The sequence below is a fragment of the Polaromonas sp. P4_F6 genome (assembly GCF_056401275.1).
Map to the genome: position 1 here is coordinate 670,129 of NZ_JBFUJQ010000002.1, position 52,946 is coordinate 723,074.

Here is a 52,946-nt window from a genome sequence, read left to right on the forward strand (position 1 = left end):
GCCATCATCGCCGAGGCCAGCCTGTCCTTCCTGGGCCTGGGCCAGCAGCCGCCGGCCCCCAGCTGGGGCAGCATGCTTAACACCGCCAAGAATTACGTGGACAATGCACCGTGGATGGCGATCTGGCCCGGCCTTTCCATCTTTTTGCTGGTGTTGTCCTTCAACCTGCTGGGCGACGGACTGCGCGACGCGCTGGATCCCAAGCACAAATAATTCGCGCCGCAAGGCGCCCACTTCCTCATTGACCATGCCGACTTTCGACGCCCTCCACTACCCTTACGCCTCCCGCCGCAACGTGGTCTATGCCAGCAAGGGCATGGTTGCCACCTCGCAGCCGCTGGCCGCGCAGGCGGGCCTGCAGGTGCTGCAGGCCGGCGGCAACGCGATTGACGCGGCGATTGCCACGGCCGCAGCGCTCACCGTGGTGGAACCGAATGCCAACGGCATAGGCGGCGATACCTTCGCGCTGGTCTGGCACGGCGGCAAGCTGCACGGCCTCAACGCCAGCGGCCCGGCGCCGCGCGCCATCACCCTGGACAAACTCACCAGCCAGGGATTGACCGAAGTGCCCAAGTACGGCCCGCTGCCCGTGACGGTGCCGGGCACACCCGCCGCCTGGGCGGCATTGGCGCAACGCTTCGGCAAATTGCCGCTCAAGACCTCGATGGCACGCGCCGTGGAACTGGCACGCGAAGGCTTTCCGGTTTCGCCCACCGTGGCCTCCGCCTGGCAGCAGGCCACGGCGCTGTTCCGTGAAAAATTCAAGGAAGCGTATTTCAAATCCTGGTTCGACACCTTCGCGCCCGAACGCGCACCGCGGCCCGGCGAGCTCTGGCGCTCCGCCGCGCATGCCGATACCCTGCAGTCGATTGCCGACACGGCCGCCGAAAGTTTTTACCGCGGCCCGCTGGCTGAACGCATCGCGGCCTTTGTGCAGTCGGCCGATGGCTACCTGGCCAAGGAAGACCTGGCCGCCTTCCAGGTCGACTGGTGCGACCCGATCAGCGTCAACTACCGCGGCTACGAGGTCTGGGAAATCCCGCCCAATGGCCACGGCCTGGTGGCCTTGATGGCACTCAACATCCTCAAGGGCTTTGACTTCAGCGAACGCGACAGCCTGCGCACCCACCACCTGCAGATCGAGGCCATGAAGCTGGCTTTTGCCGACGGCCTGGCGCACATCGCCGACCCGGCGCACATGCGTGTCTCGGTGGCCGACCTGCTGTCGGACGGCTACGCGGCCGAACGCCGCGCGCTGATAGGTGAGCGCGCCCTGCAGCCCATGCCGGGCGAACCCTCACGCGGCGGCACGGTCTACCTGAGCACGGCCGACGGCGAAGGCAATATGGTCTCGCTGATCCAGAGCAACTACATGGGTTTCGGCTCGGGCATGGTGGTGCCGGGCACCGGCATCGCACTGCACAACCGCGGCAACAATTTTTCGCTGGACGCCAAACACCCCAACTGCCTGGCGCCGGGCAAGCGGCCCTACCACACCATCATCCCCGGATTTTTGACCAGGGACGGCAAGGCGGTCGGCCCCTTCGGCGTGATGGGCGGCTTCATGCAGCCGCAAGGCCATGTGCAGATGGTGATGAACACCGTGGACTTTGGCCTGAACCCGCAGGCCTCGCTGGACGCGCCGCGCTGGGAGTGGGAAAGCGGCAAGCGCGTGAGCATTGAACGATCGACGCCCGAACACCTTTTCCACGGCCTCGCGGGCCTGGGCCATCAGGTGGTGTGGTCCGGCAACCGCATGGGCTTCGGCCGCGGGCAGATCATCTGGCGCAATGCCGACGGCGTGCTGTGCGGCGGCACTGAACCGCGGGCAGACGGCGCCATCGCGGCCTGGTAAAGCCCCCGGCGCTCACGGGAGCGTCATACCGGCCGTGCCGGCCAGGTAGCGCTCCAGCACCGCCAGCTCGGCCGCCGTGGGCGCCCCCTTGCCCGCGATGACGGCGTACAGGTTGCCCCGAAAGCCCTCACGCGGGTAATAACTGATGTAGCCACAGCCCATCAGCATCTGGGTGAAGGCGCTGGGCGCGAAGGTCGCGGCGGCGCTGCCGATTTCAGCGGAATTGAGGCGCAGCTTTTGCGCACCGGCCACCGAGGCCAGGGCCAGCACCGCCGGCGTGTTGACTGCCAGCCTGGTTGGGGCCAGCAACTGCACCGTCTGGCCTTTTGAGTCAATCCACCTGGCGCGCGGCTGGCCATTGAGAAAACCCAGCTCCGAGGTCTGCGGGTCTTCCGTCTTGGAGGCCTGGAACACCACGCCGGTGTTGGTAGCCGCCGGAACGCTGAGGGCCGCGATGGCGAAATGCGCATCCTCGAGGTTGTAGGGCACGCGGTTGCGCGGGTTGGGTTGCACGCCCGCCACGCGGCCGGATTTTTTACACCAGAAGCCGAAGGATTCGGGCACGCTGTGGTCGGAGTTCTTTTTGCCGTTGGTCACGCGCATCACCGGCACCGACATGGGCCCGGCGGCGGCGCCGTCCTTGTTCATCCAGTTGATCATTTCCATGGCATTGCCCGGGCTGGATCCATAGCCCGAATCCGACACGGCGCGCACCGGCTGGCCGGCCGCGGCCGGCGCGCCCAGCAGGTAATCGGTGTAGCCGTCGGCCAGCTCCCATTTGCAGGCGCCGTATTTGGCGACGATGGCCAGCGCGGCATCGGCCAGGCTGGTCGCGGCATAGGCCACCGGGTCGGTGAGCGAGAACACCTTGCGCGGCGGCGGTACCTGGCCTGAAAGCTGCCCGTCGCTGGTGTAGCTCAGCGTGGCGACCTGGTTGGCCGCCGGTGTATAGGTGAAGCTGTCCTGCCCGTTGGCGCCGGCCGGAATCGTCAGGCGCGTTTTGCTCAGCGTGCCGCCCTTGTTGGAGGCCACCGTGAGTACCACCGGCTGGGCCAGGTTGCCGCGCGCATAGACGGTGATGGTGAGCGGCGTGCCCGCCGGCGCATAACCCGGCCCGTCGTCGTACAGCGTCGCCTGCACAATGCCCGAAGCGGCCTTGAGCACGCCCGAGACCGACGGCTCCAACGTCTTGTTCTGGTGCCAGCCGGGCACGTGGTTGATGGCGTAGTTGCGGATGGGCCAGTGGTTGCCGCCCATCCAGGTGTAGACCTCGCAGCCCGACTGCGCGGCATAGACCGCCGCCTGCGCGAACATGGCTTCCCAGCGCGGGTCGTCTATGGGCATGCCGACCTCGGTGAGCGCCAGCTTCACGCCCTTGGCCTTGGCCCAGTCCACCGCGATCTTGAGGCGGTCCGCGCCGGTGGACACCTGGATGGCGCCCGTGCCGAAACCGGCACTGTAGTTCTTGGCGACCTCGGTGTCGTAGTCAAAAAAAGCGCCGTTGCTGAAGGCATCCAGGTACATATGGACTTCATAGACCAGGTTGGCACCCGGCAGCGGAAAGCCCGGGTTTTTGGTGCCTATGTACATGGCCGAGTCGTACAGGTTGCCGGCCACGTAAATGGGATTGACGGTGTCGACCGCGCGTATGGCCTGGATGGCGGCCTGCGCGAAGGTGGGCCATATCGTGAGGTCTTCGCCGCCCTTCACCGCTTCCTCGTTCGACGCGATGATCCCGCCGGGCTTGGGCATGTCGTGCGGCTCGTTCATGAGGCCGTAGCCGCCAAAGCCCGGGTGGTCCTTCCACTTGGTCGCCGCGCGCGTCCAGAAATCGGTGAAGTTCGCGATCTTGAGCGTGGCGCCCGGTGCCAGCGCAAATATCCGCGACTGGATTTGCACCGCGTCGGTCGTGTAGGGCCTCAAGGGAGCGGGCGGCACGGTCAGGCCTATCACCGAGCCATCGGGCTGGAAGCGGAAATCCTGGTAGCGGCCGTAGTTGTGGTTGTCGATGATGCAGCGCGTGCCTGCGGCGGCATGGGCATCGAGCACGCCGGTGATGAAGGCCTCATACCCCGCATGGAAGGCACCCGGGTTGCCTATGGCCGCTTTCGCGGCCGCATTGGCCACCGTGTCGTGCAGCATGGGCTGCAGCAGCTCCCACTGGATGGGCAGGCGGTTCTTGATAAAACCGCAGTTGGCCAGGTAGGCCACGTCGGCCTTGCGCGGCACGGTGAAATGGTAGTTGGGCGCCGAACTGGTGTTGGCCCGCAGGCCGGGCTTGGCCCACTCCATGCCCGAGAGGTTGGTGCCCATGGCGGGCATGCCGGCCGCGGCGCGTGCGACGGCGGCCTGCGCCTGGCGGCTCACGGCGAGGGGCCCCAGGGCCGCAAGGGCGCCTGCGGCCAGGGCGGCCTGGGAAAATTCGCGTCTTTGCATGAAAACCCTTTCCTGAAGCGTTCAGGTTAAGGCCCAATTCAGCGCTTCATTACAGTTTGACGCAGCACCTAGGGGCTGCTTACATTTCAGGTCCGTTCGGCCCTGTCAGGCCTGACAGGGCACCCGCTTGGGCCACATCCAGGCCACCCGCCAGCGCGACTGCCCGAGGTCGGCGACAATAGCGCCAGGTATTTTTTTGCAGCCACGGCAGCGGCCCTGGCCGCTTTCACAAAACCGCTTTCGTGCAAGGGCCAAGCCCCCGGTTTTTTTCGCGCACGGGCGGCCTGATCCACTTCCTTTCATGACCAAAAGTTTCTACCGGGCAGCCCTGGTGCTGGGTTTGCTGTCCGCCATCGGCCCCTTCGCCATCGACATGTATTTGCCCGCCCTGCCCTCCATCGGGCAGACCCTGGGCGCGTCCATGGGCGCGGTGCAGGCCAGCCTGATGGCTTTTTTCATCTCGCTGGGCATAGGCCAGATTGTTTACGGCCCGGTGTCCGACATGGTGGGCCGCAAGGCGCCGCTGTACTTCGGCCTGCTGCTGTTTGCCGCGGGCAGCATAGGCTGCGCGCTGGCGCCGGACATCCGCACGCTGGTGGCGCTGCGTTTCATCCAGGGCCTGGGCGCCTGCGCCGGCATGGTGGTGCCGCGCGCCGTGGTGCGCGACCTGCACACCGGCCACGACGCGGCGCGGCTGATGTCGCTGCTGATGCTGGTCTTCAGCGTCTCGCCCATCCTGGCGCCGTTGGCCGGCAGCCTGCTGATCGAAGCCTTCGGCTGGCGCAGTGTGTTCTGGGCCGTCACCGTGGCCGCCGCCGCCGGCCTGCTGCTGGTGGGCTTCACCCTGCCCGAGACACGCCCGCCCGAGCAGCGCGTGGACAGCAGCTTCGGCAGCGCGATCAAGGCCTACGGCGTGTTGCTGCGGGACCGCCATTTCATGGGCCTGGTGTTCATAGGCGCTTTCGGCATCTCGAGCTTCTTCGCCTACCTGGCCAACTCATCCTTTGTGCTGATAGACCACTACGGCCTCACGCCGCGCCAGTACAGCATCGCCTTCGCGGTCAACGCGGCCTCCTTCATCGGTGTCTCGCAGTTCACCGGCAAGCTCGCGGCGCGCTTCGGCCTGGTGCCCATCGTGAAGGTGGCGGTCACCGGCTATGCGGCCGTGATGGCGCTGCTGCTGGTCGTCAACCTGGCCGGCATTGAACGGCTGGATGTGATGATCGCCCTGCTGCTGGTGGGTTACGGCTTCCTGGGCCTGGTGGTACCAACCACCGCCGTGCTTGCGCTCGAAGAACATGGCGCGATTGCCGGCACGGCCTCGGCCCTGATGGGCACCCTGCAGTTCGTCACCGGCGCGCTGGTGATGGCGCTGGTCGGCGTGTTTGCCGACGGCACGGCCCTGCCCATGGTGGCCGGTATCGCGGGCTGTGCGCTGCTGGCCTATGCGATGGCGCGTGGCACGCTGGGCGGTGTGCGCAGCGTGCCCGCCGCGGCGCGCTAAGACTCAGGCCTGCTGCATGCGCAGGCGCCGCGCCGCCTCTTCGGCCCGCGCGTCGTCGATCTCACCCATCACCGCGCCCAGGTTAACCGGGCCGGTCTTGTGCGCGAAGCGGCCGGTCAACGCCGTCTCGGGCTGCAACACGCCGCGCTGGTACAGGTCCCAAATCTCGCTGCCGTAATCCGTCTGCAGCAACTCGGGCGCAAAGCGGCCGAAAAACCCGCGCAGGTTGGCCACGTCGCGCAGCAGCATGCGGCCCGCGTGGTTGTTGCCGGCCGCGTCCACCGCCTGCGGCAGGTCGATGATGACCGGGCCGGGCTGGCCGTTCGTCACGCCCAGCAGGATGTTGAATTCCGATAAGTCGCCGTGCACGACACCGGCGCACAGCATGCGCACCACTTCCGTGAGCAGGGTGGCGTGGTGCAGGCGCGCGTCTTCGGGCGTGAACTCCACGTCGTTCAAACGCGGGGCGGCATCGCCGTGCTCGTCGGTCACCAGCTCCATCAGCAGCACGCCGTCGCAAAAATTGTGGGGTTTGGGCACACGCACGCCGGCCGCGGCCAGCCGGTACAGCGCATCGACCTCGGCGCTTTGCCAGGCCGCCTCGGTCGCCTGCCGGCCGAAGCGCGTTCCTTTGGCCATGGCGCGCGCCTGGCGCGTGTTCTTGACCTTGCGGTTTTCGGTGTAATCCACCGCCTGGCGGAAACTGCGCTCGGTGGCATCCTTGTAGACCTTGGCGCAGCGCGTGTCGTCGCCGCAGCGCACCACATAGACCATGGCCTCCTTACCGCTCATGAGCTGCCGCACAACGCTGTCGATCAGGCCTTCTTCGAGCAGGGACTGCAATCTCCGGGGTGTTTTCATGGAAGCCATTTTGCGCCCGCAGGGCACAAGGCCTTTTCAGCGTGCGGGATGTGTGCAAAGCCTGGTTGCAAACGGTGCGGGGTTTGCGAACCCGCCCTCAAACCGTTTCAACCATGCGCATGTGCGCGACAGGCTGTTCAAACGCACCAACCCGCAACGCGCCGGCCAGCCAGGCCTCGACCAGCACCGGGTCATTGACCGTCTTGATCGCCTGGTAAGCGGCCTCGGCTTGCGGGAAACGCCGCCGCAAAAAATTCAGCCACTGCTTGAGCCGGCCCGCCCGCGCGCGCGGTTCAATCCGTGAGCAGACGATGCGCCAGAAATCGGCGACCAGCGGCAGCAAATCGGCCCAGTCCACGGCGGCCTGCATCCCCCGCCGGTCCGCCTTGATCGCCATACCCAGGCCGGGGTCGCGCACCGCGCCGCGTCCAATCATCAAGGTATCGCAGCCCGAGAGTTCGCGGCAGCGCCGAGCGTCCTCCACCGTCCAGATCTCGCCGTTGGCCACGACCGGAATCTTCACCGCGGCGCGTATGTCGGCAATACGTTCCCAGTAGGCCGGCGGCCTGTAGGCCTGGGCTTTGGTGCGGCCGTGCACCACCAGCTCGCCCGCGCCGCCCGCTTCGATCGCGAGCGCGCATTCGACGGCGCGCGTGTCGTCTTCATAGCCCAGGCGCATCTTGGCGGACACCGGCATGTGGGCCGGCACCGCGCGGCGCACCGCAGCGACCACCGCAGTCAGGGTTTCGGGTTCCCTGAGCAGCGAGGCCCCGCCGCCATGGCGGTTGACGACGGCCGCCGGGCAGCCGAAATTGAGGTCTATGCCGTCCGGCCCCAGGCCCGCGAGCCGCGCGGCATTCTCGGCCATGCAGCCCGGGTCCGAGCCCAGCAGCTGCGCGCGCACAGGCACGCCGGCCAGGGTGCGGCCGCCGTGATGCAGTTCGGGCACGATGCGGTAGAACACGCGCTCGGGCAGCAACTGGTCGGTGATGCGGATGAATTCGGAGACGCAACGGTCTATGCCGCCCACCCGCGTGAGGATGTCGCGCAGCACAAAGTCCAGCAGACCCTCCATGGGAGCCAGCAGGACGGTGGCGTGCGCTTCAGCCTTCATCGCGCCTCAGTGCGGTTTGGCGCCCAATCGCCACAGCGAGGTCACTTCGGCCGCGCGCGCCGCATGCAGCGCATCGCCCGCGTCCGAGGCCTTGGGGTGCTGCGGCTGGGCGTCAAGGTGGCCTATGACTTTAAGGCCCGCGGCGTCTATCGCCTCCAGCAGCCAGGCGCGCGTGCGCAGGCCCAGGTGCTCGGCCAGGTCCGACAGAATCAGCCAGCCCTCACCCTGGGGTTCCAGGTGCGCGGCAAGGCCCTTGAGGAAACCCAGCAGCATGCGGCTGTCTTCGTCATACACCGCATGCTCGACCGGCGAGCCGGGGCGCGCGGGCAGCCAGGGCGGGTTGCAGACGATGATGTGGGCACGGCCTTCGGGAAACAGGTCGGCCTCGCGCACCTCGACCTGCGGAAAGCCCAGGCGCTTGAGGTTGTCGCGCGCGCAAGCCAGCGCGCGCGGATCCAGGTCGGTGGCGACCACGCGCTGCACGCCGCTACGCAAAGCCAGCACGGCGGCCAACACGCCGGTGCCCGTGCCGATGTCAAAACCCAGCAGGTCGGCCGTGCCTTCGGGCACGGGTGCCTGGGCCACCAGGTCTATGTATTCGCCGCGCACCGGCGAGAACACGCCGTAATGCGGATGGATGCGGTTGTGCGGCCCATCTTCGCCGAGCGCGGGAATCGGCACGCCCTTGCGCCGCCATTCATGCGCGCTGATAAAGCCCATCAGTTCACGCAGCGATGCCACGGAAGAATCCGCACCCTCCCTGGCGGGACCCCAGGCCTCGGCGCAAGCTTTTTTCGCATCGGGCGCGCGGCGCAAAGGAATGCCGTAGTCGGCGTCAAACGGAACCAGCACCATGCCCAGCACGCGGGCACGCTGCGCCTGGGCCTGGCGATGCAGGTGAAAAGCCTGCGGGAATACCGGCGCCGGCACTTCGGCCGGGGCGCTGGCTTCCGCGGCCTCCCCGGCCTTTTGGGCTTTGACGCGCTTGTCGCGCTTGGGCTTGGCCGGTTTGTCGACACGGCGTGCCAGCGCCTGCACCAGCATGCGGGCATTCTGGAAATCGCCGCGCCACAGCAACCCCGTGCCCTCGCAGGCCAGGCGGTAGGCCGCGTCGGCGCTCATGCTGTCGTCGGCCAGCACCACACGCTTGGGCGGCGCCGCGCCGCGCTCGGAGCGCCAGCGCGCGGAACAAGCCTCGCCGCTCTCCGTCCAGTGGATCAGGACGGGTTCGGACGGTGAGACAGAAACGGGAGTTGAAACAGGCATCAGGGGCAAACACAGCAAAGGGAGCCAAGTGTTTTAACAGATGCGGCCACCTGTTTGGCCGGAATGGCCTTAAAACCGCCCGCCAATGCTGAAAATCGCCGCTTTTCGGGTCGAACTCCCGTAAAAGTTCAGGTCGCGCCAGCTGTCGTGCATGCCGCCTCCCAACCGGCATACGGCATCTATTTTCAAAAATCCAGCGTCAATGTTCCACACACGGACATTCAAGGCCAACGCCCGACGCGAAAGCTCCTATGGTGCGGCTTCTGGAGAGGACAGGCCGCTGTCAGGCCTGTCAAAAAACACCATGCCATTTAAAATCAAGCCCATCAACCAGGAGGCTTTTGACGCGGTCTATACACCGGAACTCACGCAGCAGCTGATGGGTTTTGTCCACCCCACCCGGGACTGGTTTGACCTGAGCCGCCGCAGCTGGGCCGTGGACCCGGGCCGCGACGCGTATTTTCTGGAGGTCAGCCTCATCAACGGCAAGGACTGGTCCTTCAGCTATCTGCTGATTCAGGGCAAGGAGTTCGCCCTGGTCCAGTCGGAAGGCCACTGCCGCTATTCCTTTGTGAAGCTCTCCCCGGGCTTTGCCTGGCGGCCTGAGGAAGCCGAAAGCCTGGTGGCGCAAGCACTGCGCGTGGGCGGGGTCTTCCTTGATGGCTGCTACAACCTGCCGCCCGGCTTCGGCATGAACCTGCCCAATATCAACGCCGTACCCCACGCGGAATTCATACCGCGCAAAACACACAAGGTAAGTTGAGCCCGCGGCCGGCCCGGCATCCCGCCTTTACAAGCGGGGGCCGGGGTCCGGCTTTGCCGGCCCAAGGCGCCCGTCCCCTGCAAGGAGAGAGGAGGCTACACGAAGTGAGCCTCAACAGGGGTGTTCAGGTACTTGTTCAAGTCAGGTGTTCCAGCCGCCCCCCAGTGCGCGTATCAAACCCACCGTCGCCAGATACTGCGCAGTCTTGACCTGCAGTGCCTGGCGGCGGTTGCGCAGTTCGCTGCGCTGGGCGTCCAGCAGCTCCAGTTGGCTGACAAAGCCGTTGCGGTAGCGCGAATCCGACAGCACCGTGGCGCGCGTGGCCGAGGCCACCGAGCGCGACTGGGCTTCCGACTGCTCGGCCAGCAGGCGCAGGGCCGAGAGCTGGTCTTCCACGTCCTTGAAGGCGACGAGGATTTGCTCGCGGTAGTTGGCCAGGGCGATGTCGAGCTCGGCATTCGCGTTCTGCACGCCGGCCTGGCGGCGGCCGCCGTCAAAAATCGGCAGCGACAGCAGCGCGCCCACACCCCAGGCCTGGCTGGAGACCTTGAACAAGTCCTTGATCTCCGGCGCGGCATAGCCGCCGTTGGCCGTCAGCGAGAAGGTCGGGAACCAGGCGGCCTTGGCCACACCCACGCGGGCCTGCGCGGCCTGCATGCTGTTTTGCGCGGCGGACACGTCGGGGCGGCGCTCCAGCACCGTGCTGGGCACGCCGGCCGGGATCACGGGCAGCACCGTAGCCCACTCGGTGGGCGCGACGGCAAAGCTGGATGCCACCTCGCCGACCAGCACGGCCAGCGCATGTTCAATCTCGGCGCGGCGGCGGTCCAAGGCCAGCGCTTCGGATTCGGTGGCCGCGACCTCGGTGCGCACGCGGGCCACATCGAGCTCGGCCACGTCGCCTTCCTTGAAGCGGACTTCCGTCAGGCGCAGCGTGTTGCGGTAGGCCTGCAGCGTGTCGCGCACCAGGGTGCGTTCGGTGTCCAGCGCGCGCAAATTCAGGTAGGCCTGGGCCACGTCGGCCTGCACCAGCAGCTGGGTGCTGCGCAGCAGGGCTTCGCGCGACTGGGCGTCCAGCGAGGCGGCGTCCGAGTTCAGCGAGAGCTTGCCGATCAGGTCGACCTCATAGGAAAAATTGGCGGCGGCCGTGACCGTGGTCTGCGCGACGCGATTCGTGGTGATATTGCTCTGGCGCACCGCGCCGCCGCTCAAGCCCACTTGCGGCAGGCGGTCGGCATCGGTGTTGCGCAAGATCGCGCGCGCCTGGGCCAGGCGGCCCGCGGCCACCTTGACGCTGTTGTTGTTCTGGCCGGCCTGCTCGACCAGCCGGTCCAGCACCGGGTCGGCAAACACCTTCCACCAGGCGCCTTGTGATTGCGGGGCCGTTGCCGTGGCAACAGCCGCCGCAACGGCGTTTTCCTTGTAAGCCGCGGGCGCGGCGGGAATGCTGGCCGGGTCTACCGAGGCGCTGGTGGCGCAGCCCGCCAGCACCAGGGCGGCCAGCAGGGGCAGCAGCGCGCTGCGCAGTTTTGTGGATGTGTGGTTCATGATGAACTCCTTATTGCTTGTGTCTTGTTATTCGTGAAGCTTGACGGGCGCGGCCGGCTGGGCATGCGCGCCTGCGCCGCCGCTGCCCGCGAAGGCCTCGAGGTGCGGCACCTCGCCGTGCAGCTTGAGCGGACGGTTGCCCGTGAGGCGGCGCAAGGTCACGTAGAACACCGGCGTGAGGAAGAGGCCGAAGGCCGTCACGCCAATCATTCCGGAGAACACCGCGACACCCATGGCATGGCGCATTTCGGCGCCGGCGCCGGTCGACAGCACCAGGGGCAGCACGCCCATGATGAAGGCCAGCGAGGTCATCAGGATGGGGCGCAGGCGCAGGCGGCTGGCTTCAATCGCGGCCTGCAGCGGCGTGCGCCCGGCAAACTCCAGCTCGCGCGCGAATTCCACGATCAGGATGGCGTTCTTCGCCGACAGCCCCACCAGCACGATCAAGCCGATCTGCGTGAAGATGTTGTTGTCGCCGCCGGTCAGCTTCACGCCCAGCATGGCGGCCAGCAGGCCCATGGGAACGATCAGCACGATGGCGATCGGCAGGGTCAGGCTTTCGTACTGCGCGGCCAGCACCAGGAAGACCAGCAGCAGCGCCAGCGGGAACACCCACATGGCCGAGTTGCCGGCAATGATTTCCTGGTAGGTCAGGTCGGTCCACTCGTAGCTGATGCCGGGCGGCAAGGTTTCGGCCGCGATGCGGGCAACCGCGTCCTGCGCCTGGCCTGAGGAGTAACCGGGCGCGGCACCGCCGTTGATGTCGGCCGACAGGAAGCCGTTGTAGCGCATGGCGCGTTCCGGGCCGAAGCTGGGCGTGACCTTCATCAGCGCCGACAGCGGCACCATCTCGCCGGTGGCCGAGCGCACCTTGAGCAGGCCTATGTCCTCGGCGCGGGCGCGGTAAGGCGCGTCGGCCTGGACCCGCACGGAATAGGTGCGGCCGAACTTGTTGAAGTCGTTGGCGTACAGGCTGCCCAGGTAGATCTGCATGGTGTCGAACACGTCGGTCACCGGAACGCCGAGCTGGCGCGCCTTGGTGCGGTCTATGTCGGCGTAGAGCTGGGGCACGTTGACCTGGAAGCTCGAGAACAGGCCGGCCAGCTCAGGCGTCTGGTAGGCCTTGGCCATGAAGTCCTTGGTGGCCTTGTCCAGCGCGGCATAACCGAGCGAGCCGCGGTCTTCCAGCTGCAGCTTGAAGCCGCCGGTGGTGCCCAGGCCCTGTACGGGCGGCGGCGGGAACATCGCGATAAAGGCCTCCTGGATGCCGCTGAACTTGCCGTTGAGCTGGCCGGCGATGGCGCCCGCGCTCAGGTCCGCGCTCTTGCGCTGGTCAAAGGGCTTCAAGGACAGAAACACGATGCCCGAGTTGGAGCTGTTGGTGAAGCCATTGATCGACAGGCCCGGGAAGGCAATCGCGTGTTCCACGCCGGGTTGCTTCATGGCGATGTCGCTGATGCGGCGTATCACGTCTTCGGTACGGTCCAGCGTGGCACCGTCGGGCAGCTGCGCGAAGCCGATCAGGTACTGCTTGTCCTGGCCGGGTACAAAGCCGCTGGGCACGGCCTTGAACAGGCCCGTGGTGGCCAGCACCAGCACCAGGTAGATGCCCAGCATCACGGCCTTGCGCGAGATCGCGCCCTTGACGCCGCGGCTGTAGTTCTCGGAGCCGCGGCTGAAGGCCCTGTTGAAGGCGCCGAAGAAGCGGCCGAAGACCTTGTCCATGCCGCGGGTCAGCGCGTCCTTGGGCGCGTCGTGGCCCTTGAGCAGCATGGCGGCCAGCGCCGGCGACAGCGTCAGCGAGTTGACGGCCGAGATCACGGTCGAGATCGCGATCGTCAGCGCGAACTGCTTGTAGAACTGGCCTGACAGGCCGGTGATGAAGGCCAGCGGCACGAACACGGCGATCAGCACCAGGGCGATGGCAATGATGGGCCCGGACACCTCGCGCATGGCGCGGTAGGTGGCGTCGCGCGGACTCAGCCCCGCCTCGATGTTGCGCTCCACGTTTTCCACCACCACGATGGCGTCGTCCACCACGATGCCGATGGCCAGCACCAGCCCGAACAGGCTGAGCGCGTTGATCGAAAAACCGAAGAGGTGCATCACCGCGAAGGTGCCGATGACGGAAATGGGCACGGCCAGCAGCGGGATGACGGAAGCGCGCCAGGTCTGCAGGAAGATGATCACGACCAGCACCACCAGGGCCACGGCCTCGAGCAGGGTGTGCACCACGGCTTCGATGGAAGAACGCACGAACTGCGTGGTGTCGTAGACGATCTCGTAGTCCACACCCTCGGGCATGTTCTTCTTGAGCTCTTTCATCACGGCCTGCACGTCATCCGAAATCTGGATGGCGTTGGAGCCCGGCGCGGCGAACACCGGCACGGCGACAGCCTGCTTGTTGTCCAGCAGCGAGCGCAGCGCGTAGTCGGAAGCGCCCAGTTCCAGGCGGGAGATGTCGCGCAGGCGCGTCACGGCGCCGTTCCTGTCGGTCTTGACGATGATGTCGCCGAACTCTTCCTCGCTTTGCAGGCGGCCCTGGGCATTGATGGACAGCTGCATGTCCACGCCGGGCAGGCCGGGCGAAGCGCCCACCACGCCGGCGGCGGCCTGGATGTTCTGCTCGCGGATGGCGCGCACCACGTCGCCGGCGGACAAACCGCGCTCAGCCACTTTTTGCGGGTCCAGCCAGACGCGCATCGAGTAGTCGCCCGAACCGAAGAGCTGCACCTGGCCCACGCCGTTGATGCGCGCCAGCCGGTCCTTGACGTTGAGCACCGCGTAGTTGCGCAGGTAGGTCATGTCGTAGCGGTCGTTGGGCGAGAGCAAATGCACCACCATGGTGAGGTCGGGCGAGCTCTTGATGGTAGTGATGCCCAGGCGGCGCACTTCCTCGGGCAGGCGCGGCTCGGCCTGCGAGACGCGGTTCTGCACCAGTTGCTGCGCCTTGTCCGGGTCGGTGCCCAGCTTGAAGGTGACGTTGAGCGTCATCAGGCCGTCGGTGGTGGCCTGGCTGCTCATGTAGAGCATGCCGTCCACGCCGTTGATGGATTCTTCCAGCGGCGTGGCCACGGTTTCAGCAATCACCTTGGGGTTGGCGCCCGGGTAGTTGGCGCGCACCACCACCGTGGGCGGCACCACGTCGGGGTACTCGGCGATCGGCAGCGAGCGCAGCGCGATCAGTCCGGCGATGAACATCAGCAGCGACAGCACGCCGGCAAAGATGGGCCGGTCAATAAAAAACTTGGAAAGATTCATGGCAATTCTTCTTGTTCAGGTGTCAAGGACGGCTCAGGACCTGGCCGCAACCTTGACGGCTTTTTCGGTGAGCTCGGCCTTGGCGGACATTTCCACCGTTTGCGGCGCGACCAGCGCGCCGGGGCGTATGCGCTGCAGGCCGTTGACGACGATGCGTTCGTTGGCGGCGAGGCCCCCCTTGACCACGCGCAGGCCGTTGACGGCTGCGCCCAGCGTGACCTCGCGGTAGACCGCCTTGTTGTCGGCGCCCACCACCAGCACAAACTTCTTGTTCTGGTCGGTGCCGACGGCGCGTTCATTGATCAGCAAGGCCGTGCCCTTGGTGGCCTGTCCCATGCGGATGCGCGCGAACTGGCCGGGCATCAGCTGGCCGTCCTTGTTGTCGAAGACGGCGCGGGCGCGCACGGTGCCGCTCTTGGCATCGACCTGGTTGTCGACGAGCTGCAGCTTGCCTTCGAAGGGCGTGTCGGTGCTGGCGGCCGTGCCCATCTGCACGGGAATGCGCTCGAGGTTGCGGCTGGCCGGGCCGCCATTGCCGCCCACGTCTTTCAGGGCCTTGGTGACGACCTGTTCGTCGGCATCAAAGCTCGCGTAGATCGGGCTCACCGACACCAGCGTGGTCAGCACGGGAGCGCCCGGGCCGGCGGCAACCAGGTTGCCCACGGTCACTTCAAGCTTGCCGACGCGGCCCGAGACCGGCGCGCGCACCTGGGTGTAGCCCAGGCTCAGCTGCGCCGTCTGCAGGGCCGCCTGCGCGGCGCGCAAATTGGCCTCGGCCTCGCCCTTGCCGTTGGTGCGTTCGTCGAATTCACGCTTGGAAATCGCCTGCTCGCTCCACAGGCGCTGCGAACGCTCCTGCTCGCCCTTGGCCTGGGTGACCCGGGCCTGGGCGGCGGCGACCTGCGCATCGGCGCGTTCCACGTCGGCGGCATAAGGTGCCGGGTCTATGGTCAGCAACAGGTCGCCCTTCTTGACGAGCGCGCCTTCACGAAAGTGCACCGACTGAATGGTGCCGGCCACGCGCGAACGGACGTCCACGCGCTCGACCGCCTCCAGCCGGCCCGAAAACTCGTCCCAGGCGGACACGTCGCTCTGCACCACGGTGGCGACCGAGACGGGGGTGGCTTGCGGCGCGGCGGGACCGGACTGGGCGCGCGTGCCGGAGACGCCGAACACGGCGGCGGAAATACCGGTCACGGCCAGCACGGCGAGGGCCACGGCCAGCAGGCGGCGCTTGGGGGTATGCAGTTGTAGGGTTGGCATGTCAATTCTCTCGAAGATGGGATGGATGAAGAAAACGGGTAAACGAAAAAATAATTGGGAGATAAGAGGTCGGGCAAACCGGCGACTCTAAAACCTCAACTTAAGTTGAGGTCAAGCGCGCAGCGCCTGACACGCTGCCCGTGCAGGGACATCAAGCCGCCGCGGCCTTGCGCGCGGCGCTGATCGGTATCCGGATGAATCAATGGCATGGTGAACTCCCTCAAAGAAAAAATTGAAGCGATAAAACAGGCGATAAAACTCAGGCCACCGCGCCGTGCGCGGCGGTTCGCGCATCCAGCGCGGTGGCAAAAAATCGGCCGAAGCGCTCACGCAGCAGCGGCCCCCAGGCCTTTTTGGGGTCGGCCGGTTCCAGGTAGCTGCAGGGCCAGCCGGTAGGAACCGGCAACACCGTGTCGAGCGCGACCAGGCCGGCGGCGCGCAGGCGCGCGGCATAGGCCAGCGTCTCGTCGCGCAGCGGGTCGTCCTGCGCCGTGATCAGCAGCGTGGGCGGCAGGCCGGCCAGGCGAAAGGCCGAACCGGGCGCGGCATAGGGATGGCTGGCGTCTTCCAGGCGCGGCAGGTAGTTGTGCCAGCCGTCGGCCCAGGTGCAGCCCACCGGGCCGGCTTCGGCGTCGCGCAGCGAAGCCGTGGCCAGGCAAGGGTCCAGCATGGGCGACAGCAATATCTGCCCGGCCAGCGCCGGCTCCTGCAGGTCGCGCGCCATCAGCGCCACGGCCGCGGCGATATTGCCGCCGGCTTCCTCGCCGGCCACAAACACCGGCGCACCGGCGCCGGCCAGCTTGTGGCGGGCCTTGAAAGCCCACTCCAGGGCGGCGTAGCCCATTTCAACAGCACTGGGAAACGGATGCTCGGGCGCCAGCGGATAGTCCAGCGACATCACCACGGCGCCGGCATCGGCCAGCAGCCCGGCCACGCAGGAGCCGCCTTCCAGCGAGCCGCCCACAAAGGCACCCGCGTGGAAATGCAGCACCAGTGGCGACACGCCCGCGCTGCCGCGGCGGCCGTAGAAACGCACGTCCAGCGGCTTTTTCAGCGCAAGCTGGATCTGCTTTTCGACCCACGGGGGGCTGGTTTTGTCGGCGCCTGTCGTGGCGGGCTGCTGGCTTTTCATCGTCGTGACCGCGTAGGGCCTCCGGTTTGTTGCAATGCAGCAGAAGATACGCCCGGGGTGTCACTTAATAAATAGCCTTTCCGTTTATTCTTTATTTCACCAGTGCAACAATCGGGGGTATGCCTGAGCTCCCCACGCTGTCATACCGGGCTGTTTGCCGCGCAAGCCCCTGCCCCCTTCATCGCCACGGCTTGGGACGCGAAGTGTGGGCCTTGCCCCCATGGCAGGGTCCACAGACTCCGGGAAAACCCGGACAGGACCAAGGGCTATTTGGCGGCCGTCACGGGAAGCCGCCATGATGGTCACAATCGCCCCTCGCAGTTTCTCCGCGAACTTCCCTTCGCGGATCTCCCCGGCTTTCCCCAGGACCCCCGCGGCCACCCGCCGACAGGGGATGAGGCAGCAGGCCCACCGGCCCGCGGCGCCTCAGGTGCATTGACAGACCCTTACCAGGACCACAGGACAGGACTTTTCATGGACAAGTTTTCCGCAATGCAGGCCTTTGTACGGGTCGTGGAAGCCGGCACCTTCACCAAGGCCGCCGATTCCATGGGCATGCCCAAGCCGACCGTGACCCGGTTGATCCAGACGCTCGAGCAGTCGCTGGACACCAAGCTGCTCAACCGCACCACGCGCAAGGTCACGGTCACGGCCGACGGCGCGGCGTATTACGAACGCGCCGGCCGCCTGCTCGGCGAGATGGAAGAGCTCGAATCGAGCATGTCGCGCGCCAAGGCCAGCCCGCGCGGCCGGCTCAAGGTGGACATCCCCTCTTCCCTGGGTATGGCGGTGGTGATCCCGGCCCTGCCGGATTTTTATGCGCGCTACCCCGACATCCAGCTGGAGCTGGGCGTGAGCGACCGGCCCATAGACATCCTGGCCGAAAACGTGGACTGCGTGATACGCGGAGGCGAGATCACCGACCAGTCGCTGGTGGCGCGCCGCATCGGCGAGTTCTATTTGATGTCCTGCGCCTCGCCGGCTTACCTCAAGCGCCATGGAACACCGCAACATCCGCAGGAACTCGCGCATGGGCACAGGCTGATCCGCTATGTTTCGCCGCGCGACGGCAAGCTCTACGGCGTGACGCTGCACAAGGACGGCGAAAGTGTGGAGGTCGAGGGCTACCACCAGCTCTCTGTCAACGACTCGAACGCCGGCGTGGCGGCGGCGCTGGCCGGGCTGGGCATCCTGCAGACGGTCACCTTCCTGGTACAGCAGCACATCAGCAGCGGCGCGCTGGAGCCGCTGTTCAATGGCTGGTGCTCCGCGGCCAAGCCGATTCACGTGGTCTATCCGCCGAACCGCCACCTGAGCAACAAGGTGCGCGTTTTTGTCGACTGGATCGCCGACCTGTTCGCCAGGCACGACCTGATCCAGCGCAAAAGCAGCCTGCCGGGCCGCGCCGTTCGCGCGCAGCTCCTTGCCGAAGCCCTGGTCGAGTAGCCGCCACCGGCCCGGCATCTCCTACAGCCGGCGTCACTGACAGCCTACAGGGCGAGCGGCATTCGCCGATTAAGGTGAAGGCCTGTCCGATCCGTCCTCCTGGATTCGTCCTGCACTGCCTGCGAAAGACCTCACATGCCAAGATTAAAAGCCCCCGCGCCCGATGCCGAAAGCCGCAAGGCCCTGGAGCAGCGGGCACGGGAAGCCGTGCTGCCCACGCCGCCCCCGCAAAAACGGCGCTGGCCTTTTCCCGTGAACGACGAGCAGCCCGCGGGCGAAGCCGGCGACGGCCAGCGCGAATCGCCGGACGACAAACCCGCCCGCAAACCCGAGGACTAAGCGCGCGGCTTCAGGCGTTTGGCCAGGCCGACCAGCAGCAGCACCAGCGCACCCGCCACCAGGCCGACCAGCGCATCCATCAGCAGCGGCGTGAGCGCGGCCAGGAATGCGCCAGCGCCGGTTGCCACTTGCTGCGTGAGCGTTTCAATCAAGTGGTGCAGGGGCGCAAAACCGTGCGTGAGTATGCCGCCGCCCACCAGGAACATCGCCGCCGTGCCGGCCAGCGACAACCCCTTCATAAGCCAGGGCGCGGCCCACAGGATGGCCCGGCCCCCGCTACGCTGCAGGCGCGGCCAGGCACCCTCGCCCGTGCGCCGGCTCAGGTAAAGCCCGCCGTCGTCGAGCTTGACGATGCCCGCCACCAGGCCGTAGACGCCAACCGTCATGGCCACGGCAATGCCGCAGAGCACCGCGACCTGGGTCACAAAGGGGCTGGCCTGCACCGTGCCCAGCGTGATCGCGATGATCTCGGCCGACAGGATGAAGTCGGTGCGCACCGCGCCCTTGATCTTGTCCTTTTCCAGCGCCACCAGGTCGACGGCGGGATTGGACAGCGCGGCGGCCAGCGCCTCGTGCTCGGCCGCCTGCTCGTGCGCGCTGTGCATGAATTTGTGCGCAAGTTTTTCAAAACCCTCGTAGCAAAGAAAGGCGCCGCCCACCATCAGCAACGGCGTCACCGCCCAGGGCGCAAAGGCGCTGATGGCCAGCGCCGCCGGCACCAGGATGGCCTTGTTGATGAAGGATCCCTTGGCTACGGCCCAGACCACCGGCAGTTCGCGATCGGCCTTGACACCGGCAACCTGCTGGGCATTGAGCGCCAGGTCGTCGCCGAGCACGCCGGCGGTTTTTTTGGCGGCGACTTTGGAGAGCAGCGCCACGTCGTCGAGCACGGCGGCGATGTCGTCAATCAATGCAAGCAGGCTGCTGGCCATGGTGTTCTTTTTCGTCAGGGCCGCGGCGTCAGGCCGCAACAGTGTGGAAAAGGCATCCGGCGCATGGCGTTGTACTTATGGCGCACCGAGGAAGAGCCGCCACTTTACCCAACTTCCATGGCGGCAAAAGAAAAGCCGCCCGCAGGCGGCTTTTCCGGGCAGGGAGCACAGGCTCAGCGCGCGGTCAATCGCCCCAGGATAAAGCCGATCGCCAGGGCTGCACCCACGGCTTCCAGCGGCCTTTCCTGCACCCAGGATTTCGAGACTTCCAGTGCGTGCGCCGGTGCTTCGCTGATGCGGCGCGTCTGGTCGGCGAAACGGTCGGCCACATGGCTGGCGGTGCCGGCGAGCTTGTCCACGCCCTGGTGTGCCGCCGAGGAAGCTCGGTCCACCGCGCTGCGCGCCGGATCGGCCACCTTGTCGATCCCGCTGTGAAGCGCCGCGCCGGCGGACTCGACGCCGCGCTGGATAGGGTTGCCGGCGGCGGGCGATGCTGTGGTTTTGTCCATGGTGCTTCTTTCAAAAAAATTCCACAAAATACGGATGTCGCGTTGCCGGTGCCAAAGGCCATCGAGAGATCATCCGGCAAGTCCGACCACTGTAGGCACAACCCAGGCAGCGGGCTGTGCGCGGCCGGACAGGCTGCATGTAGGACAACAGAGTGTTGCAAGCCCGGCCGGCTGTCGGACCAGGCTGACAGGAGAACGGTCACTTGGCTTGGCGGGCCGCGCCGCACAGGCTCCCATCATCAAGACCTGACCAAAACCTCATCCGGCCCCAAGGAGAGTTTCATGTCCAGAAATGCAAAACGCACCCCAAAATCCCGCCTGAGCGACAACGGCCAGCCCCGCTACGGCCCACCCGAAGAAGCCGCGGAAGACGACGAAGGCCTGGAGTTGCCGGTGGAGCCCGATGAGGGGACGCCGCTCATTCCAGATGATGAGCGAGTTGTGAATGTTCCTTCTTGAGGCGGGTCTTGCTCCGGCCTTGCGCGCTCTTCCTCTTCATCCTCCTCTTTCCTCTTCTTAGTTCAGCTGACCGGGTCTCGCCCCGGCGGGCGAGGCACTTTTCTTTGCTTCGCCAAAGAAAAGTACCCAAAAGAAAGGCGACCCGCAGTCTGGGTCCCTTCGCTGCGCTACGGGCAACCTGCGGTGCTCGACTACGTCGGGGTCTCGCGCAAACTCGCCTTCGGCTCAAACAAGCGCGATCCCTGATCCGCCTACGTCTGCGCTCCTCGGCCCAGCCAGGACGGGGCAATCGGGAGCGGGGACAGAAAACCAAGAAGACAAATACAAACAAGGACACGCCATGGCGTGTCCTTGTTTCTTCAGGTATTCGGTATTGGTATTCCTGTCCCCACCCCTTGTGGATGCGCCGAGGAGCGGAGGTCCAGACGGATCAGGGCTGGCGTTGTTTGAGCGAAGCGCAGCGTAGCGAGTTTAGCCAGACCCCGGCTGGACCGAGCACCGCAGGTTGCCCGCAGCGAAGCGGAGGGACGCAGCAACCAGGGTCGCCTTTTCTTTTGCTTACTTTTCTTTTGGCGAAGCAAAAGAAAAGTGAGTAGCTGCCGGGCTACCCCCGGCCAGCCACCCTCAGCAGAGTAGGCAGAAAGACGAAGAGAGGAGAAGGAGAGAAGGGGGAGAGCGCGCAAGGCCGGAGCAAGACCCGGCCTCAATCCACTGTACGCTTGAGGCGAATCTCCTCAAGCTTCGCACTCCCAAACGCCACAGTCTTGAGGGAGGGCATCTCCCTCTTGAACCCCGCGGCGTGCTCGTAAAACGCCAAAGCACGTTCATTACGCAACAGCACCCACAGCGTGACCTGCGTGCAGCCTTCGTCCTTCAGGCCTTCGCGCGCGCCGTCCCAGAGGGCCAGGCCGGCGCCTTTGCGCCAGTGTTCGGGCTGCACATACAAGGCCCAGATTTCGCCTACGGTGGATTTGGTGCCGGCGTCGCGGGAGCGGTCGAAGCCGACAAAACCCACGACCTGTTCGCCTTCGGTGGCCACCAGCAGTTGCGGTTCGCTGAATTCGATGGCTTCGCGCCAGTAGGCCTGGCGTTTTTCGACGGTGATCTTGGCGAGGTAATCCTCGGGCAGGAGGTCCTTGTAGGCGGCTTGCCAGGTGGCGACATGGATTTCGGCGATGGCTTTGGCGTCGCGGGACGTGGCAGGACGGATGGAATAACTGGACATGAAAAATCGCTTGCTGGTGAATCGGTACGGAAAATATTCGGGGGGAGCGGAATTGTCGCGCAAATCGCGGCCTGTGCCGCTCTCCCGGCGGGCCTCAGGGCGCTTCTGGGGTAAATTCAGCGCTACTCCCGCGCTACTCCCGCCCTTTTCCGCCCGTTTCCACACCCAGGTTTCATCTCCCATGCCCACCAGCGGCCCAAAAGAAGAAGAAGAAGAAGAAGAAAGCCGGATCTTCAGCGCACGCATGGCGCCGGACGGCGCTGTGTTTGAGGCGCCGGCCATGCTGCCGCTGCTGGAGGCTGCCGAGCTGGCGGGGCTGGCGCCGGCCAGTTCCTGCCGCAACGGCACCTGCCGCACCTGCATATGCCGGCTGGCCGGCGGCAGCGTGCACTACCGAATCGAATGGCCGGGCCTGAGCGCCGAGGAAAAAAAAGCGGGCTATATCCTGCCCTGCGTGGCGTATCCGCTGTCGGACGTGGTGATCGCGCCGGCCGACTGAAGCGCCTGGGGCGGTGGCAGGCCTCCGGGCGAGGCCGCGCCGTCGCCCAGCGCGCGCTGCATCAACACCGTGTCCACCCACTGGCCGAACTTGTAGCCCACGCAGCCCAGCGTGCCGACACGGACAAAGCCCTGCGCCTCATGCACCCGCAGCGAGCCGGTGTTGGCGCTGTTGCCGACGACGGCCACCATCTGCCGGAAGCCGCGCTCTTCGCACTCGCGGATCAGTTCGCGCAGCAAGGCGCTGCCGACGCCGGCCTGGCGCATGCCGGGCGCGACGTAAATCGAGTCCTCCACCGTATGCCGGTAGGCCGGCCGGGACCGGTAAGCGCTGCCATAGGCATAACCCACGACCTCGCCGTCCCGCTGCGCCACCAGGTAGGGATAAGCGCCGCGCAGGATGTCGGCGCGGCGCGCACGCATCTGCTCTGCGCTGGGCGGCTCGAGTTCGAAGGTGGCCAGGTTGGTCGCCACATAGTGGGCGTAGATGGCCTGGATCGCCGCCATGTCGCTCTCGGCGCAGGGGCGGATGGACAGTGCGCCGGCCGCGGGACTGGCGGAGGGCTCAAGAAGAGTCTGTGAAGAAAGATGCTGCATGCCGCCATGGTTGCGCAAGGCCAAGCATAAGTAAATATGTGAAAACTTATGATTTTCATTAGAATTTCTTTGCATGCTCAACCTTGACCACCTGCGCACCTACGCGCTCATCATCGAAACCGGCAGCTTTTCGGGCGCGGCCGAAAGGCTGGGCCTGTCGCAGCCGGCCATCAGCCTGCAGGTGCGGCAGCTGGAGCAGCGGCTGGGCGTGCGCCTGGTCGAGCGGGTGGCGCGCCGGGCCGCGCCCACGCCGGCGGGGCTGGACCTGCTGGCGCAGATCCGGCACGTGGATTCGGCGGTGGAAGGCGTGATGACGGCCATGGCCGCGCATTCGGCCGACGTCACCGGCCGCGTGACGCTGGGCACCGGCGCGACGGCCTGCCTCTACCTGCTGCCGCACATCCTGCGCTCCTTGCGGGTGCGTTTCCCCAATCTCAGCGTGCTGGTCAGCACCGGCAATACCGCCGACTTCGTCAAGGCGGTGGAAGGCAACACCATGGACATGGCGCTGGTGACCCTGCCCGTCAAGCGCCGCGCGCTGGTCACCACGCCGCTGCTGAACGACGAGTTTGTGGCGGTCATTCCCAGGCGCGAGACGGGCTTGCCCGCCAGGATCACGCCGGCCTTCCTGGCCAAACGCGAACTGGTGCTGTTCGAGCCGGCGGCCAATACCCGCGTGATCATCGACCAGTGGTTTCGCGATGCCGGCCATGCGCCCAGGCCCGTGATGGAACTGGGCAGCGTGGAGGCCATCAAGGAGATGGTGGCCGCCGGCCTGGGCTGCAGCATCCTGCCGGCCATGGCGGTGACCGGCCCGGGCCAGCACCCCGAACTGGCCGTGCACCCGCTCTACCCGCGGCTGCAAAGAACGCTGGCGCTGGTCATGCGCGGCGATAAGCCGGTCAACAAGGCCATGCGCCAGGTGATTTCCGCGATCGAGCAGCGAACCGGAAACTGAAGGGGCCGGGGGCATTCGATACAAAAAACCCGGCCGGCATGTAGCGCGCTGTCAAACAACTGTGCCAGCATGTCAGGGATGGAAATCCCGCCGCCGACCGCCGCCGTGCAAAGCCCCCGCAGCCTGCACAGCCCCTACAGTCTTACGCCGGCGCGCGACGCGGCCGCGAGTTTTGCGGAGCTCGAGGAGCTCAAGGCCATCCTGCTGGCGGGCAGCGCCCACTTCGACGTGGCGGTGGTGGCCGAGGCGCACACGGCCGGGCCCTCGTTTCCGCTTTACACGGCCAGCATAGGCTCGGCCGACCCGCGGGCGCCGGCCGTCGGTTTTTTCGGCGGCATCCACGGGCTGGAGCGCATAGGCACGCAGCTGATCCTGCACTACCTGCGCGCGCTGCTGTTTCGCCTGGAGTGGGACGAGCTGCTGCACCGCCAGCTCGAAAAAATCCGGCTGGTCTTCATGCCCATCGTGAACCCGGGCGGCATGTGGGCGCACAAGCGCGCCAACCCGCAGGGCGTGGACCTGATGCGCAACGCGCCGCAGCGCGCTGAAAGCCAAGTGCCTTTCCTCGCGGGCGGGCAGACCATCAGCCCCCTGCTGCCCTGGTACTGCGGCCGGCCCGGCGCACCCATGGAGGCCGAAAGCGCGGCCTTGCTGCGGGTGGTGAGCGAGCAGCTGGCCAGCCGCCCCTTCAGTCTGGCGCTGGACTGCCACTCGGGCTACGGTTTTGACGACAGCCTGTGGTTTCCTTATGCCAAGACGCGCCGGCTGATGGCGCACCTGCCCGAGATGTTCGCGCTGCGGACCATGCTGGAGCAGTCGCACCCGCACCACGCCTACAGCTTTGAGCCGCAGAGCAACCAGTACCTGCTGCACGGCGACCTCTGGGACCATGCTTACGACCACGCGCCGCCGCGCCACGTGTTCCTGCCCATGACGCTGGAGCTGGGCTCCTGGCTGTGGATACGCAAGAACCCGCGCCAGCTGTTTTCGCGGCACGGCATCTTCAACCCCATGAAGGCGCACCGCACCAAGCGCGTGCTGCGCCGCCATGCGGACTTGCTGGACTTCCTCACGCGCGCCGCCTTTGCCGCGCCGAACTGGCTGCCCTCGGACGAGCGGCGCGCGCAGCTCGCGCGGCTGGCCACGGCGCACTGGCGGCCCAGGCGGGTGCTTGCATGAGCTGGGTGCTGCTCAGGGGGCTGACCCGCGAGGCGCGGCATTGGGGCGATTTCGCCGAGCGGCTGGCGCGCGCCTTGCCGGGCTCGGCCAGCGCCGCCACCCGGGTGCTGGCGCTGGACTTGCCGGGCAACGGCGTGTTCTGCCGCGAAGCCTCGCCGGCCACGGTGGGTGCCATGACCGACTTCGCGCGCGAACAGCTGCGCGCGCGCGGGCTTGCGCCGCCCTACAGCCTGGCGGCGATGTCGCTGGGCGCCATGGTGGCCGCCGACTGGGCGCGGCGTTATCCGCAGGAAATCGAGCGGCTGGTGCTGGTCAACACCAGCATGCGGCCGCTGGGCCGCGCGAGCGAACGCCTGCGCCCCGGCAACTGGCTGCCGCTGGCGCTGGTGGCGGTGCGCTGGGGCGACGCGGAGCATGCCGAGCGCGTGATCCACCGCATCACCTGCAACCGCGCGGCCACGCTGGAACAGGACATCGCCGCCTGGACCCGCATCCGCCAGGACGCGCCCGTGAGCATCGCCAATGCCTGGCGCCAGCTCAAGGCCGCGGCCGCCTTCAGCATGGCCGCGCCGCCCGCCTGCCCGGCCCTGGTGCTGTCGTCCGCGGCCGACCACCTGGTGCACCCGCGCTGCTCGGCCCGGCTGGCGCAGGCCTGGCAGGCCGCCCACCATGTGCACCCCTGGGCCGGCCACGACCTGCCGCATGACGATGCGGATTGGGTCTGCAGGCGCATTGCCGGCTGGGTCGACGGCGGTTGAACCGGCGCCCTTTCCATTCGGCTGTCAACGCTTTCCTTGGCGCAAAACCGGGTTTTGCCGGCCCGGGCCGGTGCGGCCAGGCGACTCGGGCAGAATATTGCCTTGTCTATACAAGACATGCCGTCCATGAAGACTCCCTCCCCTCCCGATCTCCAGCCCGCCGGCCCGCAGCCAGGCGACGGCGGCCAGGCCGCTGCCGCACCGACACGCAACAAGCGCCTGTGGGTGCTGGCGCTGGGCACGGCGGCGCTCTGGAACCTGGACCCGGCCTTTGGCGAAATGGCCGAGATGATCGGCATGATCGCCTGCGCCGGCAACAAGACCCTGGCCAAGGACGCCATCGCCCAGATGCGCAGCAAGGCCGACAGCCTGCGCGCGCAGATCCCGCCCTTGCCCGCCAGCGCCCTGACCAAGGTGGTGCGGCGCGCCGAAGCCGCCTGCGGCGCGGTGCTCGACAAGGGTGTGCGCGTCAAGGAAGTGCAGGCCAGCTGGGACCACTTTGTGGCTTGCGTGCGCGCCCTGCCGGACAAGCACCGCTAGGCGGGCCGCCAACGCTCAGTTCGCAGCCTGTGCGTAGGGACTCTGCCGCCGCGCCAGCATTCCCAGGCCCTGCATCGCCGCCTCAAAACGCTCGCTCCACGGATGGCCGTAGTTAAGCCGCAGGCAGTGCCGGAAGTTGCGCCGCGCTGAAAACACCGGGCCCGGCGCCACGCCTATGCCCAGCTCCAGCGCCGCCTGGTGCAGGGCCAGCGCGTCGAAGCCCTCGGCGAACTCCACCCACACAAAATAGCCACCCGCGGGGCGCGACACACGCACGTCCGCCGGGAAATGGCGGGCGATGGCGGCCAGCAGGCTGGAGAGCTGCGACTCCATCGCATGCCGCAGCTTGCGCAGGTGCTTATCGTAGCCGCCGTGCTGCAGGTAGTCGGCGATCGCCAGCTGCGCGGGCAGGCTGGCCGACAGCGTGGTCATCAGCCTGAGCCTTTCTATCTGCTGGCCGAAGCGCCCGGGCGACACCCAGCCCACGCGATAGCCGGGCGCCAGCGTCTTGCTGAAAGAGCCGCAGTGCATCACCAGGCCCTTGCGGTCAAAGGCCTTCGCCGGCAGCAAGCCGCGGTGGCCGAAATACAGCTCGGCGTACACGTCGTCCTCGATCAGCGGAATGTCGCGCGCGGCCAGCAGCGCGACCAGCGCCTTCTTTTTCTCCAGCGACAGGCTGGCGCCCGTGGGGTTCTGGAAGGAAGTCATGAACCAGCAGGCCTTGACCGGGTGGCGCTGCAGCGCGTCGGCCAGCGCCGCCAGGTCCAGGCCGTCCTGCGGGTGCACCGGTATTTCCAGCGCTTTCATCTTGAGCCGCTCCAGCGCCTGCAGGCTGGCGTAAAACCCGGGCGACTCGACCGCGACCAGGTCGCCGGGCTGGGCCACGGCCGTCAGGCACAGGTTGAGCGCCTCCAGCGCGCCGTGCGTGACGATCAGCTCATCGGCCGGCTGCGCCAGCCCCAGGCCCAGGTAGCGCAGCGCGATCTGCCGGCGCAGGCCCTCATCGCCGCGCGGCAGGCTGGCCACGGTGTCCGCCCCCTGGATAAACCGCGCGCTGCGGGCCAGCGACTTGCCCAGCCGCTGCAGCGGAAACAGCCCCGGCGCGGGGAAGGCCGAGCCCAGGGGCACGATGGCCGGATCCTGCGCCGCGCCCAGCACGGCAAATACGAGCTCACTGACGTCCGGCCGGGGCGCCACCCGGGCCGCCTTGCCGGTCCTGCTGTCGGCCGCGCCGCGCGCCGGTGCCGCGAGCTGCTGCATGGACGAGGCCGTCACGTAATAACCCGAGCGCGGCTGCGCGCGCACCAAGCCTTTTTCTTCCAGCCGGTAATAGGCCTTGAAAGCGGTGGAGGCGCTCAGGCCGTGCTGCGCGGTGATGGTGCGTATCGAGGGCAGGCGTGTGCCGGGGGCCAGGCGCCCGCTGCGGATGTCGGCGGCCAGCAGTTCGACCAGTTGCTCGTAGCGTTTCATGAAGTGTGTGTGGGTGCACCCGGCTTGAGCCCGGTCAGCATCCAATCTGATATTGCAATTTTCCGCTGTTTTTCATCTGATACGCTTTTTTCGTCCGCAACTGATGCTTACGCGGACTGCCCATGTGGGGCATGATCCCTTCATGCATGAGACCTGTTCTGGATATCCCTGGCTGCGCGCGCTGGCCCGGCATGCGCTGCCGGCCGTCCTGGCCTGGGCGGCGGCCGGCGCCGCCGTGGCGGCACCGCCCCCTTTTGAAGACAGCATCGCCCAGCGCGCCATGGCCTGCACCGCCTGCCATGGGCCGCAGGGCCGCGCCGCACCGGACGGCTACTACCCGCGCCTGGCCGGCAAGCCGGCCGGCTACCTCTACAACCAGCTGCTCAATTTCCGCGACGGGCGCCGCCATTACGGCCTCATGACGCAGCTGATTGAACCGCTGAGCGACGCCTACCTGATGGAGATCGCCACCTATTTCTCACAGCTCGAAGTGCCCTACCCCGCGCCCCTGCCCGCCGCCGCCGCGCCCGAGGTGCTGCGCCACGGCCGCCAGTTGGTGCTCGAAGGCGATGCCGCGCGCCAGCTGCCGGCCTGCGTGCAATGCCACGGCCAGGCCATGACCGGCGTGGCGCCCGGCATCCCGGGCCTGCTGGGCCTGCCGCGCGACTACCTCAATGCGCAGCTGGGCGCCTGGAAAGCCGGCCAGCGCCGCGCGCACGCGCCCGACTGCATGAAGGACGTGGTGAGCCGCCTGACCCTGGAAGACATCAATGCCGTGGCCAGCTGGGCGGCCGCCCAGCCCCTGCCCGCCAGCACCAAGCCCGCAACCAGCCTGCCTCCACTCCCCCCGGGTGCGAGCGCCATCACCTGCGGCAGCGCGACCCCGCCTGCGTCCACAAAGGCGCAGAAATGAAGAAGACCCTGAAATTCCTGCTCGCGCTGGTGGTGCTCGCCGTCGGCGCCACCGCCCTCGTGTGGGCCCTTAACGTGCGCGACGAAATCGACGTGAAAGCGCCGGTGGCCGCCGCGGCGCCCAGCGAGGGCCTGATCGCGCGCGGCGCCTACCTGGCGCGGGCCGGCAACTGCCAGGCCTGCCATACCGCCCAGGGCGGCCAGGCTTATGCGGGCGGCCGCGGCATCGCCACGCCCTTCGGCACGGTCTTCACCTCCAACCTCACGCCCGACGACAAGACCGGCATAGGCGGCTGGTCGGCCGCCCATTTCTGGCGCGCCATGCACAACGGCCGCTCCAAAGACGGCCGACTGCTCTACCCGGCTTTTCCCTACACCAGCTACACCCAGGTCACGCGCGAGGACTCCGACGCGCTGTACGCCTACCTGCGCAGCCTGCCTCCGGTGGCGGCGCCCAACCTGCCGCATGCGCTGCGTTTTCCCTACCAGTCGCAGGCCGCGCTGGCGGTCTGGCGCGCGCTGTTCTTCAGCCCTGGCGTGTATGAGCCCGACACGGCGCGCAGCGCCGAGTGGAACCGCGGCGCCTACCTGGTCAAAGGCCTGGGCCACTGCGCGGCCTGCCACACGGCGCGCAACGCGCTGGGCGGCAGCGAGCAGGGCCTGGACCTGGCCGGCGGCCTGATCCCCATGCAGAACTGGTACGCGCCCTCGCTGGCTTCGCCTTATGAGGCCGGTGTGGGCGACTGGGACAAACAACACATCGTGAGCCTGTTGAAAAACGGCGTCTCGCCGCGCGCCTCGGTCACCGGCCCCATGGCCGAAGTCGTGCAGCGCAGCACCCAGTATTTAAGCGACGCCGACCTGGGCGCGATGGCGCAGTTCCTGAAAGAGCTGCCCCCTTCGCACACGGCGCCCCCCGAACCGGCCGCCATCAAGACACAAGGCGAGTCAGTGGAGCGCGCTGCCAAGCTCTACGAGCAGCACTGCGCCCAGTGCCACGGCGCCAAAGGCGAAGGCATCGCCAATGCCTACCCGGCACTGGCCGGCAACCGCGCCGTCACCATGGGCCAGGCCTCCAACCTCGTGCAGATCGTGCTCAACGGCGGCTACGCACCGGCCACCGAGGGCAACCCGCGGCCCTTCGGCATGCCGCCCTTTGTGCTGGTGCTCAATGACGCCGACATGGGGCTGGTGCTCACGCACATACGCCAGTCCTGGGGTAACCGGGCGAGCGAGATCACGCCGCTGGAAGTGAACCGGATTCGGGCGAGTACGGGGCGGTAGCGGGGGTCGCAAAGCCCTTGCACGTGCTGCAACGGCCATAATCCAGTTCTTTGACGAGATGGACATTCGGTCAGTGACGGGCCGCAAGCGCCGGCTTGATAGATTCCCCGCCTCAAACAAAAAACACCACTTCGCATTCTGGAAACCGCGAGCTGCGGCACTGAACTCACTTCTCAAACCGCACAAGCATGACACTCGATCAGATGAAGGCCGGCCTGGAGCGTGCAGGAGTCTCCTTTTCTCCTGGCTTAAGCCCACGCGAACTCAGGGTCGCTGAAGCGCGCTACGACTTCGAATTTCCACCCGACCTGCGCAGCTTTCTGGCATTTGCAATGCCTGTGGGCGACAAATTTCCAGATTGGCGCGAGCTCGGTTCTATTGCCTTGGCGGACGCCTTCGCATGGCCGCTCGAAGGGCTCTGGTTTGATGTCAAGCAAAACTCCTTATGGCTTGCGGAGTGGGGATCAAAGCCGGCGGACGATGCCTCTGCCTACAAACGTCTCAGCGAGCTTGTACAAGCAGCGCCCACGCTGGTACCCGTCCGGGGTCACAGATATATGCCTTCCCGCCCCGTCGAAATGAACAACCCTGTGCTATCGGTCTACCAGTCGGACATCATTTACTACGGACTGAACCTGGAAGACTATTTCCGAAATGAATACCCCCTTCACTTCGGACGCCAGCACCGTGAGATCTCGGGGGAGCCCAAGCCCATCGAGTTTTGGGGATCATTCCTGGGTTAGCCGCAACATGGACAATAAGTCCTCTCACAAGGTCTGAATGGAAAATCCCATCCTCGCGAATGCAGAACTGGTCCGAAAGGTAGCACATGAGCAATTGGGAGCCCCGGTCCAATACGATGAGGACGGAGTGCGATGGCTCGATGGATACATTGATGTTCTACGAGACAACGCCAGCGAAGAAGTAAAGGCAAAACTACCGAATACTTTGGGATCATTCCTTGGCGAATGCATTCGCCAGGCATATGGTGGGCAGTGGGTCAAAGATCCGGAGGGTGGGTGGATGGTAAGGATCACTGAAAGCGTATCTGCCTATCCGTTTAGCAAGGTTGAGAAACATTTGGCAAGCGAGGATGGAGAGTCTGTTCTCGGTTTCTTCACCGTCATACCGTCGTTGCTTCTTTTCGCCTCCAATCAAAAAGAAGGGGTCGGAGCGATCAGAAAGACCGACCGCCGGCCTTGGTGGAAGCTCTGGTGAAATGCATGTACTCCCAACCTTCCACTGAAAGCGCGTGCATCGGCAAGCCGGGTCACGCATCTCATGTCAAGCGTTAGCCAATGGCACTTCAGCGCAATATCCAACAGCAAAATGCCGCCACCAAGGCTGAGATTGAGCGAGTAGCTGCGCTTCAGCCATCGGCATTATCGTGGCTCAGTGCGGTCCTGCTTTCGCACGCGCTGGATCCTGCGTCCGGCCTGTTGGTACGGCTTCATGACATTCCCGAACAGGAAGGGAACCTGATGGCGGGCGTCTGGCTGACCGATACCGCCGAGTTCTGGGAATTCGAAGTCATGCTCTCGCGTGCCAACGGAGCGGTGCTCGGTGTCCAGGAGTTCAAAAATGCGAGCCCCTCGTTTCCGTCGGTACCGGGTGTACCCGGAACCGGCGCCTCCTTCGGCTATCTTGCTCTGCAGGTGCTCCGCGAAGCTCGCGGTGCCTGAACTTTCCATTTGAGTTAGCAGCACAGAAAGAACACATGCCGGCCGTGGTTGAAAACTGGTTTGGTGATGCATTCACGCAACTGCACCCCTTGCTACAGGAACTTCATCGATCCGGGGGCACGCTGTCCGGCACCGTCGACGTTCGCCTGGGCAGGGGGCTGGCGGGTTGGGCGGGTCGGCGGTTCGCACGGCGGCTAGGCGTTCCGCCCCATGACGGGAGTGCTTCGATGGGCGTTTCCATCTACAGCACCGAAGCCGGGCTTCACTGGGATCGCACTTTCAATGAGACCTCCGTGTTCGCCTCAACCTTCACGCCGACAGGCCGCTATCCGTCGGGGTACTGGTGGGAATCATCAGGCCTGCTTCGCCTCAAGCTGGCGGTTTCCATCGTCGATGGAAGCTGGGTCTGGCGGCCCATCGGAGGCCGGCTGTGGGGTATCGCATTCCCCGTCTCGCTGCTGCCCCGTACGGTCGCGTCGAAGGGCATTGACAACGGACAATATCGGTTTAGCGTCGAGGTCAGGCTCCCTTTGCTCGGCACAATGCTCTCCTACAGCGGGAACCTGTCGCCTGCCCCCTCTCGGATCAAACCTGGGTTACCGTCGGAAAACGCATCATGAACTTCAATCCGCAGGCTGCCTTTTCCGGGCAACTGGCTTGTTCATCGAAATCTCCTGACTACGGCCTTCCAACCTACCCGGCACTGGCCGGCAACCGCGCCGTCACCATGGGCCAGGCCTCCAACCTCGTGCAGATCGTGCTCAACGGCGGCTACGCACCGGCCACCGAGGGCAACCCGCGGCCCTTCGGCATGCCGCCCTTTGTGCTGGTGCTCAATGACGCCGACATGGGGCTGGTGCTCACGCACATACGCCAGTCCTGGGGTAACCGGGCGAGCGAGATCACGCCGCTGGAAGTGAACCGGATACGGGCGAGTACGGGGCGCTAGGCGCAGGTTCATGGTCATGCGGGTGCTCCCTGGGGGAAGCGCTCATCGGATCAAGCACCGTTTTTCAAGGTTTCATTTCCGTGATTCCAGCCGCGCTTGGGGTGGCGATCAATGCATACTTCGTCAATCCGTGGAAGATCTGAACCAGCTTGCAAGGGCGCCCCAATGAAAATCACAGCCGATACGCGTAAACCAGTTGAAGACCTGAACACCGCCGACCTTGAGCTTTTCCCCGTTTGGCGATTTGTGGAGGATGACGGCAACGAAAACGACGATGAGGATGAGACATGGGTCCAGCCTGTCGCGTCGCCTGTAATACCGACCAACGGCATGGCCTTATGCATGGCCGCGGCAGCGCGGCTTCCTTGCGGCCTGGTCTATCCGGCCGTCCTTTTTGGGGACAGCTCCAGCGGTGTGGCGGTCGACGGCATCGCACTCCTCACGACGCGGGGACGGGTGCTTTTGCACAAGAGCGACTCGCCCGCGGAAACCCGCACAGCGCTCAAACGCCTGGGCCTCTCACAGGCCCAGGTGCTTCCCCTTGAATTTGCAACAAGAGCAGCTCTGTCCAGTACCGGCGCCCTGGCATTCGGCCGGTTCGGCGGGTGAAGCCCTCCTTTGTGCCGGACACCAAGACCATGTGAGTGACTGAGTGCCATATGACTGCTGCAGCTTCCACACCCGAAAAACTGACACTCACCCTGAGTGCGGCAGGCGTGCTGCTGCACTTGTACACTGCCGTCTTTCGGGCCGATGGCGGATTGAGCTGGTTTCTCCTCGGCCTGGTGCTGCTGTCCTGCCTTCCCTACGGGGTGGCGGTGGCTCTCACGCGCGCGCGCCGCGCCAGCCTGCTCGCCCTCGGCTGGGCCATCGCATCGCTGCTTGCCGACCTCTATATGCACTACTCTGTCTTCGTGGCACCAAAAGGGTCAACCGCGGCTTTGGGGCTTCTGTTCATGCCGATCTGGAACCTTCTTGTGATCGGCCCTGCGGGTGCGGTAGTGGTATGGGGCTGCCACCGTTTGTTTGCGGGCGGTCGCCGCACGGCCTGAGGGCCTCAAGAATCGGGCGCCGGCGTGACCATCTTGTCGCGGCGGGACAAGGAAGGAAACATCCTGAACCAGGCTGCCGCCACCAGCAGCGTGCCCACGCCGCCGGCCACCACCGAGCCCACAGGCCCCAGCAGTGCCGCCGTGGCGCCGGACTCAAACTCGCCCAGCTGGTTGGACGCGCCTATGAACACCGAATTCACGGCACTGACGCGGCCGCGCATTTCGTTGGGGGTTTCGATCTGCACCAGGGTCTGGCGCACCACCACGCTGACCATGTCGGCTCCGCCCGAGACAGCCAGCACCAGCAGCGACAGCACAAAGCTGGTCGACAGGCCGAACACCACCATGCACAGGCCGTAAACCGCCACCGCCGACAGCATGGTCGGCCCGACGCGGCGCTCCAGCGGCCAGCGCGTGAGCAGTGCCGACATCAGCAAAGCGCCCGCGGCGGGCGCGCCGCGCAGCAGGCCCAGGCCCCAGGGGCCGACGTGCAGGATGTCCTTGGCGAACATGGGCAGCAGCGCGGTGGCGCCGCCCAGCAGCACGGCAAACAGGTCCAGCGAGACGGCGCCCAGCAGGGCCTTGCGCTGCCAGACGAACTCCACGCCGGCCAGCAGCGTGCGCAAGGTCACGGGCTCGCGCGGCGGCGGCGCGTGGTCGTAGCGCAGCACGGCAATCAAGCCGCAACCGGTGGCGAACAGGCAGGCGCAGGTGGCATACACCGCCGTGGCGCCGGCCACAAAAATCACGCCACCCAATGCCGGCCCGCCGATCACTGCGGCCTGCATGCCGGCCGAGCTAAAGGCCATGGCGCGCGGCAGCATGGCGGGCGGCACCAGCATGGGGGTCAGCGCCTGCTGCGCCGGCATCTGGAAGGCGCGGGCCACACCCAGCAGGACCGATACCGCGAGCAGCAATTCGCGCGAAGCCCAGGGGTGATGCATGCCGCCTGTTTGCCAGCCCTGCGTGGCGGCCACCAGGATCATCGCCACCGTGCCCTGAGTGACCAGGCAGCCGGCAATGATGCGGCCGCGGTGCACCCTGTCCGCCACATGCCCTGCCACCAGCGTGAGCAGCAGTGCCGGCATGAACTGGTACAGGCCCACCAGACCCAGGTCCCAGGCGCTGCCGGTCAGTTCGTACATCTGCCAGCCCACGGCCACCATCAGCATCTGGCTACCCATGGCGCCGAAAATCCGGGCAAACCACATGCGCATATAGGCGCGCTGGCGGGTGAGTTCCTGGAAAGTGTGTGTGGGCATGCGGGGCTGAAGCTTAACAGCGCTGTGTCAACGCCGCGCGCACTCGGGTATCGGCCTGGGGGAGGATTTGGGGATAAAAGTTAGCACCCGCCCGGCAGTTAACATGGCGGCATAACTAAAGCACCATACCCCAGGAGGTTTTATGCACCGCATCGTCATCGTTGGAGGGGGCGCCGGAGGGCTGGCGCTGGCTACGCAGCTGGGCAAGCGCCTGGGCAAAAAAGGCCTGGCCGAAATCACCCTGGTCGACGCCGCCCGCACCCATGTCTGGAAACCGCTGCTGCACCAGCTGGCCGCCGGCAGTTTCGACACGCACGCCGAGGAAATCGAATACCTGGCGCAGGCGCGCTGGAACCACTTCAAGTTCCGCCTGGGCAGCCTCACCGGCGTGGACCGGCAGAACAAGACGGTGCAGCTGGCCGCCAGCCATGACGAGGCCGGCCGCGAGATCACGCCGGCCCAGCAGCTGGCCTACGACACCCTGGTGATTGCCGTGGGCAGCCAGACCAATGATTTCGGCACGCCCGGCGCGGCCGAGCACACCATCAAGCTGGACAGCCCGCAGGCCGCCAAGCGCTTTAACGACAGGCTGATCAACGCCTGCCTGCGCGCCCAGACCGTGCCGCGCGTAGCCGGCAGCGGCCGCCTGACGGTGGCCATTGTGGGCGGCGGCGCCACCGGCGTCGAGCTGGCCGCCGAGCTGCATGCCGCGGCGCGGGTGCTGGCCAATTACGGCTTCGACCATATCCACCCCGAAAAAGACCTGCAGATCGTGCTGGTGGAAGCCTCGCCGCGCCTCTTGGCCCAGTTGCCCGAGCGCCTCAGCGAATCGGCCATGCGCGAGCTGCGCAAGCTGGCCATCGAGGTGCACACCAATGAAAAAGTGGTCGAAGTCACCGCCGACAGCCTGAAAATGGCCAGCGGCAAGGTGGTGCCCGCCAGCATCACGGTATGGGCCGCCGGTGTGAAGGCCGCGGACTTTTTGCGCAGCCTGGGCGGCACGCCCGAAGGCGGCCAGGCGCTGGAGACCAGCAAGCTCAACCAGCTGATGGTCAACGGCAATCTGCAGACCACGCGCGACGCCAGCATTTACGCCTTCGGCGACTGCGCCGCCTGCCAGCAGCCCGACGGCACCTGGGTGCCGCCGCGCGCGCAGGCCGCCTACCAGCAGGCCATGTACCTGGCGCGCTCGCTGCAGGACCTGATCGCCGGCAAGCCGGTCGCGCCCTTTGTGTTCAAGGACCAGGGTTCGCTGGTCTCGCTGTCCGAGTATTCCTCGGTCGGCAGCCTGATGGGCAGCCTGACCAAGGGCAGCTTTTTTATCGAAGGCCAGCTGGCCAAGTTCATGTACTGGGGCCTGCACAAGCAGCACCAGCTGGCCCTGGGCGGCTTCAAGAAAACGGCCTTGATCACGCTGTCTGAAATGCTGGACCGCACCCACCGCCCGCGCATCAAGTTGCATTGATAATCACAGCATCCCCTCTTATCAACCTGACGGAGAAAACCATGGCAAAAGGACAGCAAAACAACAACAAGATGGTCAAAAAGCCCAAGAAGGACAGCTCGCCGCCCAAGCCGGTCTCGCCCGACGCGGTGCGCCCGACCATCGTCACGCAGGTGATCCCGCGCGGCAAGATCAAGGACAAATAAGCCGTGGCAGCCGGCACCGGCGACCTGCCTGCAAAGGCCCCGGCGGCTACCCAGCAGCCGGGCAATCCGCTGCATGGCGTGACGCTGGAGGCCATGGTCACCGCGCTGTCAGGCCACTATGGCTGGGAAGAGCTGGGGCGACGCATCAACATACGCTGCTTCACCAGCGATCCCAGCGTGGCTTCCAGCCTCAAGTTCCTGCGCAAGACGCCCTGGGCGCGCGAGAAGGTCGAAAGCCTTTACCTCTTCATGCTGCGGAAAGCCAAACGCAGCGGCCCCACGGTTCATAACTTTCCGCCACCCAAGCCCAAGGGCTGACCCCGCTTCACGGAGCTGCTCAAAGAGCTACTCAGAAAACCCAGCGAAGCGGTCCTGGCTAGGCGCGTCGCCGCAGACAGTGCACCGGCACGGCAAGGCGACGCAACAACGCCAGGAGGGCTTCATGAGTAGCTCAAAGCGGGTTGGCGAAGAGCAGCATCATGGCAATACCCACTCCGATCAGGAAGTTGGCGTCTATCAGGCCGGCCAGCAAAAACATCTTGACCTGCAGCGGCTCCATCATCTCGGGCTGGCGCACGGCGCCCTCCAGGAAGCGCCCACCCATCGCGCCTATGCCCAGGCAAGCGCCTATGGCACCCAGGCCTATGATCAATCCACATGCAATGGCAATGGCACCTGCGTCAGTCATGCTTTCTCTCCTTGGTTAAAAACTTTGTTGATGGCTGAATCATGAAGGCCGGCGCGCCGCCAAACAATGACCTTGCAGGTAATGGCGCAGCCGCCGCCGGCCTGGTCCTGCTGCATGCCGACGACAGCCTGCTGGTGCTGGACAAGCCCGCGGGCCTGCTCGCCGTGCCGGGGCGCGGCGAAGGCAAGCAGGACTGCCTGAGCGCGCGCGTGCAGGCGGTTTACCCCGATGCGCTGGTCGTGCACAGGCTGGACCAGGCCACCTCGGGCCTTATGCTGATGGCGCGCGGCTCGGCCATGCAGCGCGCGCTGAGCCAGGCCTTTGAAAGCCGCGAAGTCGGCAAGCGTTATGTGGCCGTGGTGGAGGGGCGCCTGCCCTCACCGGGCAGTGAGGACGGCTGGGGCCTGATAGACCTGCCCATCATCGTGGACTGGCCGAATCGCCCGCTGCGCATCATTGACGCCGAAAACGGCAAGCCCAGCCGGACGCGCTGGCGCGTGCTGGGATTTGACGCGGCGGCGAACACCACGCGCATGGAACTTGAACCGGTCACCGGCCGCTCGCACCAGCTGCGCGTGCACCTGAAAGCCCTGGGCCACCCCATCCTGGGTGATGCCCTGTACGCCCCCGCCGAAGTGCAGGCCAAGGCGCCGCGCTTGCTGCTGCATGCCGCAGCCTTGCGCTTCACGCATCCGGCCAGCGGCCTCCCCTTGTCGTTTGAAAGCGCTCCCGGCTTTTAGCGGCGGCGCCGGCAGCCCGAACTGGCCAGCGCTAACATGAGGCCATGAAACATCTCACCCTCCTCACAGGCGCATCGCGCGGCATGGGCCTGTCCATGGCGCGCCAGTTGCTCTCCGCCGGCCACACGGTGCTTTGCATCTCCCGCACTTCGGTGCCCGAGCTGGGCGCGCATGCCAGGCATGTGGGCGCCACGGCGCTGCAATGGGAGCATGACCTGGCCGACAGCGGCTCCCTGGCCGGCAAGCTCGAAAGCTGGCTCAAGGATTCGCAGGCGGACCAGGCCTGGGCCAGCGCCACGCTGATCAACAACGCGGGCGTGATCCCGCAGATCGCCCCGCTGAGCGCCATAGGCGCCGATGACCTGGCGCGCGCGCTGCGTGTCGGGCTGGAAGCGCCCATGCAAATCACGGCCGCCTTCCTGCGTGCCACCGAAGACTGGAAAGCGCCGCGCAAGGTACTGAATATTTCGTCGGGGCTGGGGCGACGCGCCATGGCCTCGCAGGCCGCCTATTGCGCCGCCAAGGCCGGCATGGACCACTTCACGCGCAGCCTCGCCATGGATGAAGCCCTGAAGCCGCTGGGCGCCAAAGTCTGCTCGCTGGCGCCGGGGGTGATAGACACCGGCATGCAGGAGCAGTTGCGCGCGGCCCCGGCCGAGGCTTTTCCCGACCGGGCCTCGTTTGTGGGCCTGAAGACCGGCGGATCGCTGACTTCGCCGGACGACGCGGCGGCGCGCATCATTGCCTTCCTGGCACGCCCAGACTTCGGCGCAAACCCGGTCGCAGACGTCAGGGACTAAGAACCACCAGCAGGGGCCGCGGGTCCGGCTTCGCCGGCCCCAGGCGCCACCCCCTGCAAGGGGGGAACAGGCTACACGCAGTGAGCCTGGACGGGGGTGTTAGTAAACTTCCGGAACAACGATGTCCTGTGGAACGGGGTTGCGCACATAGTCCTCGTGCCGCACCCGCTCCGGCAACACAATGGCCGGGTGTTCGGTTTCCTGGTAGGGCATTTGCTGCAGCAGGTGGTGTATGCAGTTCAGGCGCGCCTTTTTCTTGTCGACAGCCTGTACCACCCACCAGGGGGCCTCGGGAATGTGGGTGCGCTCCAGCATGATTTCCTTGGCCTTGGTGTATTCCTCCCAGCGCCGGCGCGACTCGAGGTCCATGGGGCTGAGCTTCCACTGCTTGAGCGGGTCGTGGATGCGGCCCAGGAAGCGCAGGTGCTGCTCTTCGTCCGAAATGGAAAACCAGTACTTGATCAGCTGTATGCCGGAGCGGCCCAGCATTTTTTCGAATTCGGGCACGGTGCGGAAAAACTCCTCGTACTGCTCGTCGGTGCAAAAGCCCATGACGCGCTCCACGCCGGCGCGGTTGTACCAGCTGCGGTCGAACAGCACGATCTCGCCGGCCGCCGGCAGGTGCGAGACATAACGCTGGAAGTACCACTGCGTGCGTTCGCGGTCATTGGGGGCCGGCAGCGCCGCCACGCGGCACACGCGCGGGTTGAGCCGCTGGGTGATGCGTTTGATGACGCCGCCCTTGCCGGCCGCATCGCGGCCTTCAAACAAAATCACGACCTTGTGGCCGGTGGCGACCACCCAGTCCTGCAGTTTCACCAGCTCGGCCTGCAGGCGAAACAGCTCGCGGAAATACTGGCGGCGGTATTCCTTGTCCCTGGCCGCGTCCTTGGTGCTGCGGCCGCGGTCCTCGCCTGTCAGCTCGTCCACCGTGCGGTCTTCGATCTCCATCTCCAGCTCTTCGTCGAGGCTGTCGAGCAGGTCATTGCGGATACGCCGCATCAACTCTTCGTCGCTTGAATTCAAGGGTCTCTCCCGCAAAAACCGAAAACCGGCAACACGCCAGCGTAGCGGGCTTCCGTGGCAGTTTGATGAAAAGCCCTGAGAGCTTTGCGCGGAGCCCGCGAAGGGCCAGTCTCAGGACTTCTTGAGAATCTGGTAGATCTCGTCCTTGACCTTGAGCCGCCTTTTCTTGAGGTCTTCCAGCGCCTCGTCGGTGATGGCGCCCACGCCCTGCTCATAGCGGGCGATGGCGTGGTTGTCGGTGTCGTACTGGGTAAAGAGGCTGGCAAAGTGCGGGTCGGACACCTTGAGGCTGCGCATTTTCTGCAGGTATTCCGGAAACTCGTGCGCCAGGTCGTGATTCAGCAAGTCCATGGGAAAGCTCCTTGTTTGGCCGGTGATTGCCGCGGGATTCTCGGGGAAGGGACAGCTTAGTCCCTAACCACCAGCACCGGCAAGTGGGCATGCGACAGCACCTGGGCCGTGACGCTGCCCAGCACCAGCTTTTCAAGGCCGCGCCGGCCGTGCGAACCCATGATGATGAGGTCGGCGTTGACCGACTCGGCGGTATCCAGGATGCCGCGGTAGATGGCATGGCCTTCAACGACCGAGCCGGTGGCGGCGATGCCCACGCCCTCGAAAGCCTGCTTGGCGGTCTTGATGGCCTCGTTGGCCTCGGCCGTGGCCGCGCCCAGGTATTCGGCCTGGCCGTAGGCGAAATCGGTACCCACCCCGGTGAAAGCGTAGGGGTCTATGACGTAGATGATGGTCACCTCGGCCTTGAAGGCCTGCGCGATCGCCAGCGCGTTGCCTATGGCTTTTTGCGAGGTGGCCGAGCCGTCCACCGGGACCAGAATGTGTTTGTACATGATGGAATCTCCTTGATGCTGGAAAGATTCTCAGGCCGCAGCCCCTGGCGGGTCAATGCCGGTCCGGCAGGCCCCTTGAAAGGCCGGCCTTGCATCATTTATAGGTCAGGGCACCCGCGGGCGCCGTCAGACAAGGCGCCGAAAACCGGCGTCCCCGGCTTACTCGGCCTTGATATTGGCCGACTTGGCCAGCTGCGCGTAACGCGCGAGGTCGGCTTTGATGAGCCTGGACAGCGCCGCGCCGTTGCCCGAGAGCGGCTCGACACCGGCGCCCGAGAGGTTTTCTTTCACGGCGGGGTCGGCCAGCACCTTCTGCACGTCGGCGTAAATCTTGGCAACCACTTCGGGTTTCATCCTGGCCGGGCCCATGAGCGCATACCAGATGGAAAAATCCAGCGGCTTGAGGCCTTGCTCTTCAAAGGTCGGCACCTGCGGCATTAGTTGGTAGCGTGTGGCGGTCGACACGCCGATGGCGTTGAGCTTGCCGGTCTTGAGGTGCGGCGCGGCGAGGTTGGCGCTCAGGATGGCCAGTTGCACCTGGCCGCCCACCACGTCGGTCAGGGCCGGGGCGCAGCCCTTGTAGCCCACGTTGGTGGCGGCGACACCGGACTTCTGCTTGACCAGCTCCATCACAAAATGCTGGGGCGTTCCGACGCCGCAGGAGCCATAGCTCAGCCCCGTCGGGTTGGCCTTGGAATAGGCGACCAGTTCCTTGAGGTTGGTGATGTTGGTGCCCTGGTGCGAGACCAGCGCGATCGGCGTGAGGCCCAGCAGCATGATGGGCGTCAGGTCTTTTTCGGGATCGTAGTTGAGCTTGCCGTTGACGGCCGGGTTGACCACCATGGTGCTGTTCTGCAGCAGCAGCGTGTAGCCGTCAGGCTGCGCGTGCACCACGGCCTCGGTGCCTATGTTGCCGGAGGCGCCCGCGCGGTTGTCCACCGCGACGCCCTGCCCCCACATGGCCTGCAGGCGCGCGCCTATCTGCCGCGCCAGGATGTCGGAGCCGCCGCCCGTGCCGTAGGGCACGATGACGCGCACGGCGCGCGACGGGTAGTCCTGCGCCAGGGCCTGGCCGGCGCCCAGGCAGCTCAGGGACATCAGGGCGGCCAGCGCCAGCAGTCGGGGGAATTTCATGGTGTGCCTTTTCATTGACGGGTGGTGTTGCGGTGATGAAGGGATTACTCGACGGCCCCGACAGCCCGGCTCCACAGCTCCCAGGGCCGCATGACCTGGCCCTCGTTGGTGTTCATGGCCTTGTCGGCTTCCTCGGGCGTCAGGAATTCAATCGGGCCCAGTGCGCTGGCGCTGAGCTGCAGCTTGGCGTTTTCCTCGGCGTAGACGGCGCGGTAGACCGCGCGCTCCAGCGAGGGGGCCACCACGGTGGAGCCGTGGCCGCGCATCAGCACGCAGCTATGCTGGCCCAGCGCCCTGGCCAGGTCCTTGCCCAGGCCCATGTCGCGGATCAGCAGGTCGGTGTTGCCGTTGGACTCGCGGATTTCATACAGCGACGAGCCGCTGCCCAGGAAACCGCTCATGTGGAAGATGGGACGCAGGCGCTGGCCGGTCACGCCGAAGGGAATCACGCTGGGCGAATGGCTGTGCACCACCGCCATGACGTCGGGCCGCGCGCGGTAGATCTCGCCATGGATGAAACGCTCGAGGTAGGAGCGCAGCGTGGACGGGACCACCAGGTCGCCGTTGAGGTCATACACCAGGATGTCGGCTTTTTTGACCAGGCCGGGCGCGCGGTTGCATGACAGCAGGAAGTGCTCCGGCGACTTGTCGTGGCGCACACTCACGTGGCCGAAACCGTCCACCACGCCCTGGCCGTAGAGGATGCGGTTGGCGACCACAAGTTTTTCGACGAGCGCGGGATCGGGAGCGGAAAGCGTCATGGAGTCTCCTTATCAGCAACGGCCAAGAGGTCGCTTTTAATAAGTATACATACTACATTTGGAACGTTCCAGGCAAATGGCGGAGAACAAAGGGTAAACCCGCTCTCCTCCATGAATCACCGGCATCCCGGCTGTGGCTGCGCCTAAGAACAGGTTCTCAAGGCTCGATCTTGACGCCCTTCCAGAAGGCGACGTGGCCCTTGATGTTGTCGGCCTCGGGTTTGGGATCGGGGTAATACCAGGCGGCGTCGGTGTTCATCTCGCCGTTGACCAGCAGCGAGTAGTAGCTGGCCTGCCCTTTCCAGGAGCACATGGTGTGGTGGTTGCTGAAGGTGATGTAGTCGCGGTTGAGCGAGCTCTCGGGGAAGTAGTGGTTGCCTTCCACCACCACGGTGTCGTCGCTTTGCGCAATCACTGCGCCGTTCCAGATGGCTTTCATGGGAATGTCTTTCTGCGGATGCGGGTCGGGGTCAACAGGGCCCCAATGCTACGCTCCCCGCCGCAGGCCCGCGAACCCCGGGGTTTATGCCCGCCCGGCGCGCAGAAAAAAGCCGGTGGCGGGCACCGGCTTTTTCAGCGAAGGCCGGGGAAGACCCGGCCCTCAGTCGTGGCCTTTGCCGTGCTTCCCGCCACGGCCCTGGTCATCGTCGTCCCCGCCTTTGTGCTTGTGCTTCTTGTGCTTGCCGCGTTCATAGTCCTCATCGCCCTGGACTCTCACAAAATACACCGGCTGGCCGCAGGCGTTGTACTTTGCGCAGTGCTTGGACCACTTCTTCGCATGGCCGGGAGGCACATGCAGGTACAGGGGCGGCTGCTGCACCACCACCGCCGGGCGCTGGATGATGACGGGCTGCGTGTAAATCACGGGCGGCGGCGGCGCATTGCCGATTTCAATGCGGCCGTAAACGCCGGGCGACAACGCGCCTTCGACCGTGGCGGTCGCGTAGGGGCCGGCGGCCATGGCCGCGCCGGCCGACAAGGCCGCAGCCAGGGCAAAGCCGGCCATCAGGAGTGGTTTGAGTGCTTTCATGGGGTGTCTTCTTTCATTTCAGGAGCAGTTCGTGCGCGACGACGCTCTTCATCAAGCAGGGGAAGCGGGCCCGGCTTTGCCGGGCCGCAGGCGCTGCCCTCAGGGGACGGCGCATTACAGGCGGTTAACTTCTAGGCGGCGAGGCGAAGGTTCTTGCCTTCAACAATCACCTTGGCGCCCACAGCCACCGCGCTGGACAGCTCCATATTGCGCACCGAGCCGTCATCCATGCGCACGCGCACTTCATACACGGTGACCTTCTTCATGTTCTTTTCGATCTGGTTGCCGGCAAAAGCGCCGCCGGCCACGCCCAGCACGGTCATGGCCGTCTTGCCGTTGCCGCCACCCACCTGGTTGCCCAGCAGGCCGCCGACCACGCCGCCGGCGACGGTGCCCAGGCCTATGGTGGTGTTGCCGACGTCAACGCCGTTGACCTTGCCCTGGCGTTGCACCGGCGTCACGGCTTCCACCGTGCCGCAGGTGGCGCAGGCATTGGCGCGCGGCGAAGCCTGGGCCACCACGGTCGGCGTGGTATGCGGCTTGGCCGCTTGCGGTTTGGGAGTGTCCGCCGCCAGTTTGGCGACTTTCGCGGGCTCATTCACAGGCGCGGCGGCCGAGCCGTTCGGGTAGGCATCGGAGCGGTTGACGACCAGCGCGGCGGCCAGTGCCATGACGGTCACGCCGAGCACGGCAACGATGGCGACAAGCGCCTTGCTGTGCTGCATGCGCTGGGAAAACCCCGGCTGGGCAGCTGGGGCATTGGTGACTTGGTTATTGGTATCCATGATGGACTCCTTCTGTGTGAGTCCCAGTTGTAACCACGCCGCTTGATACATCCTGTAGGACGAAGTGACATTCGTAAGGAAAACTTTCCGCATCCCCTTGAAAGTGTGCGTTTATGCGCACATCTGGCCGCCTTTATGCGGCCCTCACGGAACCTTCACCGGCGCTTTACACGGCTCCACCGGGGTGGGTCGGGTCCACCCAGAGCACGGTGTCGGGCTTCTCGACGGGCTCGATCTCCAGGTTGACGGCCACCGCCTCGCCGTCGCTGCGGCACAGCACGCATTCCAGCACCTCGGTCGGGCTGGCGTTGATTTCCTGGTGCGGCACATAGGGCGGTACGTAAATAAAGTCGCCCGGGCCCGCCTCGGCGGTGAATTCCAGGCGTTCACCCCAGCGCATGCGGGCCTTTCCGCGTATCACGTAGATCACGCTCTCCAGGTGGCCGTGGTGGTGGGCGCCGGTCTTGGCGTCGGCGTGGATGGTGACGGTGCCGGCCCACAGCTTTTGCGCGCCCACGCGGGCGAAGTTGATGGCGGCGCGCCTGTCCATGCCAGGTGTCTGCGCGGTGTTGCCGTCGAGCTGGTTGCCCGCGATCACGCGCACGCCGTCATGTTTCCACGGCGGGTCGGCCTGGCCCTGGGCGTGGGGATGGGTGTGCCCGGGGCCGTGGGAATGGTCGTGGTCGTGCGGGTGGTGGGGCAGCGTGGGGTCTTGGCTCATGCCGCCAGCGTACACCACCAGCGTCTCATCAGTCCAGAACCCGGACGGCCTGAAGCTGCCGCTTACTTGTAGCGCTCGCGCGCCAGCGCCGCACCTTGGGCCAGGGCCTGCAGTTTTTTAAGCGCCACTTCGCGGTCCATGGGCGCCAGGCCGCAGTTGGTGCAGGGCAGCAGGCGGTTCTTGGGCACATACTGCAGCGCCTTGCCTATGGTGTCGGCCACCTGTTCGGGTGTTTCGATCTCATCGCTGGCCACGTCGATCACGCCGACCATCACGTCCTTGCCTTCGAGCAGCGCCATCAGGTGCGGCGGCACATGGGAGTGGTAGCACTCCAGGCTCACCTGCTGGATGCTGCTTTTGGCCAGCGCCGGGAACACGGCTTCGTACTGCCGCCATTCCTCGCCCAGCGAGGCCTTCCAGTCGGTGTTGGCCTTGATGCCATAGCCGTAGCAGATGTGCACGGCCGTCGTGCAGGTCAGGCCCCGGGCCGCGGCTTCCAGCGCTTTCACGCCCCAGTCGGCGGCGTCCTTCATATAGACGTTGAAGGCCGGCTCGTCGAACTGGATGATATCCACGCCGTCGGCCTGCAGGGCCAGCGCTTCCTGGTTCAGCAGTTCGGCAAAAGCCATGGCCATCTTGACCTTGTCGCCGTAAAACCGGTCGGCCACGGTGTCGACAATCGTCATGGGCCCGGGCAAGGTGAACTTTATCTTCTTTCCGGTGTGGGCGCGCAGCAGCCGCGCTTCGGCCGCGTGCACGCGGCCCTTGAGCCGGAGCGCGGCCACCACCTGCGGCACCATGGCGTCGTAACGGTTGTCGCGTATGCCCATCTTGACCTTGTGCTCGAAATCAATGCCTTCGACCTGCTCGAGAAAGCCGTGCACAAAATGCTGGCGCGACTGCTCGCCGTCGCCTATCACGTCCAGGCCCGCGTCTTCCTGCGCCTTGATCCACAGCAGCGTGGCATCGGCCTTGGCCTGCTTGAGCTCCTCGCCCTCGGCCTTCCACTGCGGCCAGAGTTTTTTGGTTTCGGAGAGCCAGGCCGGTTTGGGCAGGCTGCCGGCGATGGTGGCGCTGAAAAGCAGGCTTGCGGAGGGTGTCGTCATGGGGGCTTGTTTCCTTGTCTCGATCATTTCTTGTTCACGGCCTGCGTTTTTAGAAAAACTCGCGGGCCAGCAGTTCGTAGGAGCGGCGGCGGGCGGCCGGGTCATGGGCCCAGGTGATCACCACCAATTCCTCAACCTCCAGTGTATTAGCCAGGGCCCGCAGTTTGGCGGCGACCTGCGGGCCGCTGCCGACAAATGCATGGGCCCTGAGTTTGTCGGCCTCCAGCTGTTCGGCCGGCGTGTAGGGTCGCTGCGCCGCCTCTTCAGGCGACGGCAGGGCCGCGAGCGCGCCGCGGTTGCGGTCCATCTTCCAGCGCTCCCGGCCTGAGAAGTGGTGCCAGGCCTCAGCTTCGGTGTCGGCTGCCAGCGCCCAGACGCAGAGCACGGCCTGCGGCGCGGGGTGGCGCGGGCTGGGCCGGTAGGTAGAGCGGTAGAGTTCCAGCGCCTGCTCGGCGCCCTGGCCGTCGGTAATGAAAAAAGCGAACGCATAAGGCAGGCCGTAATGCGCCGCCAGCTGCGCGCCGTAGTCCGAACTGCCCAGCATCCACATCTCGGGCGTGGTCGGGCCCATGGGCTTGGCCGTCACGCCGCGTCCCGGGTGGCCGTCGGGCAGGTCGACGCCGGCCAGCCAGGCCTGCAGCTCGCGCACCTGGATCGGAAAATTCTCGGCCGACTGGCGCGGGTCGCTGCTGAGCAGCCGCGCCGTGCGCATGTCGGAGCCCGGCGCCCGGCCCACGCCCAGGTCTATGCGGCCCGGCGCGATGGCCTCGAGCACGCGGAACTGCTCGGCCACCTTGAGCGCCGCATAGTGCGGCAGCATGACGCCGGCGCTGCCCACGCGTATGCGGCTGGTGGTCGCGGCGATCGCGGCCATCAGCACTTCGGGCGCGGAGCCGACGATGGTCGGGTGGCTGTGGTGCTCGCTGACCCAGAAGCGGCGGTAGCCCAAGGCCTCGCAGTGGCGGGCCAGGGTCAGGGTTTCACGGATGGAGGCGTCTTCCGTACGGCCGGTGACGGCGACGGACTGGTCGAGGACGGAGAGGCTGGTGCGATGTTGCATGCTAGCTGGGACAAATAAAAACGATGGATTTTGGGTCAGGGCAAGGCGCAAACCACAGCGATACCAAGGGTATCGCGCGGATTTGCAACGCAGGCCTGGCGCGAAAGACGCGTTTTTATGTTCCAGATGGCATGCAACATCGCACCCGGCATGGTCGGCTGACTATAGCCAGACCGCTTAAATCCCGCTGGGCCAGGGTTACCGGCCGCCGCTCTGTTCCAATAGAGGGTTGGCACCCGCCCAGATCCGAGATAAAGAAGCAAACCCTATGGCACTCAAAGCCACCATTTACAAAGCCCAGTTGGCCCTGTCCGACATGGATCGCAATATCTACGCCGACCACAGCGTGACGATTGCGCGCCACCCCTCGGAGGCCGACGAACGCATGATGATCCGCCTGCTGGCCTTCGCGCTCAATGTGCCGGCCGACGACAAAAAGGGCAACCTGGAGTTCGCCAAGGACCTCTGGGACGTGGACGAGGCCGCGCTCTGGCACAAGGACTACACCGAGCAGATCCTGCACTGGATAGACGTGGGCCAGCCCGATGACAAGCGCCTGATGAAGGCCGCGGGCCGGGCTGAGCGCGTCAGTGTCTACAGCTTTGCCAGCAGCACGCCGGTCTGGTGGAAGAACATCGAAAGCAAACTCACACGTGCCGCCAATCTGGTGGTCTGGCAAATCGACGCGGCCGAGAGCCAGGCGCTGGCCAAACTCGCCGAGCGCAGCATGCAACTGCAGGTGACGGTGCAGGACGGCACGGTGTGGATGAGCACGGCGCTGGGCTCGGTGGAAATCACGCCGCGGCGGCTGACGGCCGGCGAATAAAAACCAGGCCGCCTAGGAAGCCTCGGCCTTCGCATCCTGGTGCTGGTAAGGCGGCAGCTTGGCGCCGCAGTGAAAGCAGAAATCCGCCTCGGGCAAATGGCCTTCGGTCAGGCATTCATGGCAGCTGCGTGTGGTCGGCAAAGCCAGGTGCTGCATGCGCCGCTCGGCCGCCATTTCGGCCGTGACGATGCCGGTGGGCACGGCCAGGATGCCCCAGCCCAGCAGCATCATGAAAGACGAGATCAGCCGGCCCAGGTCGGTCTTGGGTGTGATGTCGCCGAAGCCCACGGTGGTGACGGTGCTGATGGCCCAGTAGACCGAGGTCGGGATGCTGGTAAAGCCGTTGGACGGCCCTTCGACCACATACATCACCGTGCCCATGACCAGAACCATCATCACCACGGCCGACAGGAACACCAAAATCTTGCGCCCGCTGGCGGCCAGCGCCCGGCCCAGGGACTGGTATTCGGCCACATAGGCCGCGAGCTTGAAGATGCGGAACACGCGCAAGAGCCGCAGCACACGCACGTCGATGAGGGCGTGCAGCTCAGGAAAGAACAGCGCCAAATAGGTCGGCAGCACCGCGACCAGGTCGATGATGCCGAAAAAGCTGGTCGCGTACTGCAGCGGCTTGCGCACGCAGGCCAGGCGCGCGAGGTACTCGGCGGTGAACAGCAGCGTGAAGATCCATTCGACCACTGAGAACAGCTTCCCGTGCGCGGCATGCACGGACTGCACACTGTCGGCCATCACCACGGCAATGCTGACCAGGATCAGGGCGATCAGCGCCTTGTCGAACAGCCGGCCCGCGCGGGTGTCGGCCTCGAAGATGATGGTGTAAAGCCGCAGCCGCCAGCCGGCCAGCGGCTTGCCGCCAAAGTCCTCTAGCGTAGGCGGGGTGGGTTTGGCCATGGGTGGGTGGCAGCGGTGGCACCGGCAATCAGGCCGTGGCCTGGCGGAACTTTGCCCAGGCAGCCGGCGTCGGCGTGGTGCTGGCGCCCGGCTGCTGCGGCAGGCTGAAGTGGCCGTCCACCACCTGGGCTGGCTCGAGGAAGCAGTCCTTGATCCAGGGAATGTATTCCAGCACCGTACAGGCCGGGTGCGCGTGGTTCAGGTGCACGTGCACCTGGCTCATGTCGCCCGCATGCGGCGCCACCGGCAGCCTGAAGGAATGCGCGGTGTCGCAGACGCGCAGCACCTCGGTGATGCCGCCCATGCGGGTCACGTCGGGCTGCACCCAGTGGATGGCTTCCTGGTGGAAAAATTCAGCGAAGGCGTCGTGGGTATAGAGCTGCTCGCCCAGCGCGACAGGAATGCGGGTGCTGCGCGCGAGCTGCGCATGGCCTTTCACATCGTCGTACCAGAGCGGCTCTTCAATCCAGTACAGGTCAAAGGCTTCGGCAGCGCGGCAAAAGCGCTGGCAGGTGGGCAAATCCCATTTGCCGTTGCCGTCGGTCGCCATCGTGATGGACGGGCCTATGGCGCGGCGCACGGCTTCCAGGCGTTTGAGGTCGCGGTCCACGCTGGAGCCTATCTTGACCTTGATGCCGGTAAAACCCTCGTCCACCGCGCGCTTCGCGCCGGCCACCAGTTGCTCGTCGGGAATGCTGAGCCAGCCTATGTCGGTGTTGTAGGCGCGCACCTTGTCGCGCACCTGGCCGCCCAGCAGCTTCCACAGCGGCACGCCCGCGGCCTTGGCCTTGAGGTCCCACAGCGCGATGTCGACGGCCGCCTGCGACAGCGTGGTGATGCCGGCGCGCCCCACCCACTGCTGGGCCGGGTTACGCGCAAGCTTGAGCCACAGGCGGTTGGTGTCCAGCGCGTCCTCACCGACCAGCAGTGGCGCGTGGCAGGTTTCTATGCAACGCGTGATCAGCTGGTCGCTGGGGAGGTGGGCATGGGTGCCGGTGAAACCGTAACCGGTGAGACCGTTGTCCGTGTCTATCTGCGCGCCGACCACGCCCCAATGCGAGATGGTGTGTGTGCTGTCGGCGATCTGGGAGCCCGTCACGGGCACATGCAGGATGAAGGGCTTGACCGAGGTGATTTTCAAACGGGCTCTCCAGAAAACAGGGCCGCGGCGGCCGGCACGCTCAGGACCCGCGTTGCTCGGCTTCCTGCAGCGCGCGCCACATGACCTTGCCCGAGCCGCTCTTGGGCAGCGCGTCGACAAACTGCACCACGCGCGGGTATTTGTAAGCCGCCATGTTATCCCGGCACCAGCTGATGATGTCTTCCTCGCTGGTATTGCCCTTGGCGGCGGGGCGCAGCACCACCACGGCCTTGACGGTTTCGCCGCGGTAGGCGTCGCGGGTCGAGATGATGCAGGCCTCCTGGATGGCCGGGTGCTTGAACATCAAGGCCTCCACCTCGGCCGGCCAGACCTTGAAGCCCGAGGCGTTGATCATGCGCTTGAGGCGGTCGGTGATGAAGAAATAGCCCTGCTCGTCCATGCGGCCCAGGTCGCCGGAGCGGAAAAAGCGCTTGCCGTCGAGTTCGATAAAAGCCTGCTCCGTTGCATCCGGGCGCTTCCAGTAACCCTGGAACACCTGCGGCCCGCTCATGATGATTTCACCCTGCTCGCCCTGGGGCACTTCCTTGAGCGTGAGCGGGTCTATCACGCGCGCGTCGCAGCTCATGAAGGGCACGCCCAGGCATTGCTGTTTGGTGGCGTCATAGGGGTTGCTGTGCGAAGGCGCGGCGGTTTCCGTGAGGCCGTAGCCTTCGGCAAAGCGCAGGCCGTACTGCTCCCACAGGCGCTGCGCCACGGCCTGCGGCATGGCCGCGCCGCCGCCGCCTATGTAGACGAGGCTGGTCAGGTCGAAGGCGGCGAAGTTGGGGCTGGCCAGCAGGTCTATCACCATGGTGGGGATGTTGGTCCAGTGCGTCACGCGCCAGCGCGAGATCAGCCGTCCGGCCAGCTCGCGGTCCCAGCGCGGCATGATGACCATGGTCGCGCTGCCGTAAATGGACGCATGCATTACCGACACCATGCCGGTGATATGGAACATGGGCACCACCGACAGCGTCACATTCTCGAAGGTACTGCCGCCCCACAGACAGCTGGCCACCGCGTTGTGCATGATGCTGGCGTGGGTGTGCATGCAGCCCTTGGGCAGGCCGGTGGTGCCGCTGGTATAGGGCAGCACAGCCAGGTCCCGCGGCGTGGCGGTGTGCGGCGGCAGCTCGCCGGCCTCCAGCGCCTTGCCCGACGTTGCGTCGGCCCAGTCGATCACGCCGCCGCCTTCAAGCGCCGGCAGCGCATGGCGCGTGCCCAGCCATTCGCGCCAGGCCGGCGGCATGGCCGCGTCGCCCTCGCCTTCCCCGGCCAGGTCGAAGGCGTCGCTGTAATGGGTGACCACCATGTGCGAAAGCCGCTCGCCGGGCGCCAGCTGCGCATTGGCCCTGGCGAGTTCGGCCGCCAGGTCGGCCGTGGTGATGGCAACCTTCGCATCGGGGTCGGTGATGTAGTGCTTGAGCTCCTCGGCCCGGTTCATGGGATTGACCGGCACCACCACCGCGTTGGCGCGCAGGATGGCAAAGTGCGCGACCACCCACTGCGGGCAGTTCTGCATGTTGAGCAGCACGCGGTCGCCGCTGCGCACGCCCAGGCTGTGCAGGGTGGCGGCCAGGCGTTCGGCCTGGCGCATCACTTCGGCGTAGCTGAGCACGCGATTGAAGAACACCAGCGCGGGTTTGTCGGGAAAGCGCAGTGCGCTGACCGCGAGGTTGTGCCACAGCGAGGTGGCCGGCGGCGTGATGCTGTGCGGCAGGCGCTTGGGCCAGACCTGGTGGTGCAAGGTATGCGAGGTCGCGGCGGGGACGGCCTGGCCGGTATCGGATTCAAGGGTCAAGAAGGGCTCCAGGCAAGTGCTGACTTGGGGGCTTCAGCCTACCCCGAGTCCGCGGCGCCCACATCCGGGAAGCTCCCGATAAAACACTGTCACTTGAGCGACCGCTGCTCACTATGATCAAACGGCACCGCGCGGCCTGGGCGTCGCTTACACGCGGAAACAAGCACAACAGGAGACCTCATGAATCGCATTCTCGCCTTGCCCCGCAAAGCGCTCACACTGCTGGCCGTCGCCGCACTGGCTTGCCCCACCGCCATGGCGGCATTTCCCGACAAGCCCATACGCGTCGTTATCGGCTTTCCGGCCGGCGGCCCGTTGGACCAGCATGCACGCCTGCTGACCGAGCGCCTGCAAGCGGTGCTGGGCCAGCCCATCGTGATCGACTACAAGTCGGGCGCCGGCGGAACCGTGGGTGCGCAGGATGTCATGAAGGCCCCGCCCGACGGCTACACCCTGATGCTGGCCAACACCGGCGTGATGGTGATCAACCCCGCGCTGTACAGCAAGCTGCCTTACAACACGCTCAAAGACTTCACGCCGATCGCGCGCACCGCCATGCAGCCGCTGGCCCTGCTGGTCAACCCCAAGCTGCCGGTCAACAACCTCCAGGAATTCATCGCCTACACCAAGGCCAGGCCCGGCCAGGTCAACTACGGCTCGGCCGGCAACGGCGGCATCAGCCACCTGGTGCCTTAGAACCTGTTCACGGCCTAAACGGGGCCGCGTTGGGGTGCAATCGGGATGAGTGGGCCGACCAGGAACGCCGCATGGGCTAATGCCCATGCAAGGGCCTGGGTGGCTCAATCGCCCGATTTCACCCCAACCCGGAGGGCAAGCGCCTTCTCGGGCGGTCTGCGGCGTTGCGG

56 protein-coding genes and 1 pseudogene (1 of these 57 running past the window's edge) are annotated in these 52,946 nt (G+C 65.9%); 28 read left to right on the forward strand and 29 right to left on the reverse strand.

Annotated elements, in window-relative coordinates:
• Positions 1–213 carry the end of an ABC transporter permease gene (locus AC1DUN_RS09055; RefSeq protein WP_477713669.1) on the forward strand. Its footprint begins 660 nt before the window's first position, so 213 of the gene's 873 nt are visible here — the last part of the coding sequence; its start codon lies off the left edge, out of view; the stop codon is at positions 211–213.
• 34 nt (positions 214–247) lie between these two features.
• A complete protein-coding gene (locus AC1DUN_RS09060; RefSeq protein ID WP_477713670.1) occupies positions 248–1,855 on the forward strand; it encodes a gamma-glutamyltransferase family protein in 1,608 nt (535 codons plus the stop codon).
• 12 nt (positions 1,856–1,867) lie between these two features.
• Here the strand turns inward: AC1DUN_RS09060 and AC1DUN_RS09065 are convergent, their stop codons facing one another.
• Positions 1,868–4,291: a cellulase family glycosylhydrolase gene (locus tag AC1DUN_RS09065; RefSeq protein WP_477713671.1), complete on the reverse strand. Its 2,424-nt coding sequence runs from the start codon at positions 4,289–4,291 to the stop codon at positions 1,868–1,870.
• Between the two features lie 301 nt (positions 4,292–4,592).
• Here AC1DUN_RS09065 and AC1DUN_RS09070 point away from each other — a divergent pair, with 301 nt between their 5' ends.
• On the forward strand, positions 4,593–5,795 hold the full coding sequence (locus AC1DUN_RS09070) for a multidrug effflux MFS transporter (protein ID WP_477713672.1): 1,203 nt from the start codon (positions 4,593–4,595) through the stop codon (positions 5,793–5,795).
• A 3-nt stretch (positions 5,796–5,798) separates the two neighbouring features.
• On the opposite strand, the gene AC1DUN_RS09075 is transcribed toward AC1DUN_RS09070, so the two are convergent.
• The 3 genes from AC1DUN_RS09075 to AC1DUN_RS09085 all read right to left on the reverse strand — a co-directional run bounded on the left by AC1DUN_RS09075 (position 5,799) and on the right by AC1DUN_RS09085 (position 9,036).
• Entirely contained in the window at positions 5,799–6,656 is an 858-nt protein-coding gene (locus AC1DUN_RS09075; protein ID WP_477713673.1) for a PA4780 family RIO1-like protein kinase, read from the reverse strand.
• Positions 6,657–6,753: 97 nt separating this feature from the next.
• On the reverse strand, positions 6,754–7,770 hold the full coding sequence (locus tag AC1DUN_RS09080; RefSeq protein ID WP_477713674.1) for a tRNA-dihydrouridine synthase: 1,017 nt from the start codon (positions 7,768–7,770) through the stop codon (positions 6,754–6,756).
• 6 nt (positions 7,771–7,776) lie between these two features.
• Positions 7,777–9,036, reverse strand: coding sequence for a methyltransferase (locus tag AC1DUN_RS09085; RefSeq protein ID WP_477713675.1), 1,260 nt, complete (start codon positions 9,034–9,036; stop codon positions 7,777–7,779).
• 304 nt (positions 9,037–9,340) lie between these two features.
• On the opposite strand from AC1DUN_RS09085, the gene AC1DUN_RS09090 reads away from it, so the two are divergent.
• The gene (locus AC1DUN_RS09090) at positions 9,341–9,799 is read left to right on the forward strand and encodes a hypothetical protein (protein WP_477713676.1); all 459 of its coding nucleotides are present in this window, start codon (positions 9,341–9,343) and stop codon (positions 9,797–9,799) included.
• Positions 9,800–9,940: 141 nt separating this feature from the next.
• Here the strand turns inward: AC1DUN_RS09090 and AC1DUN_RS09095 are convergent, their stop codons facing one another.
• The 4 genes from AC1DUN_RS09095 to AC1DUN_RS09110 all read right to left on the reverse strand — a co-directional run bounded on the left by AC1DUN_RS09095 (position 9,941) and on the right by AC1DUN_RS09110 (position 17,003).
• Positions 9,941–11,347, reverse strand: a complete 1,407-nt coding sequence (locus AC1DUN_RS09095) for an efflux transporter outer membrane subunit (protein ID WP_477713677.1) — start codon at positions 11,345–11,347, stop codon at positions 9,941–9,943.
• A gap of 27 nt (positions 11,348–11,374) precedes the next feature.
• Positions 11,375–14,608: an efflux RND transporter permease subunit gene (locus tag AC1DUN_RS09100; protein WP_477713678.1), complete on the reverse strand. Its 3,234-nt coding sequence runs from the start codon at positions 14,606–14,608 to the stop codon at positions 11,375–11,377.
• 33 nt (positions 14,609–14,641) lie between these two features.
• Positions 14,642–15,871: an efflux RND transporter periplasmic adaptor subunit gene (locus AC1DUN_RS09105; RefSeq protein ID WP_477713679.1), complete on the reverse strand. Its 1,230-nt coding sequence runs from the start codon at positions 15,869–15,871 to the stop codon at positions 14,642–14,644.
• Between the two features lie 259 nt (positions 15,872–16,130).
• Positions 16,131–17,003 (reverse strand): alpha/beta hydrolase, encoded by an 873-nt coding sequence (locus AC1DUN_RS09110; RefSeq protein WP_477663533.1) that lies wholly within the window; start codon positions 17,001–17,003, stop codon positions 16,131–16,133.
• A 474-nt stretch (positions 17,004–17,477) separates the two neighbouring features.
• Between AC1DUN_RS09110 and AC1DUN_RS09115 the strand changes: the two genes are divergently transcribed.
• Both AC1DUN_RS09115 and AC1DUN_RS09120 read left to right on the forward strand, forming a co-directional pair.
• Positions 17,478–18,449 carry a LysR family transcriptional regulator gene (locus AC1DUN_RS09115; protein WP_477663534.1) on the forward strand — a complete coding sequence of 324 codons (972 nt, stop codon included), beginning with the start codon at positions 17,478–17,480 and terminating at the stop codon, positions 18,447–18,449.
• 135 nt (positions 18,450–18,584) lie between these two features.
• Complete coding sequence (locus tag AC1DUN_RS09120) at positions 18,585–18,788, forward strand: hypothetical protein (RefSeq protein WP_477713680.1); 204 nt, start codon at positions 18,585–18,587, stop codon at positions 18,786–18,788.
• On the opposite strand, the gene AC1DUN_RS09125 is transcribed toward AC1DUN_RS09120, so the two are convergent.
• Positions 18,785–19,720, reverse strand: coding sequence for a DUF808 domain-containing protein (locus AC1DUN_RS09125; RefSeq protein ID WP_477713681.1), 936 nt, complete (start codon positions 19,718–19,720; stop codon positions 18,785–18,787). The genes AC1DUN_RS09120 and AC1DUN_RS09125 overlap by 4 nt on opposite strands.
• Before the next feature lie 173 nt (positions 19,721–19,893).
• A complete protein-coding gene (locus AC1DUN_RS09130; protein ID WP_477713682.1) occupies positions 19,894–20,229 on the reverse strand; it encodes an ElaB/YgaM/YqjD family protein in 336 nt (111 codons plus the stop codon).
• 282 nt (positions 20,230–20,511) lie between these two features.
• On the opposite strand from AC1DUN_RS09130, the gene AC1DUN_RS09135 reads away from it, so the two are divergent.
• Positions 20,512–20,688: a hypothetical protein gene (locus AC1DUN_RS09135; RefSeq protein WP_477663537.1), complete on the forward strand. Its 177-nt coding sequence runs from the start codon at positions 20,512–20,514 to the stop codon at positions 20,686–20,688.
• A 703-nt stretch (positions 20,689–21,391) separates the two neighbouring features.
• Here the strand turns inward: AC1DUN_RS09135 and AC1DUN_RS09140 are convergent.
• Positions 21,392–21,913: an N-acetyltransferase family protein gene (locus AC1DUN_RS09140; RefSeq protein WP_477661771.1), complete on the reverse strand. Its 522-nt coding sequence runs from the start codon at positions 21,911–21,913 to the stop codon at positions 21,392–21,394.
• Between the two features lie 244 nt (positions 21,914–22,157).
• Here AC1DUN_RS09140 and AC1DUN_RS09145 point away from each other — a divergent pair, with 244 nt between their 5' ends.
• Positions 22,158–22,412, forward strand: a complete 255-nt coding sequence (locus AC1DUN_RS09145; protein WP_477713728.1) for a 2Fe-2S iron-sulfur cluster-binding protein — start codon at positions 22,158–22,160, stop codon at positions 22,410–22,412.
• Here AC1DUN_RS09145 and AC1DUN_RS09150 read toward each other — a convergent pair.
• Positions 22,352–23,032 carry an N-acetyltransferase family protein gene (locus AC1DUN_RS09150; protein ID WP_477713683.1) on the reverse strand — a complete coding sequence of 227 codons (681 nt, stop codon included), beginning with the start codon at positions 23,030–23,032 and terminating at the stop codon, positions 22,352–22,354. The two genes, AC1DUN_RS09145 and AC1DUN_RS09150, sit on opposite strands and share 61 nt — an antisense overlap.
• A 49-nt stretch (positions 23,033–23,081) precedes the next feature.
• Here AC1DUN_RS09150 and AC1DUN_RS09155 point away from each other — a divergent pair, with 49 nt between their 5' ends.
• The 4 genes from AC1DUN_RS09155 (at position 23,082) to AC1DUN_RS09170 (ending at position 26,443) form a co-directional block, all read left to right on the forward strand.
• Positions 23,082–23,966, forward strand: coding sequence for a LysR family transcriptional regulator (locus AC1DUN_RS09155; RefSeq protein WP_477713684.1), 885 nt, complete (start codon positions 23,082–23,084; stop codon positions 23,964–23,966).
• 78 nt (positions 23,967–24,044) lie between these two features.
• Positions 24,045–25,145: a M14 family zinc carboxypeptidase gene (locus AC1DUN_RS09160; protein WP_477713685.1), complete on the forward strand. Its 1,101-nt coding sequence runs from the start codon at positions 24,045–24,047 to the stop codon at positions 25,143–25,145.
• Entirely contained in the window at positions 25,142–25,903 is a 762-nt protein-coding gene (locus tag AC1DUN_RS09165; RefSeq protein ID WP_477713686.1) for an alpha/beta fold hydrolase, read from the forward strand. Before AC1DUN_RS09160 ends, AC1DUN_RS09165 begins: the two co-directional genes overlap by 4 nt.
• A 126-nt stretch (positions 25,904–26,029) precedes the next feature.
• A complete protein-coding gene (locus tag AC1DUN_RS09170; RefSeq protein ID WP_477713687.1) occupies positions 26,030–26,443 on the forward strand; it encodes a hypothetical protein in 414 nt (137 codons plus the stop codon).
• A 15-nt stretch (positions 26,444–26,458) separates the two neighbouring features.
• Here AC1DUN_RS09170 and AC1DUN_RS09175 read toward each other — a convergent pair whose 3' ends face one another.
• Positions 26,459–27,913, reverse strand: a complete 1,455-nt coding sequence (locus AC1DUN_RS09175; RefSeq protein WP_477713688.1) for an aminotransferase-like domain-containing protein — start codon at positions 27,911–27,913, stop codon at positions 26,459–26,461.
• Positions 27,914–28,055: 142 nt separating this feature from the next.
• Here AC1DUN_RS09175 and AC1DUN_RS09180 point away from each other — a divergent pair, with 142 nt between their 5' ends.
• From AC1DUN_RS09180 to AC1DUN_RS09220, 9 genes are all read left to right on the forward strand, one after another.
• Positions 28,056–28,826: a c-type cytochrome gene (locus AC1DUN_RS09180; protein ID WP_477713689.1), complete on the forward strand. Its 771-nt coding sequence runs from the start codon at positions 28,056–28,058 to the stop codon at positions 28,824–28,826.
• Positions 28,823–30,109, forward strand: coding sequence for a c-type cytochrome (locus AC1DUN_RS09185; RefSeq protein WP_477713690.1), 1,287 nt, complete (start codon positions 28,823–28,825; stop codon positions 30,107–30,109). Before AC1DUN_RS09180 ends, AC1DUN_RS09185 begins: the two co-directional genes overlap by 4 nt.
• A gap of 188 nt (positions 30,110–30,297) precedes the next feature.
• Positions 30,298–30,852 (forward strand): hypothetical protein, encoded by a 555-nt coding sequence (locus AC1DUN_RS09190; RefSeq protein ID WP_477713691.1) that lies wholly within the window; start codon positions 30,298–30,300, stop codon positions 30,850–30,852.
• A 37-nt stretch (positions 30,853–30,889) separates the two neighbouring features.
• A complete protein-coding gene (locus AC1DUN_RS09195; protein ID WP_477713692.1) occupies positions 30,890–31,327 on the forward strand; it encodes a hypothetical protein in 438 nt (145 codons plus the stop codon).
• Between the two features lie 80 nt (positions 31,328–31,407).
• Complete coding sequence (locus AC1DUN_RS09200) at positions 31,408–31,791, forward strand: hypothetical protein (protein WP_477713693.1); 384 nt, start codon at positions 31,408–31,410, stop codon at positions 31,789–31,791.
• 35 nt (positions 31,792–31,826) lie between these two features.
• The gene (locus AC1DUN_RS09205) at positions 31,827–32,411 is read left to right on the forward strand and encodes a DUF4166 domain-containing protein (protein WP_477713694.1); all 585 of its coding nucleotides are present in this window, start codon (positions 31,827–31,829) and stop codon (positions 32,409–32,411) included.
• Entirely contained in the window at positions 32,408–32,740 is a 333-nt protein-coding gene (locus AC1DUN_RS09210; protein WP_477713695.1) for a c-type cytochrome, read from the forward strand. Before AC1DUN_RS09205 ends, AC1DUN_RS09210 begins: the two co-directional genes overlap by 4 nt.
• 165 nt (positions 32,741–32,905) lie before the next feature.
• Positions 32,906–33,349: a hypothetical protein gene (locus AC1DUN_RS09215; RefSeq protein WP_477713696.1), complete on the forward strand. Its 444-nt coding sequence runs from the start codon at positions 32,906–32,908 to the stop codon at positions 33,347–33,349.
• Between the two features lie 50 nt (positions 33,350–33,399).
• A complete protein-coding gene (locus tag AC1DUN_RS09220; RefSeq protein WP_477713697.1) occupies positions 33,400–33,792 on the forward strand; it encodes a hypothetical protein in 393 nt (130 codons plus the stop codon).
• Positions 33,793–33,797: 5 nt separating this feature from the next.
• On the opposite strand, the gene AC1DUN_RS09225 is transcribed toward AC1DUN_RS09220, so the two are convergent.
• Positions 33,798–35,054 (reverse strand): MFS transporter, encoded by a 1,257-nt coding sequence (locus AC1DUN_RS09225; protein ID WP_477713698.1) that lies wholly within the window; start codon positions 35,052–35,054, stop codon positions 33,798–33,800.
• Between the two features lie 142 nt (positions 35,055–35,196).
• Here AC1DUN_RS09225 and AC1DUN_RS09230 point away from each other — a divergent pair, with 142 nt between their 5' ends.
• Genes AC1DUN_RS09230 through AC1DUN_RS09240 form a run of 3 tightly spaced genes read left to right on the forward strand, consistent with a single transcriptional unit; the run spans position 35,197 to position 37,022 of the window.
• Positions 35,197–36,519 carry an NAD(P)/FAD-dependent oxidoreductase gene (locus AC1DUN_RS09230; RefSeq protein WP_477713699.1) on the forward strand — a complete coding sequence of 441 codons (1,323 nt, stop codon included), beginning with the start codon at positions 35,197–35,199 and terminating at the stop codon, positions 36,517–36,519.
• Positions 36,520–36,560: 41 nt separating this feature from the next.
• Positions 36,561–36,704, forward strand: a complete 144-nt coding sequence (locus AC1DUN_RS09235; protein WP_175456107.1) for a hypothetical protein — start codon at positions 36,561–36,563, stop codon at positions 36,702–36,704.
• Between the two features lie 3 nt (positions 36,705–36,707).
• Positions 36,708–37,022 (forward strand): VF530 family protein, encoded by a 315-nt coding sequence (locus AC1DUN_RS09240; protein ID WP_477713700.1) that lies wholly within the window; start codon positions 36,708–36,710, stop codon positions 37,020–37,022.
• 133 nt (positions 37,023–37,155) lie between these two features.
• On the opposite strand, the gene atpE is transcribed toward AC1DUN_RS09240, so the two are convergent.
• Positions 37,156–37,392 (reverse strand): F0F1 ATP synthase subunit C, encoded by a 237-nt coding sequence (gene atpE / locus AC1DUN_RS09245; protein WP_007868318.1) that lies wholly within the window; start codon positions 37,390–37,392, stop codon positions 37,156–37,158.
• A gap of 41 nt (positions 37,393–37,433) precedes the next feature.
• On the opposite strand from atpE, the gene AC1DUN_RS09250 reads away from it, so the two are divergent.
• Both AC1DUN_RS09250 and AC1DUN_RS09255 read left to right on the forward strand, forming a co-directional pair.
• Positions 37,434–38,132, forward strand: a complete 699-nt coding sequence (locus AC1DUN_RS09250) for an RluA family pseudouridine synthase (protein WP_477713701.1) — start codon at positions 37,434–37,436, stop codon at positions 38,130–38,132.
• 44 nt (positions 38,133–38,176) lie between these two features.
• Positions 38,177–38,932: an SDR family NAD(P)-dependent oxidoreductase gene (locus tag AC1DUN_RS09255; protein WP_477713702.1), complete on the forward strand. Its 756-nt coding sequence runs from the start codon at positions 38,177–38,179 to the stop codon at positions 38,930–38,932.
• Between the two features lie 99 nt (positions 38,933–39,031).
• Here the strand turns inward: AC1DUN_RS09255 and ppk2 are convergent, their stop codons facing one another.
• The 11 genes from ppk2 to AC1DUN_RS09310 form a co-directional block, all read right to left on the reverse strand.
• A complete protein-coding gene (gene ppk2, locus AC1DUN_RS09260; protein WP_477713729.1) occupies positions 39,032–39,934 on the reverse strand; it encodes a polyphosphate kinase 2 in 903 nt (300 codons plus the stop codon).
• A 135-nt stretch (positions 39,935–40,069) separates the two neighbouring features.
• Positions 40,070–40,309 carry an HP1242/YdcH family protein gene (locus tag AC1DUN_RS09265; RefSeq protein WP_074577371.1) on the reverse strand — a complete coding sequence of 80 codons (240 nt, stop codon included), beginning with the start codon at positions 40,307–40,309 and terminating at the stop codon, positions 40,070–40,072.
• 56 nt (positions 40,310–40,365) lie between these two features.
• Positions 40,366–40,803, reverse strand: a complete 438-nt coding sequence (locus AC1DUN_RS09270) for a universal stress protein (protein ID WP_477713703.1) — start codon at positions 40,801–40,803, stop codon at positions 40,366–40,368.
• A 159-nt stretch (positions 40,804–40,962) separates the two neighbouring features.
• On the reverse strand, positions 40,963–41,937 hold the full coding sequence (locus AC1DUN_RS09275; protein ID WP_477713704.1) for a Bug family tripartite tricarboxylate transporter substrate binding protein: 975 nt from the start codon (positions 41,935–41,937) through the stop codon (positions 40,963–40,965).
• 44 nt (positions 41,938–41,981) lie between these two features.
• The gene (locus tag AC1DUN_RS09280) at positions 41,982–42,698 is read right to left on the reverse strand and encodes a class II aldolase/adducin family protein (protein WP_477713705.1); all 717 of its coding nucleotides are present in this window, start codon (positions 42,696–42,698) and stop codon (positions 41,982–41,984) included.
• 157 nt (positions 42,699–42,855) lie between these two features.
• Positions 42,856–43,137 carry a DUF427 domain-containing protein gene (locus tag AC1DUN_RS09285; RefSeq protein WP_477661792.1) on the reverse strand — a complete coding sequence of 94 codons (282 nt, stop codon included), beginning with the start codon at positions 43,135–43,137 and terminating at the stop codon, positions 42,856–42,858.
• Between the two features lie 162 nt (positions 43,138–43,299).
• Positions 43,300–43,728: a hypothetical protein gene (locus AC1DUN_RS09290; protein WP_477713706.1), complete on the reverse strand. Its 429-nt coding sequence runs from the start codon at positions 43,726–43,728 to the stop codon at positions 43,300–43,302.
• Between the two features lie 131 nt (positions 43,729–43,859).
• Positions 43,860–44,513: a glycine zipper 2TM domain-containing protein gene (locus AC1DUN_RS09295; protein ID WP_477713707.1), complete on the reverse strand. Its 654-nt coding sequence runs from the start codon at positions 44,511–44,513 to the stop codon at positions 43,860–43,862.
• A 166-nt stretch (positions 44,514–44,679) separates the two neighbouring features.
• Positions 44,680–45,234 (reverse strand): cupin domain-containing protein, encoded by a 555-nt coding sequence (locus AC1DUN_RS09300; RefSeq protein ID WP_413326142.1) that lies wholly within the window; start codon positions 45,232–45,234, stop codon positions 44,680–44,682.
• Between the two features lie 62 nt (positions 45,235–45,296).
• A complete protein-coding gene (locus tag AC1DUN_RS09305) occupies positions 45,297–46,340 on the reverse strand; it encodes a methionine synthase (protein WP_477713708.1) in 1,044 nt (347 codons plus the stop codon).
• A 49-nt stretch (positions 46,341–46,389) separates the two neighbouring features.
• Positions 46,390–47,400, reverse strand: coding sequence for an LLM class flavin-dependent oxidoreductase (locus AC1DUN_RS09310; RefSeq protein WP_477713709.1), 1,011 nt, complete (start codon positions 47,398–47,400; stop codon positions 46,390–46,392).
• Positions 47,401–47,668: 268 nt separating this feature from the next.
• On the opposite strand from AC1DUN_RS09310, the gene AC1DUN_RS09315 reads away from it, so the two are divergent.
• A complete protein-coding gene (locus AC1DUN_RS09315; RefSeq protein WP_477713710.1) occupies positions 47,669–48,226 on the forward strand; it encodes a YaeQ family protein in 558 nt (185 codons plus the stop codon).
• 12 nt (positions 48,227–48,238) lie between these two features.
• Here the strand turns inward: AC1DUN_RS09315 and AC1DUN_RS09320 are convergent, their stop codons facing one another.
• Genes AC1DUN_RS09320 through AC1DUN_RS09330 form a run of 3 tightly spaced genes read right to left on the reverse strand, consistent with a single transcriptional unit; the run spans position 48,239 to position 52,080 of the window.
• Entirely contained in the window at positions 48,239–49,138 is a 900-nt protein-coding gene (locus AC1DUN_RS09320; RefSeq protein WP_477713711.1) for an ion transporter, read from the reverse strand.
• Positions 49,139–49,166: 28 nt separating this feature from the next.
• Complete coding sequence (locus AC1DUN_RS09325) at positions 49,167–50,279, reverse strand: mandelate racemase/muconate lactonizing enzyme family protein (protein WP_477713712.1); 1,113 nt, start codon at positions 50,277–50,279, stop codon at positions 49,167–49,169.
• A gap of 40 nt (positions 50,280–50,319) precedes the next feature.
• A complete protein-coding gene (locus tag AC1DUN_RS09330; protein WP_477713713.1) occupies positions 50,320–52,080 on the reverse strand; it encodes a long-chain fatty acid--CoA ligase in 1,761 nt (586 codons plus the stop codon).
• A 180-nt stretch (positions 52,081–52,260) separates the two neighbouring features.
• On the opposite strand from AC1DUN_RS09330, the pseudogene AC1DUN_RS09335 reads away from it, so the two are divergent.
• Positions 52,261–52,773 (forward strand): annotated as a pseudogene (locus AC1DUN_RS09335) (Bug family tripartite tricarboxylate transporter substrate binding protein); the annotation flags it as partial.
• Between the last annotated feature and the right edge of the window lie 173 nt (positions 52,774–52,946).

What these genes read in the sequence shown, in the direction of transcription:
- AC1DUN_RS09170 (WP_477713687.1), top strand. Translation starts at nt 26,030, where the DNA reads ATGAAGACTCCCTCCCCTCCCGATCTCCAGCCCGCCGGCCCGCAGCCA.
- AC1DUN_RS09285 (WP_477661792.1), bottom strand. Translation starts at nt 43,137, where the DNA reads ATGAAAGCCATCTGGAACGGCGCAGTGATTGCGCAAAGCGACGACACC.
- AC1DUN_RS09190 (WP_477713691.1), top strand. Translation starts at nt 30,298, where the DNA reads ATGACACTCGATCAGATGAAGGCCGGCCTGGAGCGTGCAGGAGTCTCC.
- AC1DUN_RS09140 (WP_477661771.1), bottom strand. Translation starts at nt 21,913, where the DNA reads ATGTCCAGTTATTCCATCCGTCCTGCCACGTCCCGCGACGCCAAAGCC.
- AC1DUN_RS09235 (WP_175456107.1), top strand. Translation starts at nt 36,561, where the DNA reads ATGGCAAAAGGACAGCAAAACAACAACAAGATGGTCAAAAAGCCCAAG.
- AC1DUN_RS09305 (WP_477713708.1), bottom strand. Translation starts at nt 46,340, where the DNA reads ATGACGACACCCTCCGCAAGCCTGCTTTTCAGCGCCACCATCGCCGGC.
- AC1DUN_RS09090 (WP_477713676.1), top strand. Translation starts at nt 9,341, where the DNA reads ATGCCATTTAAAATCAAGCCCATCAACCAGGAGGCTTTTGACGCGGTC.
- AC1DUN_RS09130 (WP_477713682.1), bottom strand. Translation starts at nt 20,229, where the DNA reads ATGGACAAAACCACAGCATCGCCCGCCGCCGGCAACCCTATCCAGCGC.
- AC1DUN_RS09080 (WP_477713674.1), bottom strand. Translation starts at nt 7,770, where the DNA reads ATGAAGGCTGAAGCGCACGCCACCGTCCTGCTGGCTCCCATGGAGGGT.
- AC1DUN_RS09195 (WP_477713692.1), top strand. Translation starts at nt 30,890, where the DNA reads ATGGAAAATCCCATCCTCGCGAATGCAGAACTGGTCCGAAAGGTAGCA.
- AC1DUN_RS09295 (WP_477713707.1), bottom strand. Translation starts at nt 44,513, where the DNA reads ATGGATACCAATAACCAAGTCACCAATGCCCCAGCTGCCCAGCCGGGG.
- AC1DUN_RS09160 (WP_477713685.1), top strand. Translation starts at nt 24,045, where the DNA reads ATGGAAATCCCGCCGCCGACCGCCGCCGTGCAAAGCCCCCGCAGCCTG.
- AC1DUN_RS09290 (WP_477713706.1), bottom strand. Translation starts at nt 43,728, where the DNA reads ATGAAAGCACTCAAACCACTCCTGATGGCCGGCTTTGCCCTGGCTGCG.
- AC1DUN_RS09205 (WP_477713694.1), top strand. Translation starts at nt 31,827, where the DNA reads ATGCCGGCCGTGGTTGAAAACTGGTTTGGTGATGCATTCACGCAACTG.
- AC1DUN_RS09155 (WP_477713684.1), top strand. Translation starts at nt 23,082, where the DNA reads ATGCTCAACCTTGACCACCTGCGCACCTACGCGCTCATCATCGAAACC.
- AC1DUN_RS09215 (WP_477713696.1), top strand. Translation starts at nt 32,906, where the DNA reads ATGAAAATCACAGCCGATACGCGTAAACCAGTTGAAGACCTGAACACC.
- AC1DUN_RS09100 (WP_477713678.1), bottom strand. Translation starts at nt 14,608, where the DNA reads ATGAATCTTTCCAAGTTTTTTATTGACCGGCCCATCTTTGCCGGCGTG.
- AC1DUN_RS09250 (WP_477713701.1), top strand. Translation starts at nt 37,434, where the DNA reads ATGAAGGCCGGCGCGCCGCCAAACAATGACCTTGCAGGTAATGGCGCA.
- AC1DUN_RS09310 (WP_477713709.1), bottom strand. Translation starts at nt 47,400, where the DNA reads ATGCAACATCGCACCAGCCTCTCCGTCCTCGACCAGTCCGTCGCCGTC.
- AC1DUN_RS09115 (WP_477663534.1), top strand. Translation starts at nt 17,478, where the DNA reads ATGGACAAGTTTTCCGCAATGCAGGCCTTTGTACGGGTCGTGGAAGCC.
- AC1DUN_RS09145 (WP_477713728.1), top strand. Translation starts at nt 22,158, where the DNA reads ATGGCGCCGGACGGCGCTGTGTTTGAGGCGCCGGCCATGCTGCCGCTG.
- AC1DUN_RS09135 (WP_477663537.1), top strand. Translation starts at nt 20,512, where the DNA reads ATGTCCAGAAATGCAAAACGCACCCCAAAATCCCGCCTGAGCGACAAC.
- AC1DUN_RS09180 (WP_477713689.1), top strand. Translation starts at nt 28,056, where the DNA reads ATGCATGAGACCTGTTCTGGATATCCCTGGCTGCGCGCGCTGGCCCGG.
- AC1DUN_RS09185 (WP_477713690.1), top strand. Translation starts at nt 28,823, where the DNA reads ATGAAGAAGACCCTGAAATTCCTGCTCGCGCTGGTGGTGCTCGCCGTC.
- AC1DUN_RS09200 (WP_477713693.1), top strand. Translation starts at nt 31,408, where the DNA reads ATGGCACTTCAGCGCAATATCCAACAGCAAAATGCCGCCACCAAGGCT.
- AC1DUN_RS09165 (WP_477713686.1), top strand. Translation starts at nt 25,142, where the DNA reads ATGAGCTGGGTGCTGCTCAGGGGGCTGACCCGCGAGGCGCGGCATTGG.
- AC1DUN_RS09230 (WP_477713699.1), top strand. Translation starts at nt 35,197, where the DNA reads ATGCACCGCATCGTCATCGTTGGAGGGGGCGCCGGAGGGCTGGCGCTG.
- AC1DUN_RS09175 (WP_477713688.1), bottom strand. Translation starts at nt 27,913, where the DNA reads ATGAAACGCTACGAGCAACTGGTCGAACTGCTGGCCGCCGACATCCGC.
- AC1DUN_RS09220 (WP_477713697.1), top strand. Translation starts at nt 33,400, where the DNA reads ATGACTGCTGCAGCTTCCACACCCGAAAAACTGACACTCACCCTGAGT.
- atpE (WP_007868318.1), bottom strand. Translation starts at nt 37,392, where the DNA reads ATGACTGACGCAGGTGCCATTGCCATTGCATGTGGATTGATCATAGGC.
- AC1DUN_RS09265 (WP_074577371.1), bottom strand. Translation starts at nt 40,309, where the DNA reads ATGGACTTGCTGAATCACGACCTGGCGCACGAGTTTCCGGAATACCTG.
- AC1DUN_RS09120 (WP_477713680.1), top strand. Translation starts at nt 18,585, where the DNA reads ATGCCAAGATTAAAAGCCCCCGCGCCCGATGCCGAAAGCCGCAAGGCC.
- ppk2 (WP_477713729.1), bottom strand. Translation starts at nt 39,934, where the DNA reads ATGCGGCGTATCCGCAATGACCTGCTCGACAGCCTCGACGAAGAGCTG.
- AC1DUN_RS09060 (WP_477713670.1), top strand. Translation starts at nt 248, where the DNA reads ATGCCGACTTTCGACGCCCTCCACTACCCTTACGCCTCCCGCCGCAAC.
- AC1DUN_RS09065 (WP_477713671.1), bottom strand. Translation starts at nt 4,291, where the DNA reads ATGCAAAGACGCGAATTTTCCCAGGCCGCCCTGGCCGCAGGCGCCCTT.
- AC1DUN_RS09095 (WP_477713677.1), bottom strand. Translation starts at nt 11,347, where the DNA reads ATGAACCACACATCCACAAAACTGCGCAGCGCGCTGCTGCCCCTGCTG.
- AC1DUN_RS09315 (WP_477713710.1), top strand. Translation starts at nt 47,669, where the DNA reads ATGGCACTCAAAGCCACCATTTACAAAGCCCAGTTGGCCCTGTCCGAC.
- AC1DUN_RS09110 (WP_477663533.1), bottom strand. Translation starts at nt 17,003, where the DNA reads ATGAAAAGCCAGCAGCCCGCCACGACAGGCGCCGACAAAACCAGCCCC.
- AC1DUN_RS09085 (WP_477713675.1), bottom strand. Translation starts at nt 9,036, where the DNA reads ATGCCTGTTTCAACTCCCGTTTCTGTCTCACCGTCCGAACCCGTCCTG.
- AC1DUN_RS09320 (WP_477713711.1), bottom strand. Translation starts at nt 49,138, where the DNA reads ATGGCCAAACCCACCCCGCCTACGCTAGAGGACTTTGGCGGCAAGCCG.
- AC1DUN_RS09210 (WP_477713695.1), top strand. Translation starts at nt 32,408, where the DNA reads ATGAACTTCAATCCGCAGGCTGCCTTTTCCGGGCAACTGGCTTGTTCA.
- AC1DUN_RS09225 (WP_477713698.1), bottom strand. Translation starts at nt 35,054, where the DNA reads ATGCCCACACACACTTTCCAGGAACTCACCCGCCAGCGCGCCTATATG.
- AC1DUN_RS09255 (WP_477713702.1), top strand. Translation starts at nt 38,177, where the DNA reads ATGAAACATCTCACCCTCCTCACAGGCGCATCGCGCGGCATGGGCCTG.
- AC1DUN_RS09270 (WP_477713703.1), bottom strand. Translation starts at nt 40,803, where the DNA reads ATGTACAAACACATTCTGGTCCCGGTGGACGGCTCGGCCACCTCGCAA.
- AC1DUN_RS09105 (WP_477713679.1), bottom strand. Translation starts at nt 15,871, where the DNA reads ATGCCAACCCTACAACTGCATACCCCCAAGCGCCGCCTGCTGGCCGTG.
- AC1DUN_RS09275 (WP_477713704.1), bottom strand. Translation starts at nt 41,937, where the DNA reads ATGAAATTCCCCCGACTGCTGGCGCTGGCCGCCCTGATGTCCCTGAGC.
- AC1DUN_RS09280 (WP_477713705.1), bottom strand. Translation starts at nt 42,698, where the DNA reads ATGACGCTTTCCGCTCCCGATCCCGCGCTCGTCGAAAAACTTGTGGTC.
- AC1DUN_RS09300 (WP_413326142.1), bottom strand. Translation starts at nt 45,234, where the DNA reads ATGAGCCAAGACCCCACGCTGCCCCACCACCCGCACGACCACGACCAT.
- AC1DUN_RS09075 (WP_477713673.1), bottom strand. Translation starts at nt 6,656, where the DNA reads ATGAAAACACCCCGGAGATTGCAGTCCCTGCTCGAAGAAGGCCTGATC.
- AC1DUN_RS09070 (WP_477713672.1), top strand. Translation starts at nt 4,593, where the DNA reads ATGACCAAAAGTTTCTACCGGGCAGCCCTGGTGCTGGGTTTGCTGTCC.
- AC1DUN_RS09125 (WP_477713681.1), bottom strand. Translation starts at nt 19,720, where the DNA reads ATGGCCAGCAGCCTGCTTGCATTGATTGACGACATCGCCGCCGTGCTC.